The sequence below is a fragment of the Mesorhizobium sp. M0011 genome (assembly GCF_040324155.1).
Classification (GTDB): Bacteria; Pseudomonadota; Alphaproteobacteria; order Rhizobiales; family Rhizobiaceae; genus Mesorhizobium.
On record NZ_JAMYVQ010000006.1, the window covers coordinates 224,243 to 278,623 of the forward strand.

Consider the following 54,381-nt stretch of genomic DNA (forward strand, 5'->3'; position numbering starts at 1 on the left):
TGACCCCTCGCCTCTTGATAGCCGCACTCGGTCTCCTCTGTTTCGCCCTGCCCGCTCATGCCGATGGCGAGATACAGAAACTCATCACCCCGGCCGACAAGAAGCGGCTCGACAATTATGGCGAGACGCGCAAGGCGGCGCTTGCCGAAGCGAAAGCTGGAGACGCGGCCGAGGTCAAGCAACTCGACGCCTTGCTGGCAAAACCGCTGGTGGCCTTTTCCGACAAGGACCTGACCGGCAGTTGGCGGTGCCGCACCATCAAGGCCGGCGGGCCTTTGCCGCTCGTCATCTATGGCTGGTTCAAGTGCAAGGTGACCGACGACGGTTCCGGCTGGCGGCTGGAAAAGATCAGCGGTTCGCAGCGCACCAAGGGCCGCTTCTTCGACGATGGCGAGAAACGCGCGATCTATCTCGGCTCCTTCTATGTCAAGGATGATCCGGCAAAGCCCTATGGAAGCGGCCCGCAAACCGACCAGGTCGGCTACGCCTTCCGCAACAGCGCCAAGGAATGGCGTATCGAATTTCCGGCGCCCTACTACGAATCGAAGCTCGATATCATCGAATTCAAGCGCTGACTGTGTATCGAAGGCTGATCACCAAGGATTAACCCGGACGCCCTAGCATCCCAACCATTATCAAGAACGGGTTGCTTGGAGGGGCAATATCCATGGCAGCATCAGAATCCAGCACGCGGATCGTGGTCGTCACCGGAGGCGGCCAGCATGTCTGGGCTATGATCAATGCAATCGCCGATCGCGTTGGTCCTGTCAGCGTCGTCCTCGAAACCCCTGAATCCAAAAAGCAATTGCTGCGTGGCCGGGCTCGCCGCCAAGGCTGGATCTCCGCCATGGGCCAGCTTGGCACGATGGTGCTGAGCAGGTTGGGCAAGCGATTCCTGGCCGGCCATAGCGCGCGATTGATTGCCGAGGAGAAGCTGGAGGTTGAGCCGCGACCAGGCCAGGAGATCATCCAAGTAGCCTCGGCCAATGGGCTTGAGTGCCTGCAGGCGATTCAGAAGATCCGGCCAGGCGTTGTGCTGCTCAACGGTTGCCGACTAATCTCGGCTGAGATGCTGAGCAAAATGCCCTGCCCGGTGCTCAACTACCATGCGGGCATCACGCCGAAATATCGCGGCATGAATGGCGGCTATTGGGCTCTGGTATCAGGCGATGCGCAGAATTTCGGCACGACTGTCCACCTCGTCGACGCTGGCGTCGACACCGGTGGCGTGCTGAAGCAGGCGCGCGGACGATCGAAAAAGGGCGACACCATCTCAAGTCACGCGCTACGCCAGACGGCGTTCTCGCGCGACATCTGCGTCGAGGCCGTCAGCGATGCACTGGCTGGAAAACTCACGACGATCGATCCCGGCCTGCCTTCGAAGCTGTGGTATCATCCGACGATCTGGTTCTACGTCTGGACGGGCCTCAGAACCGGCATCTGGTAGCGAGTTCCTCGCCCGTATCCGCATGCCGCACGCTGGCTCTTCCGGCGCGTCGAACCTGCCGCCAGCACACGCCGCAAACGAATAAACCCACCTTTCATTTTACGACATCCAAATGCGTCGCTTTTGAATGCGCGCGCGTCGTCCCATAACAAGCGGCCCCACTGCGCTTCCGGCAATGCTCGCAGATCGAGGAGTGAGAATTCATGGCCGATCTGATCGTCGTCTACTGGCGCGACATCCCAGCCCAAATCATCGTCAAGAAGGGCCGGCAGAACGCCAAGCGCGAACTGCCGCTGCGCTTCACCGAGGCGATCGACATGTGCGCGATGCGCACTGGCGCCGGCGGCACCGACGATTATCTGGCCGAATGGCGCAAGGCCGATCCCGTCCCGGTCGGCGATGACCTCGAAGCCGAGGTCGAGAAGGCATTCAACGATATCGACACGAAATACGACCGCGAGCGGCTGGTCGCCCTGGTCAAGGCGGGCGGCAAAGAAAATGTCTGAAACCATTCCTGCCAAGGAGGGGCCGGCTGTTACCCAGGCCACTTTGGTCAAGAAGGCAGCGCCGAAATCCGACTACAAGCCGGCCGACGTATCGCCGCAGCGGCGCGTGCAGCGCTCCTTCGCGGTCCGGCTGTGGTCGATCAGGCACTCGCGCCTGCTCGAATGGTTCTACGGCAAGTTCGCCGACATGTTCCTGCTCCTTCATCCCCTGTGGAAAGGCATCGGCTACGGCCGTGTCGAAGGACCGATCAAATTCGTCGAGAAGCGCGTCAAGGGCTTCATGTTCGACTGCCGCATGTGCGGCCAGTGCATCTTGTCCTCGACCGGCATGTCGTGCCCGATGAACTGCCCCAAGCAATTGCGCAACGGCCCTTGCGGCGGCGTCCGCGCCAACGGCAATTGCGAGGTCGAGCCCGATATGCCCTGCGTCTGGGTCAAGGCCTGGGAAGGCTCGCAAAACATGGTGCACGGCGACAGGATCCTGACCGTGCAGAAGCCGGTCGACCAGTCGCTGCGCGAAACCTCAGCCTGGCTGCGGGTGACCGCGCAGGCGGCCACCGCGCGCGAAGCGGCCGCTGCCGCCAAGACTGAGACGGCCAACACCGGGGCGTCGGCATGATCGGCCGCCAGCGCGACGAGAACCCGGCTGGCATCCACCTGCCGCTTGAGCCCTTGCCCGGCCACACCTCGCGCGGCCGGCTGGAGCGCGTGCTTAGGCGCGGCGAATTCGCGGTGACGACCGAACTCAACCCACCCGACAGCGCCGATCCCGAAGACGTCTATAACAGGGCGAAGATTTTCGATGGCTGGGTCGACGCCATCAACGCCGTCGACGCATCGGGCGCCAATTGCCACATGTCGTCAGTCGGCATCTGCGCGTTGCTGACCCGCATGGGCTATGCGCCGATCATGCAGATCGCCTGCCGCGACAAGAATCGGATCGCCATCCAGGGCGACGTGCTGGGTGGTGCCGCCATGGGCGTGGCCAACATGCTGTGCCTGACCGGCGACGGCGTGCAGGCCGGCGACCAGCCCGGCGCCAAGCCGGTGTTCGACCTCGACTGCATGTCGCTGTTGGAAACCTGCCGTATCATGCGCGACAATGGCAAGTTCCTGTCCGGCCGCAAGCTGACGACGCCGCCGCAGCTTTTCCTGGGTGCTGCGATCAACCCGTTCGCGCCGCCGATCGATTTCCGGCCGCATCGCCTGGGCAAGAAGATCGCCGCCGGCGCGCAATTCGTACAGAGCCAATATTGCTTCGACGTGCCGATGTTCCGCACCTACATGCAAAAGGTGCGCGACCTCGGCTACACCGAAAAATGCTTCATCCTGGTTGGCGTCGGCCCGCTCGCCTCGGCCAAGACGGCCAAATGGATCCGCTCGAACGTGCCGGGCATCCATATTCCCGATTCAGTCATCAAGCGGCTGGAAGGCGCCCAGGACCAGAAGAAGGAAGGCAAGCAGCTCTGCATCGACATCATCAACGAGGTGAAGGAAATATCAGGCGTTTCCGGCGTTCACGTAATGGCCTACCGGCAGGAGGAATATGTCGCCGAGATCGTCGATGAATCGGGCGTTCTGAGGGGCCGCCAGCCGTGGAAACGTGAGATCCGTCGCGACGACCAGATGGTCGCCGACCGGCTCGACAGCATCTTGCACGACGACATTACCGAAACGCAGGTGGACATGGTGAAGACCGCGCACTGATGTATGTCGCCCAAAAGTGGGAACCGGTTTTGGGACAACGACATACTTTAACTCGAGGCGAAGCGCGGACGGCCACCCATTCGCTTGAACGAAAACAGACAACGATATAAAGAAATCTTTATATCACGGCGGAGAGAATTCATGACCCGTACCATCGTCGCTTCGGCGACACGAGAAATCATCATCGGCTTCGACCAGCCGTTCTGCGTGATCGGTGAACGCATCAATCCGACCGGCCGCAAGAAGCTGGCCGCCGAGATGATCGCGGGCAATTTCGAGACCGTCATCAGGGACGCATTGGAGCAGGCAGCCTGCGGCGCCACCATGCTCGACGTCAACGCGGGCGTCACCTCGGTCAATCCGAACGAGACCGAACCCGGCCTCTTGGTGCAGACGCTGGAGATCGTGCAAGGGCTTGTCGACCTGCCGCTGTCGATCGACAGCTCCGTCACCGCCGCGATCGAAGCCGCGTTGAAGGTCGCCAAGGGCCGCCCGCTGGTCAACTCCGTCACCGGCGAGGAAGAAAAGCTCGAAGCCATCCTGCCGCTGGTCAAGAAGTACAATGTGCCTGTCGTCGCCATCTCCAACGACGAGACCGGCATTTCGATGGACCCGGACGTGCGCTTTGCCGTCGCCAAGAAGATCGTGCAGCGCTGCGCCGATTTCGGCATCCCCGCGCATGACGTCGTCGTCGACCCGCTGGTCATGCCGATCGGCGCGCTGGGCGATGCCGGCCGCCAGGTCTTCGCGCTGCTGCGACGCCTGCGCGAAGAGCTCAAGGTCAACACCACCTGCGGCCTGTCCAACATCTCCTTCGGCCTGCCGCATCGCCACGGCATCAACGCCGCCTTCATCCCGATGGTGATCGGCGCCGGCATGACATCAGCCATCATGAACCCGGTGCGCCCGCAGGAAATGGAAGCCGTGCGCGGCGCCAATGTGCTGAACGGCACCGACGAGAACTGCACCAACTGGATCAGGACCTACAAGGACTACAAGCCGGCCGAAGGCGGCCAGGCGGTCGCCGCCCCGACGCAGGTCAATGCGCCGGGCGACGGCGCCGGCAATGGCGGCCGCCGCCGTGGCGGCCGTGAAGCCCGGATGGGCCGAGGATAAGCGCGCAATCGTGAACTCACCTGCAAACATCACCGATCCGCTCGTGCTTTTCATGCCGTCCGGCAAGCGCGGGCGGTTTCCTGTCGGCACACCGGTGCTTGATGCCGCGCGCCAGCTTGGTGTCTATGTCGAAAGTGTGTGCGGCGGACGCGCCACCTGCGGGCGCTGCCAGATCGAAGTGCAGGAAGGCAATTTCGCCAAGCACAAGATCACCTCTTCCAACGACCACATCACGCCCAAGGGCGCCAAGGAAGAGCGCTATGAGCGCGTCCGCGGCCTGCCCGAACGGCGCCGCCTCTCCTGCTCGGCGCAAATCCTCGGCGACCTCGTCATCGACGTGCCGCAGGACACCGTGATCAACGCGCAGACCATCCGCAAGGATGCCGACACCAGGGTCATCGCCCGCGATTCGGCGATCCGCATGTGCTATGTCGAGATCGAAGAGCCCGACATGCACAAGCCGCTTGGCGACCTCGACCGCCTGAAGATCGCGCTGATGCACGACTGGGGCCTGAAAAGCCTCGATTTCGATTTTCATCTGCTGCCGCAGGTGCAAGGTATCCTGCGCAAGGGCAACTGGACCGCGACCGCCGCCATCTACAAGGATGCCGACTCAGAGACAGCGCGCGTCGTGGCGCTGTGGCCCGGCCTCAAGAACGAAGCCTATGGGCTGGCTTGCGACATCGGCTCGACCACCATCGCCATGCATCTGGTATCGCTGCTATCGGGCCGCGTCGCCGCCTCGTCGGGCACCTCGAACCCGCAGATCCGCTTCGGCGAGGACCTGATGAGCCGCGTCTCCTATGTGATGATGAATCCTGACGGGCGCGAAGGCATGACGGTCGCCGTGCGCGAGGCGATCTCGGGTCTCGTCGACAAGGTCTGTGCCGAAGGCAATGTCCAGCGCAACGACATCCTGGACAGCGTCTTCGTCGGCAATCCGATCATGCACCATCTGTTCCTCGGCATCGATCCGACCGAGCTTGGCGGCGCGCCCTTTGCGCTGGCCGTTTCGGGCGCCGTGCATATCAAGGCATCCGACATCGGCCTGAAGCTCAACCAGGGCGCCAGACTCTACATGCTGCCTTGCATCGCCGGCCATGTCGGAGCGGACGCGGCGGCGGTGACGCTGTCGGAAGGCCCGCATCGCCAGGACGAGATGATGCTGATCGTCGATGTTGGCACCAATGCCGAGATCGTACTGGGCAATCGCCAGCGGGTGGTTGCGGCCTCCTCGCCCACCGGCCCTGCCTTCGAGGGTGCTGAAATCTCCGGCGGCCAGCGCGCCGCACCGGGCGCGATCGAGCGCGTGCGCATCGACCCAGACACGCTGGAGCCGAAATACCGCGTCATCGGCTCGGAACTGTGGTCCGACGAACCGGGCTTCCTGGAGAGCGTCCAGGCAACCGGCGTCACCGGCATCTGCGGTTCCGGCATCATCGAAGTGGTGGCCGAGATGTATCTCGCCGGCATCATTTCCGAGGACGGCGTCATCGACGGCGGGCTTTCGGCCCGTTCGCCGCGCGTCACCGCCAACGGCCGCACCTTCTCCTATGTGCTGAAGGAAGGCTCCGCCGCATTGACGGAAGATGGGCCGAAGATCACCATCACCCAGACCGATGTGCGCGCCATTCAGCTTGCCAAGGCAGCGCTTTATGCCGGGACCAAGCTGTTGATGGAAAAGCAGAACACCGAGCATGTCGACCGCATCCATTTCGCCGGCGCCTTCGGCTCCTTCATCGATCCGAAATACGCCATGGTGCTCGGGCTGATCCCGGATTGCGACCTCGACAAGGTCTCGGCCGTCGGCAACGCCGCAGGTGCCGGCGCCCGCATGGCGCTGCTCAATCGCGGCTATCGCCGTGAGATCGAGGACACGGTCAGCAAGATCGAGAAGATCGAGACGGCGCTGGAACCGAAATTCCAGGAGCATTTCGTCTACGCCATGGCGCTGCCCAACAAGGTCGATCCGTTCCCGAAACTGTCGGCGGCGGTGAAGCTGCCGCCGCGCAAGACGGTCAGCGAGGACGGCGTTGCCGGCGATGCTGCTCCGCGCCGGCGTTCTCGCGAAGGCCACGCCGCCAGGCGTGGACGGGAATAATAAGCGGCCGCGCCCCCAGGCCGCCTCCTTTCCAAACTCATTTGCATGCAAATGTTTCCGGATCACTTGATCCGGAAACCAAAACGCTGTTTTCGTGAAATTCGCCAGATACATGGCAGGCGCATTCAACCGGCATCGAATGGCAGGCTGGAGATATCTTTCAGCCGTCGCAACGCTCCAGAGGAGACAACGATGTCAATGCTCGAAAGCCTCGGCCGCTATGGCACGGCCATCAAGAATGCTCACGACCGCAGCAAGGCGCGGCGCTTGTTGAACAGCCTGCCGCCTGAGATTCAGAAGGACATCGGCTGGCCGGTGTCGCCGCGATCCAGCGAAAAGGCAGCACTCATCAACACCATCTGGAGCGCCGCGCGCTGATGACCTTCGCCGACAAATGCAAATTGCTCGGCATGCGCCGGGGATCTCGCATGTCCCCGGCGACCACCAGCAACCGGCTGCGTGCCGCACTTTTGCCGCGCCGCTGAGCATCGCGGCGCGGATCACACCAGCGTGTAGACGCGGGCGTGAATCTTGACATTTTCAGCCACGGCACGATCTTTCGATTTAGGGGGTTCTCTTAGTCGGCTTTGGCCGAAGTTCGCGTATCCGCATGCCAAGTTTGAAAAGCCATGTCGTGTCTTTTGTCCTGCGGCACAGCCGCAAGCAGGCATTTGCCAGTCCGGAAAATCTGCAGCGCTGGATCGCGGCCGCGCGCAAGACCGAGAACCACCGGCCGCCCGCCTCGCTGCACCAGCGTCTCGACATCGAGATGCATACGGTCGATGGCTTCCCCGTCTACGAAATCGCACCCAGGACCGGCGAGCAGAAGCGGATTCTCTACTTGCACGGTGGTGCATATGTCTTTGAAATCACACCCTATCATTGGCACCTAATCGCCGAGATGGCGGATCGGCTGGGCTACGGGATCACGGTGCCGATCTATCCAATCGCTCCCGAACACGATTTCCATGCCATGTTCGGAATGGTTGGCGATGTCTACCGGCAGATGCTCGCCGAGACGGAAGCCGAAGACATCGTCTTCATGGGCGATTCCGCCGGCGGCAATATGGCTGTGGTGCTGACCATGATGGCCGCCGAAGAAGGACTGCCCCTGCCGTCGCGGCATGTGCTCATTTCGCCGGGTCTCGACGTGTCGCTCACCAATCCCGCAGTGTTCGAGGCGGAACGCAACGACCCTTGGCTGGGCATAGCTGGCGGACGAGAGGCAATTCGCCTGTACAGTGCCGGCATCGATCCCAGCGATTGGCACATCAGCCCGGTCTATGGAGATTTGTCCGTGCTGCCAAGGACGCTGCTTTTGACCGGCTCGCGCGATCTTTTGACTCCCGACAATCTGATCTTCGCCGAAAAAGCCCGCGCAGCCGGCGTTGAAATCGATCTTGTCTATGAGGAAGGCATGTTCCACGTCTGGCCGCTGATCGACATGCCGGAAGCGCGGCGCGCCCGCGAGCGCATCGTCGCCTTTCTCGGGGAGAGCCGGATCGTGCACGATACGAGAGTAAGGCATGAACAGCGCCCCGCCGAAGCGGCGGAGTAGCTCTATACTATCGTCCTTGCCAGCCGGTCAGAACTTGCCGGTTTCCCGGAAGACTTCGAAAGTCGCGCGGATGTGGTCGGCAACGGCCTTGACCGGGGCACTGGCATCCGGCGCCACCACCATCGCCAGATTGTAGGTCCCGATGTCGGGCATGCCGTCCTTCGGGCAGAGTTCGACCATGTCGTTGCCGAGGAACGACTTCGGCAATGGCGCCACGGCGAGATCGGACATGATCGCGGCGCGCTGGCCGGCCGTGTGCGCGCTCATATAGGCGATGCGGTAGTTGCGGCCCTCGCGGCCAAGCGCGTCGAGCGCCCCGGCACGCCAGGCGCAGCCCTCTTCCCACAGCGATACCGGCAAGGGCTCGCGCAGATGCGCACAGCCGCCCTTGGCACCGGCCCAGACGATCGGCTCGGTCAGCAGCACCTCGGCGCCGAGCGCGCTGGTCTTGTAGGAATTGGTCAACAGCGTGATGTCGAGCGCCCGGTCGTCCATGCGCCGGCGCAGATTGCTGCTCTGGTCTATGGTGACGTCGACGGCGATCGACGGATGCGACTGCGCGAAACGCTTCAGCACATGCGGCAGCACGCGCTCACCGTAATCGTCCGGCGAGCCAAGCCGCACCACACCGACAATGTCGGGAATGATGAACTTCGACACCACCTCGCGATTGATGGACAGCAGCCGGCGGGCATAGCCGAGCAGCATCTCGCCGTCCGTCGTCAGCGACACCGAGCGAGCGTCGCGCGCGAACACGGAGCGGCCGAGAATGTCCTCGAGCTTCTTGATCTGCATGGAAACGGCCGACGGCGTGCGGAACACGGCATTGGCGGCGGTGGTGAAGCTGCCGGTCTCGGCAATCGCCACGAACGTGCGCAAAACATCGAGATCGAGCAGTGGCAGCGGATGATTGAGCGGGGCGTTCATGGCAACCGACCTTCAATTTTTCTGATGCAAAACATCATTCCATTTCGTTTGATTGAACATCAGAATGGGTGGATAGTCAACTCCATCGAAGCAGTAGCTGCCACAAGCAGCCATGAAACGACCTCGACACAGACCTGCATTCGACACGAAATGAAGTTGAAACAAACCCGCAGTAGCCAACTCGCTGTCTGGCACTAGCCAACCCAAAGGAGAAAGAGATGTCTATCCTGTCGTCCCTTGGTCGCATCGCGACCGAATTCAGCGCGGCACGCGCGCGCTATCAGACCGAGCGCGCTATCCGCTCCCTGCCGATCGAACTGCAGAAGGACATCGGCTGGCCTGAAGCTTCCGACACCAAGACCGGTACTCGCAATGGCATCGGATCCTGGGCTGGAGCAAAGTAGATCGTGTGTACCATGTGCTGAAGGCCTGCCGCGTAGCCCGCCCGGCAGGCCTTCTCTGTTTCATTTGTATTCAAATGAGTTTTTGGAGCCATGTCGCCGGCGCATGGCGCATATGAGAAAGCCGCATAGCAGCTCCTGTTTCCAATTAATGCCTTGTAAATAATCGTAAATTTTGGGCACCTTGCTCAAATCTGTCGCAATCGATGTCGCATTTCATATCAAGCGCTTCGCTTTTGCGATTTAGTTTCTACTTACACAAGCCTATATCAGCGCCAGCAAACGAGCTGCCCCACTCCATCAAGCGAAGGCGACCCGTCTAAGCAACAAATGGAGATGATTATGAAGCTTTTTGCACGCCTCTTTGCCCGCCGCGAAATGAACCTGACCACCGCTCTCGAGCGTCAGCGTCTTGCCAACACCATGCCCGGCCAGACCGGCGCCATGAATGCGGCGCGCCTCGGCTTCATCGCCTGAAGATTTCTAGAGGCAGCGCATCCCTGCCGCTGCTTTAAAATTGCAACGCCGCCTGGCTCCAGCCAGAGCGGCGTTTTGTTCTGTGCGCAGGCCGTACGTTGCCCGTCCCTTGAACAGTTCGTGCCACTTCCAGGGCTCGCTGCACGCCGATTGCCCATTTGCGACCCATGTCGCAAATTTAATCTTGTCGTAGCGGCGTAGCCGATTGACAGACATGGTTTTTCCTGATGTCGCTATGCCATTCGCGACATCCTGTTCGCGCCATGGCTGTGTGAGGTTCCCTTGAACGCGGTAAAGCATCCGATCAAGCGATCGTTTGTATTCTTCCTTATTCCCGATTTCACCATGATCGCTTTTGCGACCGCGCTCGACCCGCTGCGCTCGGCCAATCGCATGCTCGGCTACGAGGCCTATCGCTGGCGCCTCGCCAGCATCGACGGCAAGCCGGTGCGCGCCTCGAACGGGGTCGAATGCGCGGTCAACACCTCGCTCGAGGATGAGCGCAAGAAGATGGCCGGCCCCGACCGGCCGAACATGGCCATCGTCTGCAGCGGCATCAATGTCGAGCGTTATCAGAACAAGTCCGCCTTCGCCTGGCTGCGCGAGGAATACAATCGCGGCGTCGCCGTCGGCGGCCTGTGCACCGGCGCGCATATCCTCGCCGCCGCCGGCCTGTTGTCCAACAAGCGCTGCGCCATCCACTGGGAGAACCTGCCGGGCTTTTCCGAGGCGTTTCCGAAGGCCAATGTCTTTGCCGACCTCTTCGAGATCGACCAGAATATCTACACCTGCGCCGGCGGCACTGCCGCGCTCGACATGATGCTGAAGCTGATCGGCGACGACTTTGACGAGAACCTCGTCAACCGCGTCTGCGAGCAAGTGCTGACCGACCGCGTACGCAGCCCCACCGACCGCCAGCGCCTGCCACTACGCGCCCGCCTCGGCGTCCAGAACTCGAAGGTGCTGACCATCATCGAACTGATGGAGGGCAATCTGTCGGAGCCGCTGTCACTGATCGAGATCGCCGACCATGTCGATCTGTCGCGCCGCCAGATCGAGCGGCTGTTCCGCACCGAGATGGGCCGCTCCCCTGCCCGCTACTATCTGGAAATCCGGCTCGACCGCGCCAGGCATCTCTTGATCCAGTCGTCGATGCCGGTAGTCGAGGTGGCGGTCGCCTGCGGCTTCGTCTCGGCATCGCATTTCTCCAAATGCTACCGAGAACTCTACGCCCGCTCGCCGCAGCAGGAGCGCGTAGACCGCAAGCAGCTGCTGGCGGCCTGATCCGATACGCCCACGGACAAACAGGCTAGTGTCATGATATCGTCAGGCAGCGGCGCCCCGCTGCCTGGAACCAACCTCAGTAATCGTCGCAGGTGCATTCCGCCGAGGAGATACGGTCGTTCCAGTCACTGCCGCCCAAATTGCGGATCCTGCGCGTGATCTCGATCGAGCGGCCGCCCATCCTAGAATCCTCATAGGCCACGAGCGTGCAGCCGCGGCGAACGATCACCGACGACACACGGTCATTCCAGAACTGGCCGCCACGAAAATTTACGGAATCCTCGGCACCCATGCCGATGGACCGCCCGCGAAAATTCCCGTTCTCGAACATGATACAGGCAGCCTGGTTGTATTGGGCGCTGGCGACGTCGGCATACAGCACGGACGCGACTGCGGTCAGGATGGCAAGACGTCTCATCGGTTTTTCCTCGGTTCGGCAGCGCTCCTGGCTGGGTCACGCGGCCTGCCCAGTTTGCCACTGCTTCGGTCGCGGAGGCAAGCCTGGAGCGTAAGCCCGAACAGGTAGGCAGCGGGGCAAGAGCGGGAGCCGGTTCGGCAAAGATCACGCTCAATGGGGAAGAGCTTTAGCGGCTGTCGAACATCCAGCTGCGGTTTCGCCACATTTTCTCGCCGACCAGACAGTCGGTGGTGGATCTCTCCTGTGCCAATATCACCGGCGGATGCGCGGCTTCTTCCGCTGCCCATTGCGGCGAGGCCGGACCGGCGAGTTCCAACACCAGCTTGCGGCGAATGGCTTCGGGAAACTGCGTCCAGTCATTGACCGGGATCATGAAGGCTCCGGGACCACCAATGACGCAGTCGCTGTAGTAGCGATCGAGATTGCTGACGTCGTAGGCGCCGATGAAGCCGCCTCGCGTCATCAGCGGCAGGCCGTTGATGACGATGCCTTGCTTGATCAGCTCGTCGCGGGTCAGGTTGACCGGCGCGCCCTGATTGTTGGGGCCGTCGCCCGAAATGTCGATGACCCGCTTCGTGCCTCGGTAGCCGCTTTCGGCGAACAGGTCGTTGCCGAACTCCAGCGCTCCGGAGATCGAGGTGCGTCGCGCGCTGTTGGGCGGCTGCGCCGACAACTGCGCAACCACGCGCTCGGCGTCGGTGCGGCTGGCGATCACCGTCCACGGCACGATGACGCGCTGCCAGGTGGTACCGGCCCATTCGACATAGGTAACGGCGATCTTGCCATGGGCGCCGTCGGCAATGGCCTGCAGCACATTGTCGTGCGTCAGCGCCGCTGCGTAGCCGTGACGCTGGATCTCGAGCTCTTCCGGCGACATCGACAGCGAAACGTCGACCGCCAGCACCAGCTCGACATCGACCGGCTCATCCGCAAGGGACGCCGACGTCAGCCAGAGCGTCAGCGCCAGAGCGGCGCCGCCTGAAAGGAAATGTCTTGCGCAGGCAAAAGCAGACATTCCGCAAGGGTAAGCGAAAGCAGTCCGTTTAAAAAGGGAAAAGCCCGACCAAGGCCGGGCTTTGCGTTCTCGAATTCTGCTGCTTCAACTGCGCGGCTTCAAATTCTCCGGATCATAAAGCGGCTTGTAGCCGACAGCGGCCACTTCGACCGGATATGTCTCGCCAAAATACTCAATGGTAAGCTTGCGGCCTTCCTGGGCGTAGGCCCATGGTAGATAGGCAAGACCGATGTTCTTGCCGATGGTCGGGCCATAGGCCATCGAGGTGGTGAAGGACCGGCGGCCGAGGTCGTCGACCAGCGTTTCGCCGGTCTTCGGGTCCATTACCGGCATGGTGCCAACGGGATAGCGGGCAACGCCTTTGGAATCGACATTGTTGGTCATCACCAGCGTGCACAGCATGGCCGGTTGGTGCTCGCGGGCGCGGTATTCGACATGCTTGGCCTTGCCGCAAAAGTCGTTCTCCTTGACCTTCGGACGCGCAAGATCGGCTTCGAGCAGATTGTACTCGGTCAAAAGGTCGGCGTTCTGCAGGCGCAGGCTCTTTTCCATGCGGCGGGTGTTGGCATAGGTCTCAACGCCGAAGGGCATCACGCCGGTCGAGCGCAAGGCGTCCCAGACGGCCAGGCCGTCCTCGTAGCGCATGTGCAGTTCCCAGCCCTGCTCGCCGACATAGGAGATGCGGAAAGCGGTGACATCCTTGCCGCCGATCCGGACCGGCTTGATCGCCGCGAATGGGAAGTTCTCAACAGAGAGCCCGTCCGGATTTTCGACCACCTTCTGCAAGGTCGCCCGGGCATTCGGCCCCCAGATGCCGATGGTGACATATTTCTCGGTCACGTCGGTGATGGTGACGTCGAAACCTTTGTCCTGTGCCGTGCGGCGCATGTACTGGAAGTCGCGCGGACCGGCGTCGGCGCCATCGATCAAACGGCAGCGATCGGCCATGCGGATGACGGTGAAGTCGGCGCGCACCATGCCTTCCTCGTCGAGAAAGTGGGTGTAGATGCCCTTGCCGATGTTGTTGTCGCCGCCGATCTTGGCCGCGCACAGCCATTCCAGCAGCGCGACATGGTCGGGACCCTCGATGTCGTACATGGCGAAATGCGACAGGTTGACGATGCCGCAATCCTCGCTCATGGCGAGATGTTCGGCATTGGAGACGCGCCAGAAATGGCGGTTGTCCCATTCGTTCTCACGCACCGGTACGCGGTTGCCGTATTTTTCCAAAAGATGCTCGTTGGCGGCATAGCCGTGGGCGCGCTCCCAGCCGCCGAGCTCCATGAAATAGCCGCCGAGTTCCTTCTCGCGCTCCCAGAACGGCGAGCGCCTGATGTTGCGGGCTTTGGAGAACGGTTCGCGCGGATGCACCGCCGGATTGTAGACCTTCATCGCCGTCTCGGTGCAGCGGTCCCAGATGAACTGCTCCTTGGTCTGGTGCGGATAGAAGCGCGCATAGTCGATCGCGTGATGGTCGATTTCCGTGCGGCCGTCGGTCATCCAGTCGGCGATCAGCTTGCCCATGCCGGGACCATCCTTGACCCAGATGGCGACGGCATACCAAAGGCCTCGCACCTTCTGGCTTTCGCCCATGGACGGGCCGCCATCAGCCGTCACCTGGAGAAGCCCGTTGAAGGAATGGCTCTCATTGTAGCCGAGCTCGCCGAGGATCGGCGTCAGTTCCATGGCGCGTTCGAGCGGTGCCAGGATCTGCTCCATGTCGAGGTCGCGCTGTGAGGGCGAAAGCCGCGCCTGGTCCTTCTCCAGCAGGTCGCGCGGATGGCAAAGGCGCGGATTGGTCTCTTCGTAGTAACCCCACTCGATCTGCCCGCCCTCGGCGGTCTTTGGATCGCCGGTGTCACGCATATAGGCCGAGTTGCCCTGGTCGCGCAGCAGCGGCCAGCCGATCTCCTTGCCGGTGCCGGCAAACTCGTTGTAGGGGCCGAAAAAGGTCAGCGGATGGTCGATCGGCATGACAGGCAGATCCTCGCCGACCATTTCCGCGATCAGCCGGCCCCATATGCCGGCGCAGACGATGACATAGTCGGCCTCGATGGTGCCGCGATCGGTCACCACGCCTGAAATGCGGCCGTCCTTGACGACAAGCGACCGAGCCGGCGTGTTGGCGAAGGATTTGAGCTTGCCCGAGGCTTCCGCCTGGTCGACCAGCTTGCCGGCGACCGTCTGCGAGCGCGGGATGACCAGACCGGCATCGGGATCCCACAGGCCGCCCTGCACCATCGCTTCTTCGATCAGCGGAAATTTTTCCTTGATCTCGGCCGGTTCGATCAGACGGGCGCACGTGCCAAACGCCTTGGCGGAGGCGATCTTGCGCTTGATCTCTTCCATGCGGCTGTCGTCGCCGACACGCGCGACCTCAAGGCCGCCGATACGCGCGTAATGACCCATCTTCTCGTAGAAATCGATGGAGTAGAGCGTCGTCCAGCACGACAGGAAATCGTGGCTGGTGGTGTAGCAGAAGTCGGAGGCGTGCGCGGTCGAGCCGATATCGGTCGGGATGCCTGATTTGTCGATGCCGACAATGTCGTCCCAGCCGCGTTCGATCAGATGATGGGCGATCGATGCGCCGACAATACCGCCCAGGCCGACGATGACGACCTTCGCCTTTTTCGGAAACTCTGCCATTGCCCGCGACTCCAAAGTGATAAAGCGGGCGGACTATAGAGCGGAGCGGCAGCACGATTGAAGCCTGTTTGCGACATTGGCAAAAAGCCGAGCGACCAGACGGCAGAATGCTTCACACCGGCGCCTGGGGCGGTTCGCTTTTCGGTGGGCTAACTCAGGCGAAGGCCCAGATGTCCTCGGCCTGGAAACCGACCTGATAGCCTGATGTCTTCAGCTTGACCACGACCTGGCCGATCTCGGCGGCCAGCAGCGCGCCAACCTCGACCTTGATCATGCCGGGACGGTAGCGCTTGAGGTCGAGCTGTTCGAAGACGATCCAGTCGGCGCCCTCGCAATCGACGAGGAAAGCGTCGATATGGCTGATGCCGTTGCGATCGAGCAGCGTCTGCAAGGTCTCGGATGGCACCTCGATGTCCCTGAGATGCGGCGCGAACTTGTTGAAATTGGCGTCGGCCTCGCCCCAGGCATTCTTGCCCGACATCAGATTGGTGTCGGTGACCGACGAGCAGCCGATGAACTCGATGGGCAGCGTGCCGGCCTCGAGCGCGGCGGCATCGAAGGTGTGGACGGTGATCGTACCCTTGGCCTTTGTCACCGCCACCGGCTCGATGATGAACCGGCTGGTGTCGGGGTAGTTGGCGCGCAGCCGTTTCTGATTGTAGGGGATCGGCTCGACCAGCATCGCGCGTGCGCCAGCTATGCGGTGCAGCCACGGCGTGACGTCATCGAACAGCGCGCCGTCGCAGGCGCCGACATTGACCATCTGGAACGGCCGTCCTGTCCCACCAAACCGCGCCTTCAGCGCCGCCCTGGCCAGGAATTTCGTGCCACGCAGGGATGGCCCGCGATCGAGAACGCCACTTGGAAGACCAAGCGACAGGGCAACGCGCGCCAGGCTGGATAGCGAACTCATGACTTGTCTCCGGAAATGGCGTGCAAGGCGGCGGGACGCTTGCCGCGAGCCGCGGCCGCCCACAACGCCATGAACGGCGTCGCCAGCAGCAGGAATGGCGGGATCAGATGCGGGAAATAGATGCGCGTGTCGTGGATCGGGAAGACGGTGAACTTCGCCAGCGCGCCGAGCACCAGCGCTGCAAACAGGATGCCGGCGCGGCGATCTAGATGGAAGCCGGCACGGCCGGCGGCAAACCAGCCTGCCAATGCCAGCACCGACACCCCGACCCAATTGTTCAGGCTGACGGCGCGCAGCAGCGAGGTGGCAAACGCCTTGAGATAGGCGGTGACCGAGAATGGCGGTTCGAACCCGTCCATATTGTAGTGCTGCTCGATGCTGGAGAACCACAGATGCGGCCACCAGCCGGGATGATGCGCCCAGTGCGAGATGGCGAAATAAGCGACGAAAGACGAGGCAAAGCCGGCCAGAGCACCCCATGACTTCTGCCGGAAGGCGACGAGAATCACAGCAAAAACAGCAAGGAAAACAATATTGTCCGGCCGGACCATGAAGGCGAGGAAGAGCAGGATCGCGGTCGCCATCTCGCGGCCGCGGACATAGGCGTAAAGCCCGCCGAGCAACAGCGCTGAAGTGAGCAGATCCGGCGTCGAGGCGCGCGCCGCATCGCCGAAATCGGCCATGATCAGCACCGCGCCGACCACAGGCGCCAAGGCCAGTGCCCCCTCGGAGCGCAGCCACATCAGGGCGATCGCGCCGAACAGCAGAACCGAGAACACTGAGACCAGGCGCATCGCCTCGACCGGCGACATCACCGCGCTCATCGTCGACAGGATCTCGGCGTAGAGGAACTTGATCCGGTACATGCCGAGCAGCGAATGGAAGTCGGCGGCATTCTCCGCCATGTGGCTGCGAAAGCCACCGCCATCGTCGGTCAGCGCCTTGTAGTCGCCAGCTGAAACGCCTGATTTGACGGTGTTGTAGGCAAAGTCATGCAGCGCCTGGGCATCGGGATAGGTGCCTTCCTCCGATATAGCGAGATAGGGCAGCATGTCCCAGTTGGCGTCTGGTATCACCCAGGCGGTGAACGCTGTAAAAAGAATGTAGAGCGCGAAGGCCGCCGCGCCGATCGATGCCGCCAGCCGCGCATAAATCCCCTCGCCCCACACCAGACCGGCTCCGATGAGCCGGTCGAGCGGGTTTTGTGGAGCAGGCGACCTGGTCAGCATCGTTCTGCTCAACGAACCTGGCTTTTGACGAAATCCTTCACGATCGACACGATGCCGCGCGACAGCAGGCTGTCGAAGGCATCGACGAAGCGGTCGACATGCTCACGCTGGCAGATCAGCGGCGGCTCGAGCCGGATGACGTTGCGGTTGTATTCGGTGAAGGCGACCAGCACATCGTAGTCGCGCAGCAGCAGCGCCCCGATGAAGCCCGACAGCGAACCCTTCAGCTTGTCGTCGAGCACGCTGACGATCGGCCGCAACACCATCGGCAAGGTCTGCGAGAAGTCGTGGAACTCCAGGCCGATCATAAAACCCTTGCCGCGCACATCCTTGATGATCTTCGGGTACTTTTCCCTGAGTGCCTGCAGGCGCTGCAGCAAATAGTCGCCGGTGACGGCGGCATTGTCGATCAGCCCCTCGTCATAGAGCACGTTGAGCCCCTCGATCGAGGTGACGCAGGCCTCGCCCATGCCGCCGAAAGTCGCCATGGCATGGATCATCGCCGTTTTCGGCGTGCCATAGGCCTTCATGTAAACCTCGCGCCGCGCGATCATGGCTCCCACCGCCGCCTTGCCGGCGCCAAGCGACTTGGCCAGCGCGGTCACATCGGGAATGACGCCGTAATGCTCGAAAGCATAGAAGCGGCCTGACCGGCCATAGCCGCACTGCACTTCGTCGGCGACCCACAACACGCCATACTGGTCGCACAGCGCCCTTAGCTTCTGCCAATATTCAGCAGGCGCCTGGATGATGCCGCCGCCGCCCTGGATGGTTTCCAGCACGATGACGCCGACCTCCGGGTCGGAACGGAACAGGCGCTCGACCGCCTCGATGTCGGCAAACGGGATGCGGACCGTGTTTTCGGCCACCTTGAAGTCGGCGCGGTAGAGCTGGCCGTCGGTGATGCCCAGCACGCCCTTGGTCTTGCCGTGGAAGGAATTCTCGGCATAGACGATCTTCGGTCGCTTCGGACCGGCGGCGCGCTCGGCGAGCTTAACCGCCGCTTCCATCGCCTCCGAGCCGGACGAACCCAGAAACACCATGTCGAGATCGCCGGGCGAGCATTTGGCGATGTTGTGCGCAAGTGCCGCCGCATATTGCGACATGAAGGCGATGGCGATTTCCTGGCGCTTCTCCTCCTGGAATTTCTTGCGTGCTTCCAGGATGCGCGGATGATTGTGGCCGAAGGCCAGCGATCCGAAACCACCGAAGAAGTCGAGGATCTTGCGGCCGTTCTGGTCGATGTAGAACATGGCTTCGGCGCGCTCGATCTTGATCTTGTGGAAGCCGAGCAGCTTCATGAAATGCAGCTGGCCGGGGTTGAGATGCGCCTTGAACAGGTCGGTCATGCGGGCGACATCCATCGCCTTGGCCTGCTCGACGCTGATCAGATGGGGCTTGGCGATGGTGGCGGGCGATAGCGACGGCGCGCTGACCATGGTGCGCACGTTCGTCTGTTCGGGCTTGGCCATGACGGTCATTTCAATCTCCTGTCTGCACGCACGACCAGGATCGGGCGCAACGAAAGCTGTTTTGCGAGCCGCTATTCGGCGGGCACATGTTTGGTGGCGACTGCGTGGCCGGCTTTCTTTGCGCGGTACTCGCTATAGGCGGCGATCAGCATGTCCTCGTCGCGATATTGCGGCACCCAGCCGAGCTGGCGCCCGGCCTTGGACACGTCGAGCACGCAGTCCTCGTCGGCGATCAGATACTGTTCCGGGTCCATGATCGGCATGTTCAAGAGGTCGAGCAGGTCGAGCGTGCGCTTGACCGCCCAGCCCGGTGTCGGGATCAGGATCGATTTCGAGCCGGCATGCCGGATCAAATCGCCGAGCAATTTCTTGACCGGCGGCGGGTTGAGCGAACCCAGATTATAGGCCTCATTAGGCACACCGGCCTTCCAGGCCGCGCGCGCGGCCTCGGCGCAGTCGAACACCGAGATGAACTGATAGGGGTTCCTGCCCGAACCGATCATCGGCACGGGAAGGTTCCAGTCGATCAGCTTGAACAGCTTTTCCAGGATGCCGAGCCGGCCTGGGCCGATGATCAGGCGCGGGCGAAACAGCGAGATCGACATGCCGCGCTTGCGCCATTCGGCCGCCAACTCCTCTGTCTTCTGCTTCGACCAGCCATATTCGCCCAGCGGCGCCACCGGGTGCTCCTCGGTCATCGGCTGCGTGACCGTGTGGCCGTAGATCATGTCGGTCGTGTAGTGGACGAGTTTTGTCGCACCGGCTCTGTCCATGGCCTGCATGATGTGCTCGGTGCCGTGGAAATTCACCGGGAAAAAGAAATCGTGCCGCTTGGCGCGCACCTGGATCGGCGACAGCATCTTTGCCGACAGATTGTAGACCATGTCGTCGGCCGTGAGCCCGACCGCAGCGACCGACGCCGGATCGGTGACCTCGCATTGGACAAAGCGGACGGTGCGGTAATGCGGCAGGTCGCTCTTGACGATGTCGGCGACGACAACCTCTTCACCATCGGCCGCAAGCTTCGGGGCAAGATGGCGGCCGACGAAACCGTCACCGCCGAAAATCACATGTCTCATCGAACGATCTCGTTTGCTTGGATCTTGTCGGGCGTGATGGAAGCGGTCTGGTCCTCATGCTCTCGACCACCCAAATCTCGACCACTTTGCGCGATCAGCACCGTGCCGACGCAGATGAAGGCGATACCGGCGATGCGCCAGCCATTGAGGTCCTCGCGGAAGACGAAATAAGCAAAGATAGCGACGGCAACGTAGGCGAGGCTGAGGAACGGATAAGCAAAGGAGAGCTCGACCTTCGACAGCACATAGAGATGCGAGGCCATCGAGATGACGAAGGTGCAGAGGCCCAGGAACACCCACGGGCTGAAGACGATCTGCAGCAGCTTGACGAGCGGATTGACGCCCTCGAACGAGATCGGCCCGAGCGACATCATGCCTTGCTTCAGCATCAGCTGCGCGGCGGCATTGGTCATGACCGTAAAGAGAATGAAGACGATGTATTTCATGTGTTCCAAGCCACCCCTTCACGCTTCCTATTACAAACCCGCAAACATTTCGTGAAGCCACAAGAATGTTTTGAGTGAATCGTGGATTAACGATTCGGTAACCAAGAATTACTCGATTTTTATCTATTCCGCCGCCTCGACCGCACCTCGCCGCGTGTCCAGCTTCCTTGCCGTCCGTGCCCAGAAGCTCGACAGGAAGGCGGGATCGCGCAGTGCCTCCAGCCGCTGCCAGTCGGGAAAGGACGAAGCGAAGATGTCGGCGCCCATGCGGGCGTCCTTGTAGGGGTTGACCGCGCCACCCGCCTCGACCGTGATGCGATCGAGTTCCCGCAACAAGGCGAGCGTCGCAGCCCCCCTGTTGGGGAAATCAAGCGTCAGCGTGTAGCCGGGACGCGGGAACGACAGCAGCGCCGGCGAGCGGATGGAGCCGAAGCGTTTCAGCACGGTGAGGAACGAGCCCTGCCCGGCTTGCCTTGCAGCCGCCAGCAGCGCCGGCACGGCCTCGCGCGCCGCCTTTTCCGGCACCACGCTCTGGTGCTGAAAAAGCCCCTTCGGCCCGTAAAGCCGGTTCCAGTCGCGCACGCCGTCGAGCGGAAAGAAAAAACCCTGATAGCCGACCTGGCGCGGTGCGGGCGACCGGCCCTTCTTCCACCGGTAGGCGGCATTGAAGGCGGTCAGGAACGGTCGGTTGAGCACATTGAACGGCGGCTGGAACGGCACCGAGAGATTGCCGCCGGCGCGCGAGGCGGCATGCGAGCCGTGCTCGGCGTGATTGCCGGTAAACAGCAGGCCGCGACCGCTATTGCGGCCGCCGGCCAACTGGTCGATCCAGGCGACCGCATATTCATTGGCCTGATCGGCCGCCTCGGCCAAACCGAAGAACTCGTCGAGATCGCGAAACGGTGTCGCCTTTTCGACGATGTCGAGGGAATGCACCCGCATCAGCCGGATCGAGGCCGACAGGATGAGACCGGTCAGCCCCATGCCGCCGATCGTTGCCGCAAACAGGCGCGCATTGTCTGCTGCCGAGCAGCGATAGGTCCTTCCGTCGGACCTGAGCAGCGTGAAGCTCTCGACATGGCAGCCGAAGGTGCCGCGCCGGTGATGGTTCTTGCCATGCACGTCATTGGCGATGGCGCCGCCGAGCGTGACGAATTGCGTGCCTGGCACAACCGCTGGAAAGAAGCCGTAAGGGGCGGCGTGGGCGATGATGTCGGACAACAGCACGCCGGCATCCGCCTCGAGAACACCGGTTTCAGCGTTGAAGGCGTGGATGCGGTTCAGCGATCGCATATCGACGACCGCTCCGGCCTCGTTCTGGCAGGAATCGCCGTAGGAGCGGCCATTGCCATAGGCAAGCAGCGACGCTGGCTTCGCCTGACCGCCCTTCAGCAGCGCGATCCCCTCATCGGCGCTGATGGCGCGTGGCGCCGACGGTGTGACAAGGCCAAAGCTCGGGAACCGTTCCGTGGCCATGCCTACCAGCCCCCGATGACCAGCATCACCGCACCGATCAGCACCACGATCTGGCTGCGCCAGTCGCGGATGATGAACACGACCGGATCGTCATGCATCTCGTTGCGGCGTGCCAGGATCCAGACGCGCACGGTGAGATAAAGCACGATCGGCGCCAGCGGCCAGATCAGCCACGGATGCGGATAGAGCTCGCGCACCGCGACACTGTCCATGTAGAGCGCCAGCACCAGCGCCGAGGAGAAGGCCGAGGCCATGCCGGCCTGGGCGACGATCTCCTGGTCTTCGGTGCGATAGCCGCGGCCGGCAATGCGCTCGCCGGGCGGAATGGCTGTGGTGCGCAGTTCGACAAAGCGCTTCACCAGCGCCAGCGACAGGAAGAAGAAGATCGAGAAGGCGAGCAGCCAGAACGAGACGTCGACGCCGGTCGCCGCCGCACCGGCCAGGACGCGGATCGTGTAGAGGCCGGCGAGCGTCAGTACGTCGACCAGCAGCATGCGTTTGAACGACAGCGAATAGGCCGTGGTGACGACCATGTAGCCACCGAGCACGGCCAGGAATTCGTGCGACAGGAACAGCCCGGTGCCGATGCCGATCGCCAGAAGCACCGCGATCGCGCCAAGGCCGAACGGGATCGACAGCGCACCGCTGGCGAACGGCCTGTTGCGCTTGGTGAGGTGTTTGCGGTCGAGCGCGAGGTCGAAGAAATCGTTGAGGATATAGATGGCCGATGCCACCGCACTGAACGAGACGAATGCCAGCAGGCATTCCCAGATCATGTCGGTGTTGAAATATTCATGCGAGAGCACCATCGGCACTGCGATCAGCGAATTCTTCAGCCACTGATGGACACGCAGCATCTTGACGATGGTCCGCAAAGTCGGCTTTGGCGCCGGCATCGTCTCGGCGCCATGTGCCGCCTGCCAGCGCGCGGCATGGCGGTCGGGCGCGACGACGATCGCGTTGCGCGCTGCATCGAAGACCTGGAGATCGTGACGGCTGTTGCCGGCATAGTCGAAACCGCCATCGCCATAGGCTGCGATCAGCGAAGCGCGCTTCCTGCCCGAGGTGAGATTGGCGAGACCATCGGTGGCCAGCACCTGGTCGAAAATGCCGAGATGGACCGCGATGGCATCGGCGAACTTGCGCGGCGTGCCGGTCGCCAGCACGATCTTGCGGCCTTCGGCATGCTCGGTCCGGAGGCGGCAAAGCAGCACCTCGCGATAGGGCAGCGATGCCGGATCGATGTCGATGCGCTGCGCGATTGCCTGCTTCAGCCGCGCCGGTCCGCCGGCGGCCCAGAAAGGCACGAGGAAGATATAGAGCGGGTTCTTCTTGAGAAGGATGAACAGCCCTTCCCACAACAGGTCGGTCGCGATCAGCGTGCCGTCGAGATCGACCGCAAGCGGTATTGCGTTCCTGTCCGACCGCGCATCCATGTCCTACCCTGCCCGCGTAGAGTTGCGCGCCGCTTTTCGGCGTCTTGAGGCTGGTATAGCGGGCGATGACGTAGCGAACGTTAAAACGCACGGTTGCAGACGGCTGCCATGGGGGTATTTCCGGCGTCATTGTTAAACAACCGCTACCGGAAACGATAAAAGGCCGGGCAAATTCCCGGCCTCCGCAATCGTGACGCCAGGATTACTTGATGCGGGCGACACCGCCCGAAATCTCGACGGTTTCCGAACCGGTCAGGGCTTCGAGGTCGCCATTGGGCAAGGTGACGAAGCAGCCATTCGGGCAGAACTCAACCGTTTCGCCACCGGCCAACGCAAGGTCGGTCTTGCTGCCGCCCTCGGTGACGACCAGCGTTCGGGTCTCGGCGTCCTTGTTAACCGCGCTCGCGGCATGGACCGAGCCGATAGCGGCGACCAGGGCGACGGCAGCGACGAGAGACTTCCACATGGTGCAATATCGGTGTTCCCACCGCCTCTGTTGCATTTCGCAAGGCATTTTCGCCTTTGCATGGAGCTTATATGAGATGGAAGCTGAACCGCAACTGAATGCCCCATTCATGCCGCAATCGGCTTTCGATGGTTGAGACCCACCGATTCCCAGCCTAGTCCGGATCTGGCTTCCTGGTTTTGCGGGACTTGACCAGTCGCTTCTTCTCCGCCTCGGCTTCGGCCTTCACCTGCTCCTGTTCGGCGAAGTCGGCCTCGATCTTGTCGTCGTCTGTCGGCCAGGCCTTGGGCTTGTGGGCCTCGACCACGGCGCGTGGCGTCGAGGGCATCTCGATGTGTTCGCTGCTGAATTTTTCAAGCACGGCAAAACGGATGTCGTTCTGCGCGATGTTGCCGTTCATCACATCGGCCAGGAACACGCGGATCTCGAATTCCAGGGCGGCAGGGCCGAAATTGGAAAATAGCACGAAGGGTTCGGGGTTCTTCAGCACCATCGGGTGGCTGCGGGCGATCTCCAGCAGGACGGCATGAACCTGCTTGACGTCGCTGCCATAGGCGACGCCGACCTTGATGTCGATGCGGCCGAGCTTGTTGCGGTGCGTCCAGTTGCCGACGGCATTGTTGATCAGGTTCGAGTTGGGCAGGATCACCGATTGCCGCTGGAAGGTTTCGATCTCGGTGGCGCGCACGCTGATCTTCTTGACTGTGCCGCTGACATCGCCGGCAACGATCCAGTCGCCCACCTTGAACGGCCGTTCGGCCAACAGGATCAGGCCGGAAACGAAATTGGACACCACGTTCTGCAGGCCAAAGCCGATACCGAGGGAAAGAGCGCCGGCGACTAGTGCCAGGCTGGACAGGTCGATGCCCGCCGCCGAGATGCCGACCAGTGCCGCAAGCGCGACGCCGGCATAGCCGACCGCCAGCCTGATCGAGTTGCGCACGCCGGTATCGACCTTGCCACGCGCCATCACGGAACCGTCGAGCCAGCCCTGGAACCAGCGCGTCAGGAAATAGCCTATGACGAAGACGACGATGCCGGAGAGGATGCCGGTGACCGAGATCGTCACCGAGCCGATGTTGATCCCGGTTGCGAGCTTGTAGGCCCAGGCCTGGATATCGCCGGGCTGGAAACCCCACATCAGCAGGATCAACGGCAGGAACACCAGCACGATCATCACATTGATGGCAACACTGACGACAAGGCCGAGCTGGTCGAGGGCTGTATCCTCGTAGCTGGATTTGGCCGACAGCCAGCGCCCGACGGTCGTGTTGGCGAAAGCACCCTCCTCGCCGATCGCCTGCGCCGACAGGAAGCCGATATAGGCGGTGATCAGCACGGTGCCGGTAACGACGACCTGCAACGAAACGAACAGAGCAAGGCCGATGTAACCGAGCAGCGCCGCGACGATGGTGAAAAGACCGAGCGCAAGCGCCGTATAGCGCAGCCATGCCGGCCAAGGCCGCCAGCTTCCGTCACGCGCCTTGAACGGCCTCAGCATCGCCATCAGGATCAGGATGACGCCGACGATGATGGTGGCGCCGAAACTGCGGGCGATGGTCAGCGACAGCGGCGAGCCCATCTTGTCGTTGATGACCGACAGGAAATAATTGACGCCGATGACCACGGCCATGGCGGTCGTCAGCCGCACCAGCCAGCGCGCCGGACCTGTCTCGACTGGGATAAGGCGCCAATTCGGCAGCCGCGGCTCGAGCGCCGCATTGGTCAATCGGTTGACGCAGAACACCACCCCGATGACGGCCGCGAGCGCATTCAGGAAGAGGCCGATGTCGCCACGCAACACATTGTAATAGTTGAAAAAGAACACCGTGGAGGCCAAGAACACGCCAACCGCCAGCGTCGGCAGCAAGGTCGACCAGAAGGCCACCGACAAGCGGCTGAGATAGGATGGATCCTCATTGGCAGGGTCGGCTTCGAACACGCGCCCGAACAGGCGCCGGCCACCGACCAGCAGCACCAGCGCCAGCCCGAGCGCCACGAAGGTTGCCGCCAGAATGGCCTGGAACTTGAACTTGAAAGCGAAGCTTAGCCATGACGACACCGCTTTGTAGAAATTGCCGAATTCGTCTCTGGCGTCCGAAAAGACCTGCGGGCTGAGCGCGTCGGACAACACATAGCGCTTGGTGAGCACATTGCGGAACAGCTCGCTGCGCATGTTGCCGATCTTGTCGATCAGCCCGCTGATACGGATCGAAAGCGATTGGGCTTGCGCAATGACGGCATTGATCTCCGCCTTTTCCGACACCAACGCCTCGCGTTCGCCGCTGACGATGTCGGGCTCCGGCGGCTGACCCGCCGCAGGTGCCGCGCCAAGCTGCTCAAGACGGCTGTTGATCTCGCCAAGACGCGTACGGAAGGCCAGTGCGCTGTTCAGCGATTGCCGCGACAGCTCCTCGAGTTGCAAGCGGATATCGACAAGGCTGCTATCCTCCTCGCCGTCCTGCTGTATCTGCTTCTCGAAATTGTCGGTCTTGGTCGTCAGCGCCTGGATGATCTTCTGCTGGTCGGCGACCAGTCCGGCAGGCGCCTGGCCAAGCCCCTGTGCCACCGCATCGAACGACAGCGGCGCCGAGACGACAAGCGTGAGGATCAAAACGAGACGAAGCAATCGGAAAAGCATGATTTGTTGGCGACTCATCGGCGGCAAAGGCAATTTGAAAGCCTGCTCTTGATAAAGACGGCCCTATCATGGGGCAAGCCGTCGTATCGCGAGCCCGTCCGATCATTGGCCTCAACCGATCACTCCACTCCGATTGATCCCATCCCAGGCGTCGGCCAGTCGAAAGGCGATGGCGCAATATTGGCTTTGCGGATGCGGCCTGCTCTATAGTCTGCCGCATCGCCCGAACCGGATGACATCAATGGCAGAGTACTCGGCCTTTTCGCTGCTCGCGAACGCGCTCAAGGGAAACAAGGATTGGAAGCCGGCATGGCGCAAGCCTGACCCGAAGGCGTCCTATGACGTCATCATCATCGGTGGCGGCGGTCACGGGCTGGCGACCGCCTATTATCTTGCCAAGGAACACGGCATCACCAATGTCGCCGTGCTGGAAAAGGGTTGGCTCGGCTCCGGTAATGTCGGCCGCAACACAACGGCCGTGCGCTCGAACTATCTGCTGCCGGCCAACACCCGCTTCTACGAACACTCGATGAAGCTGTGGGAGAACCTTTCGCACGAGCTCAACTACAATGTCATGTTCTCGCAGCGCGGCTGCCTGAACCTGGCGCACACGCCGGCCCAGTTCGACGACTATGCAAGACGCGGCAATGCCATGCGCCATCTCGGCGTCGATGCGGAATTGATGACGCCGGCGCAGATCAAGCGCCTGATCCCGGCGCTCGACATCTCCGACAGCGCACGCTTTCCGGTGGTCGGCGGCCTGATGCAGCGGCGCGCCGGCACCGCCCGCCACGATGCTGTGGCCTGGGGCTATGCGCGCGGCGCCGATCGTCGCGGCGTCGACATCATCGAGAATTGCGAGGTCACCGGCTTCCTGCGCGACGGCGACCGCATTTCAGGCGTGACGACGTCCCGTGGCGACATCCGCGCCAGGAAGGTGGCCGTTGCGGTCGCCGGCAGCACCGGGCGTGTCATGCAGCTTGCCGGCATCGAGACGATGCCGATCGAGAGCCATGTGCTGCAGGCCTTCGTCACCGAATCGCTGAAACCCTTCATCGACACGGTCGTCACCTTCGGCATGGGCCATTTCTACATGTCGCAGTCGGACAAGGGCGGCCTCATCTATGGCGGCGACATCGACGGCTACAACAGCTACGCCCAGCGCGGCAATTTGCCCGTCGTCGACGAGGTGATGAGCGAAATGCTGGCGCTGTTTCCGGGCCTTGCCAGCGTGCGCATGCTGCGCTCCTGGGGCGGTGTTTGCGACATGTCGATGGACGGCTCGCCGATCATCACCACCGGCCCCTTGCCCGGCATGTATCTCAACTGCGGCTGGTGCTATGGCGGCTTCAAGGCGACGCCGGCTTCCGGCTGGTGCTTCGCCTGGACCATCGCCAAGGACCAGCCGCACGATCTCAACGCCCCCTTCACCCTCGACCGCTTCCACCGCGGCCTGGTGATCGACGACAAGGGCCAGGGTGCAAACCCCCGGCTGCACTAGGCATTAGGTAGAGTTCAATGTTGATCACTTGCCCCTATTGCGGCCCGAGCGACGTCATCGAGTTCACCTATCAGGGTGACGGCAACCGCGAGCGTCCCGATCCTGCCTCTCAGAATTTCGAGGCGTGGAATGCCTATGTCTATGACAGGCTGAACCCGGCCGGGGATCACAACGAGATCTGGCAGCATTCCGGCGGTTGCCGCACGCATCTGCGCGTCGTGCGCAACACGCTGACGCATGAGATTTCCAGCGTTGCTTTTGTGCGCGGTGATCATCAAGGGCGCGGCGATCATGGCTCCGCCGCGCGCCGCAAGGCGGAGGACAAGTCATGAGCCCGCGCCGCACCGACACCGGCGGCCGCATCGACCGGCTGAAAACCATCCGCTTCACCTTCGATGGCGCGGCCTACACCGGCCATGCCGGCGACACGCTGGCGTCAGCCCTGCTGGCCAAGGGCGTCACGCTTTACGGACGTTCGTTCAAATACCACCGCCCGCGCGGCCTGCTCACAGCCGGCGTCGAGGAACCCAACGCGCTGGTGACGGTGCTGAAGGGCGAGGTTCGTGAACCCAACATCCCGGCGACCATGGTCGAGATCCATGACGGACTGGTTGCCATCAGCCAGAACCGCTTTCCCTCGCTTGCCTGGGACATCAACGCCGTCAACCAGCTCGGCGGCAAGATCCTGTCGGCCGGGTTCTACTACAAGACCTTCATGGGACCGGTGTTCGGTCCGCTCAAAGGCACGCGCTTCTGGATGTTCTGCGAACACTTCATCCGTCGCGCCGCCGGCCTCGGCAGCGCCGGATCGGCAAAGGACCCGGCCCGCTACGAACGCATGAACGCCTTTTGCGACGTGCTGGTGGTCGGCTCCGGCCCCGCCGGCCTGATGGCCGCCAAGGCTGCCGCCGATCAGGGCGCCCGCGTCATGCTGGCCGATCTCGAGCCGCTTTTCGGCGGTTCGGCCAACTGGTCCGATGAAACGATCGACGGCGCGCCTGCCGCCGATTGGGCCCGTCGCACGGTCGCCCAGCTCGAAGGCCGAGACAATGTCCGCCTTTTGCCGCGCACCACGGTCTGGGGTTACTACGACAACAACACGCTTGCCGCGCTCGAACGGGTCAGCGACCATAAGGATCAGCCAGGCAAGGGCGAGCCGCGCCATCGCTATTGGGCGATCCGCGCCAAATCCGTGGTCCTGGCCACTGGTGCGTTCGAGCGGCCGCTGGTCTTCCCCGGCAATGACCGGCCAGGCGTGATGCTGGCGCATGCAGCCGAGCGCTATGTCAACGAATTCGGTGTGCTGCCGGGCGAGCGGATCGCACTGTTCACCAACAATGACAGTGCCTATCGGGCGGCCGTCGCCTTGAAGAAGGCCGGTGCCGCGGTCGTCGCCATCGCCGATGTCAGGCCGGAACTTTCGCCGGAGATGCGCAAGCTGGCCGCGGAAGCCGAGGCCGAGATCTTCGCTGGCCATGCCGTCGTCGCCACCGAAGGCGGCAAGGCGCTGTCCGGCCTCAAACTGCAGCGCTTCGACATGACCAACGGCACGCTCATCGGTGATGCACGCAGCATCCATGCCGATTGCCTGCTGATGTCGGGCGGCTGGTCGCCGACCATCCATCTGGCCAGCCAGGCCGGTGCCAAGGCGGAATGGAACGCCGCCCGGCAAGCCTTTCTGCCGCCGAAGCCGACACAAAAGTGGCCCCCACAGCAATGGATCGGCGCCGGTGCCTTCACCGGCAGTTTTTCCACCACCGAAGCCATCGCCGAAGGCCGCGCCGCCGGCCTCGCCGCCGCCGGCGGGCAGAGCACACCGTCCATGCTGCCGACCGTCGAAGCAGTGCCCGGCGATCCCGATCCCGCCCCGGTGTTCGAGATCAGGGCCAAGGGCAAGAGCTTTGTCGATTTCCAGCACGACGTCACGGCTGAGGACGTGCGGCTGGCCCACCGCGAGGGCTTCGTCTCGGTCGAGCATCTGAAACGCTACACCACGCTCGGCATGGCGACCGACCAGGGCAAGAGTTCCAACGTGCCTGGCCTCGCAATCATGGCCGAAGCGCTGGGCAAGCCGATCCCCGAGGTCGGCACGACGCGCTTCCGGCCGCCCTTTGCACCGGTGTCGATCGGCTCGCTGGCGGCCGAGCGTTTTGGCGACCTGAAGCCCGGGCGGCTGACTCCGATGCATGACTGGCATCTGGCCAGTGGCGCGACGATGTATTCCGCCGGCCTCTGGTACCGGCCGATGATCTACGGTCATGCCGGCGAGACGGTCGAGCAGGCCTATGTGCGCGAAGCCAAGGCGACGCGCGAAAGCGCAGGGATCGTCGATGTCTCGACGCTGGGCAAGATTGCCGTGCAAGGCCCTGACGCCGCCGCATTCCTCGACCGCGTCTACACCAACATGTTTTCGACGCTCGCCGTCGGCAAGGCACGCTACGGGCTGATGCTGCGCGAGGACGGCCTAGCCTTCGACGACGGCACCACTTGGCGGCTCGGCGATCAGGATTTCCTGATGACCACCACCACGGCCAATGCCGGCAAGGTGATGCAGCATCTGGAGTATTTCCTCGACGTGATCTGGCCGGAGCTGAAAGTCCACGTGACCTCGGTGACCGACGAATGGGCGGGTGCCGCGATCGGCGGGCCGAAGGCCAGGCAGATCCTCGCCGCCTGTGTCACCGGCACGTCGGTCGACAACGCCGCCTTGCCCTTCATGGGCATCGTGCGTGGCGATATAGCAGGCGTCCCGGTGATGATTTGCCGGCTGTCCTTCTCGGGTGAAATGGCCTTCGAGGTCTATTCCGGCGCCGGCTACGGCACCCATGTCTGGGAAGCGCTGGTTAAAGCCGGAAAACCGTTCGGGCTGGTCACCTACGGGCTCGAGGCACTGGGCACCATGCGCATCGAAAAGGGCCATGTCACCGGCGCCGAGATCGACGGCCGCACCACGGCACGCGACCTGCATCTCGACTGGATGCTGTCGAAGAAGAAGCCTTTCATCGGCTCGGCAATGATGGACCGCGAAGGCTTGATCGCATCGGACCGCCTCGAACTGGTCGGCCTGATCGCCCTCGATAACCGGCCACTCAACGGTGGCGCCCACATCGTCGAGGAGGTTGACGAAGCCAATCCGCACGACTCCATCGGCCATATTACCGCCTGCTGCTATTCGCCGGCGCTCGGCAAACATATCGCGCTGGCGCTGGTCAAGGGCGGCAAGGCACGGCAAGGCACACGCGCTCATGTCTCCGATCCCTTGCGCAACCGGTTCGGACCGGTCGAGATCGTCTCCAACCACTTCTTCGATCCGGACGGGAGCCGCATGCATGGTTGAGCGCCAATCACCCGAGCCCTTGTCGCCGCTTGAGCCCGAATTCCACGTCGGCTCGCACGGCAATTTCGAGCATGGCGTCGAGATCATCCTGACCGAGACGAGGCCGGGGTCGATCGTGCAGCTCGCCGCCTGGCCCGGCGAGGAGAAGAAGCTGATCGCGGCCATCCGCACCGTCACCGGGCTTGCCCTGCCCGATGGCGCCGGCGGTGGCCTGAGCGACGGCGTGAAGTCGGTTTTCGGCTTCGCGCCGGGAAAGTTCACTATCGCCGACGAGGCTGAAGGGCTGGCAGCAGCCTTTGCCAAGGTGGTCACCCCCATCATCGGCACCGTGACCGATCTTTCACATGGCCGCACCGCCATCCGCATTGCCGGGCCTAAGGCTGAATGGGTGCTGGCGAAATTCTTCGCCATCGACTTTTCGCTGCCGGCCTTTCCCATCGGCGCCGGCCGCTCGACCACCCATCACGACATCTTCGCCCAGATCCAGCGCACCGGCGCCGACCAGTTCGACATCTATGTCTTCCGCTCGTTTGCACGCTCGTTCTGGAAGGCGCTCTGCCACGCCAGCGAGGAAGTCGGCTACGAGGTGCAGTAGGCGGCGGCGGCGAACGGTCGCATCGCTCCTGCTCCTGGCATCAAGGCCAGCCGGTTCTGCCGCTAGAGAATCTGGCCGCAGGCGCCCATGGTGCGAAAACGTGGCCGCCCAACCGGCCCAGGGATATGAAATCCCGTCTTCAAGAGTCGGCACATTCGTTTGGTTCGAACATCTCCATGACCGCAGAACTATCCGCCGGCGCCACGGATCGCGCCGATGTGCCGGCCAGAGCTTTGCTCCTGCTGCCGCTGACGGTCGCCTGCGGCGTGTTCATGACCAGCCTCGACCAGAATGTCGTGGTGACCGCGCTGCCGGGCATCAGCGAAAGCCTCGGGCGTCCGCCCAGCCAGCTCGGCCTCTTGATTACCGTCTATGTTGCCAGCCTGATCATCTCGATGCCGCTTGGCGGCTGGGCCGCCGACCGCTTCGGCCTGCGCAACGTCTACTGCTTTGCCTTGCTGGTGTTCGCCGCCTCGTCGGCGCTCTGCGGGCTGTCCGACAACATCTGGACGCTGGTCGGCGCCCGCGCGCTGCAAGGCTTTGGCGGCGCCTTGATGGGCACGCTCGGCCAGGTCGTCATCCTGTCGACCTTTCCGCGCAGCCGAACGCTGAAGATCAACATGTACATCTCGCTGGCCGGCCAGTCCGGACCGTTGGTCGGTCCGCTCGTCGGCGGCGCGCTGACCACCTACATTTCCTGGCGCTGGATCTTCTTCATCAACGTGCCGTTCGCGCTGGCTGCGGCAATTCTTGCCGCCTCGCTGTTTCCGACGATGACCAAGCCGGTGCGCACGCCGTTCGATTTTCCGGGCTTCCTGCTGGTCGGCAGCGGCATGGTCCTGCTGGTCTTCGGCATGGATTCGCTTGCCGCCAAGGATGCCGCGGGCGGCATCATCGCCGCCGAACTGGCGCTGGCGCTCGTTATCCTGACCATCGCCTCGTTCTACTGCCTGCGCGTGCGCAATCCGCTGCTCGATCTCAAGCTGTTGCGCATCCGTACCTTCCGCATTTCGTTCCTCACCGGTGGCGGGCTGGACACGATCGGCCTCAGCTCCGTCGTCTTCCTGCTGCCGCTGATGTTCCAGCTCGGCTTCGGCATGAGCGCGGTTCAGGCGGGATCGCTGACCTTCGTCGCCGCGGTCGGCTCCGTGGCCATGCGGTTCTTCATGCCGCGTGTCCTCAACCGTTTCGGCTTTCGCCGCGTGCTGGTCTACAACACGCCCATCGTCGCCGCCCTGGTTGCCGGCTTCGCGCTGATGCAGGCGACGACGCCGGTATGGATCGTGCTCACCTACATCTTCGTCTTCGGCGTCTTCCGCTCCGCGCAATGGGCCTCGACCGGCAACCTCGCCTATTCCGACATCGCGCCCGAGCAGCTCGCCCGTTTCAGCGCGCTCTATTACATATTATGGCAGCTGGCAGTGGCGATCAGCGTTGGCCTGGCCGCCGCGGCACTGTCGTTTCTGGCGGGCGGCGGCCCTGCCGTCGCCGACGACTTTCGCATCCTGTTCGTGATCGAGGGCGTCATCACGCTCTGCGCGCTGCTTGCCTACCTCAAGCTGACGCCGCAAGACGGCGTCCATGTCAGCGGCCACGGCGCACAGATGAACACGGAATGAAGCTGGCTGGCTTACTCGCTGAACGTCACCCACTCTTCCAGCGGCACGCGGTCGGTGCGGAAGGCGTTTTCAGGTTTTGACGTATCTTCGTAACCAACCGCCATGCCGCAGACGACGATCTCTTCGTCCGGAATGTCGAGCACCGGCCTGATCTGCCGGTGATAGGGCGCGAAGGCCGCCTGCGGACAGGTGTGCAGACCCCTGCCTCTAGCTGCGACCATGATGTTCTGCAGGAACATGCCGTAGTCAATCCACGAGCCCTGGTTGAGGCGGCGGTCGATGGTGAAGATCATGCCGACCGGAGCGTCGAAGAAGACGAAGTTGCGGTCGTGCTGGGCGCGCATCTTGTCGACCTCGCGGCGACCAATGCCGAGCGCGCCATAGAGGCCGAAACCGTTGGCGCGGCGGCGGGTCAGATACGGCTCGAAGAACTGGGTGGGATAATACCGGTACTCGTCCCAATCGGCTTTTTCGGCGCGAATGCCGGAATTGAGAATGGCGTCTGATATCCGCTGCTTGCTCTCGCCCTTGGTGACATAGACTTTCCATGGCTGCATGTTGGTGCCGGATGGGGCGCGCGCCGCAACCGCCAGAATGGCGCGGATGGTGTCGTCGTCGACCATGTCGGGCAGGAATGCGCGCACCGAACGGCGCGACAGGATCGCCTCGTCGACAATCTCGGCATCGCCCGCGATTCGGGGGTTATTTTCCAGCATGGGCCGTCCCTTACCCTTTGTCTCGATCGGACGTCCCCACTCGCCGCTCTCGGCGGAGCCTTTGCATGAACCGTCAAAATCGCGCAAGCAAATCTTGTGCATCCGTGAAAATCCACTTGATTTTTTCATGAGCTTGATTTCTCATGAAATTTGACAGTTATTTTTCATGAAGAGAGCGTTTTGCCTTCGACTGCCGCAAGAACATTGCAGGGACCTGACGAACGCGTGCTGGCCGGCGATATCAGGGCCTTGCGCAAGGCGCGCGGGCTGACACTCGCCGAGATTGGCCTGAATCTTGGCCGTTCCGTCGGCTGGGTCAGCCAGGTCGAACGCGGCCTGTCGACGCCATCGCTCGGTGACCTCAGGGCCTTCGCCGAACTGTTCGGCGTGCCGATCAGCCTGTTCTTCAGCCATGACGTACCTGTCGAAAGCGAGCGCGGCGTGGTCGTGCGCGCCGGCAGGCGCCGCACGCTTGGCACAAGCGAATCCGGCCTGGTGGAGGAGCTTCTGTCGCCCGATCTCGGCGGTAGCTTCGAGATGGTGCGTTCGGTCTTCGCGCCAGGCGCGGAACTGAAGGCCGAGGCGCAGCGACCGACCGAGGAAGCCGGATACGTCGCCTCCGGACTGTTCGACATCGAGATCGGAGGTGTCTGGCATCGGCTTGGCGAGGGCGACTCCTTTCGCTTCGAAGGCAAGCCCTACCGCTGGCGCAATCCGGGTGCCGAGCCGGCAATTGTCATCTGGGTGGTTTCACCACCCGTCTATTGAGTTCAAGTTTGGAGAAGAACATGGCGGGTTTGCCGAGCACGGCGCGCGTGGTGATCATCGGAGGCGGTGCCGTCGGCACCTCCTCGCTCTACCATCTCGCCAAGGCGGGCTGGACCGACTGCGTGCTCTTGGAAAAGAACGAGCTGACCTCCGGCTCGACCTGGCATGCCGCCGGCAACGTGCCGACCTTCTCCTCGTCCTGGTCGCTGATGAACATGCAGCGCTATTCGACCGAGCTTTATCGCGGGCTGGCCGACGCGGTCGACTATCCCATGAACTATCACGTCACCGGCTCGCTGCGCCTTGCCCATACGAAAGAGCGCATGCAGGAGTTCCAGCGCGCCAAGGGCATGGGCCGCTACCAGGGCATGGACATCGACATTGTCGGCGTCGACGAGATCCAGCGCCGCTATCCCTTCATCGAGACGCACGACCTGAAAGGCGCGCTCTACGATCCGAGCGACGGCGACATCGACCCGGCGCAGCTCACCCAGGCGCTGGCCAAGGGTGCGCGCGACATGGGCGCCAGGATCATCCGCTTCTGCCCGGTCACAGGGGTGCGCCGCGAGAACGACGAATGGGTGGTCGCCACACCGCAAGGCGAGATCCGCTGCGAGATCGTCGTCAATGCCGCCGGCTACCGCGCCGCCGAAGTCGGCCGGATGTTCGGCCGCGACGTGCCGATGATGGTGATGAGCCATCAGTACATCCTGTTCGAGGAGATCCCCGAACTGGCGGCATGGTCGAAGGAGCAAGGTAAGAAACTGCCGCTGCTGCGCGACGTCGATACCTCTTACTATCTGCGCCAGGAAAAGAACGGCATGAACCTCGGCCCCTATGAGCGCAATTGCCGTGCGCACTGGGCTACCCACAACGACCCGATGCCGGAGGATTTTTCCTTCCAGTTGTTCCCCGACGATCTCGACCGGTTGGAACATTATCTGGCCGACGCCGTCGCCCGCGTACCAATCCTTGGCACCGCCGGCCTGTCCAAGGTCATCAATGGCCCGATCCCCTACACGCCGGACGGCAACCCGCTGATCGGCCCGATGCCCGGCGTTCCCAATGCCTTCGAGGCCTGCGTCTTCACCTTCGGCATCGCCCAGGGCGGCGGCGCCGGCAAGGTGCTGGCTGAATGGGTGACTGAGGGCCAGACCGAATGGGATATGTGGTCCTGCGATCCGCGCCGCTTCACCTCCTTTGCCTCGGCGCCGGACTATTGCGTCGCCAAGGGTATGGAAATCTACGGCAACGAATACGCCATCCAGTTTCCGCGCCATGCCTGGCCGGAAGGGCGCGACCGCAAGCTGTCGCCGATCCATGATCGCACCAAGGCGCTCGGCGGCCGCTTCGATGCCTACAATGGCTGGGAGCGCGCCACCTGGTATGCGCAGGACGGCGACGATGTTTCCGAGGAAGCCACACTAACCTTCCGCCGCGACGGGCCATGGCAACATCGGGTGCGTGAAGAATGCCTGGCCGTGCGTGACGCCGCCGGCATTCTGGACCTGCCGGGCTTTTCGCGCTTCAACCTGGAAGGCCCGGGGGCCGCCGAATGGCTGAGCCTGCAGGTCACCGGGCTGGTGCCGAAGCCAGGCCGCATCGGTCTCGTCTATTTCGCCGACGACAAGGGCCGCATCGTCACCGAAATGTCCGTCGTGCGCCACGACGAGAATGTGATGACGCTGATCACCGCGGCGGTCGCCCAATGGCACGATTTCGAGTGGCTGAAGTCGCGCATGCCCAAGGACGCGCCGTTCAAACTGGTCGACCGGACCGAAGAATTCTCGACCCAGATCCTGGCCGGCCCCAACTCGCGGAAAATCCTCGCCGATGTCTGTGAAGCCGACCTCACTCTGCCATGGCTGACGCATCAGGAAACAAAGATCGCCGGCCGCTGGGCGAAGCTTGTGCGCGTGTCCTTCGCCGGCGAACTCGGCTGGGAAATCCACACCAGGGTCGACGACACCGCCGCCATCTTCGATGCCATCTGTGCGGCAGGCCAGCAGCACGGACTGAAGCCGTTCGGCATGTATGCGCTGGATTCGCTCAGGCTCGAAAAGGGCTACCGCACCTGGAAAGGCGACCTATCGACCGATTACTCGATCCTGCAGGGCGGGCTCGAGCGCTTCGTCAAATGGGACAAGCCCGACTTCCGTGGCAAGGCGGCCCTGCAGAACGAGAAGCAGCAAGGCGTGAAGAAGCGTTTCGTCACGCTGGTCGTCCAAAATCCCGGCGATTGTGACGCCCCTTCGGTGTCGACGCTGTGGCACGACGGCAAGATCGTCGGCGAGACGACCTCAGGCGGCTGGGGTCATCGCATCGACAAATCGATCGCGCTCGGCGTGCTGCGCGCCGACCTGGCCGAGCCGGGCACCACAATCGAGGTCGAGATCTTCGGCGAGCGTTTTCAGGCGATCGTGCAGAAGGATGAGCCCCTGTGGGATCCGAAGAACGAGAGGCTGCGCGCATGAAGAAAATCATCCTCGCCGATGGCGGCATGGGCCAGGAACTGGTCCGCCGCAGCCAATCCGAGCCGACGCCGCTATGGTCGGCCAGGGTGCTGATCGACGAACCGGATCTGGTGCGCGACCTGCACGCGGAATTCATCCGTGCCGGCGCCCGCGTGATCACCATCAACACCTATTCGGCAACACCCGAACGCCTGGCGCGCGAGGGCGCGGAAGACCTCTTCAAGCCGTTGCAGAAGCGCGGCATCGAATTGGCCAGGCAAGCTTGCGAGCAGGCCGGTGAGGCAACCATCGCCGGCTGCCTGTCGCCGCTGTTCGGCAGCTACGCGCCGGCACTGACCATTTCTTATCAGGATACGCTCGACATCTACCGCCGCATCGTTGCCGAGCAGGCGGATGGTGTCGACCTGTTCCTGTGCGAAACCATGGCGTCCACCGAGGAAGCACGCGCTGCGGTCACCGCCGCGTCGGAAAGCGGCAAGCCGGTATGGGTGTCGTGGACGCTCGCCGACCACGGCAAACCACGGCTGCGCAGCGGCGAGACGATAGCCGCCGCGGCAAGCGCGCTCGACGGCCTGCCTGTCGCGGCGCGGCTGCTCAACTGCTGCCGGCCCGAAGCGATCGCCGCGGCCTTGCCTGAACTGATCGAACTCGGCGGCCCGGTCGGCGCCTATGCCAATGGCTTCACCTCCACCGAAGCGCTCAAGCACGGCGGCACAGTCGATGTGCTGCACGCCCGCCATGATCTCGGCCCGGACGCCTATGCCGACCAGGCGATCGGCTGGGTGGAGGCCGGCGCCGACATTGTCGGCGGCTGCTGTGAAGTCGGACCGCCGCATATCGCGGCCCTGCGCGACCGGCTCGAACAGGCCGGCTACGAAATTTCGGGAGAAATACATGCCTAGACCATCGTCGCGCATTTCCGGCATCGTGCCTTCGGGCAAGGACGGCTGGGAAGTTCATTCGGCCGCCTGGGCCCGCAAGGCGGCCGGCGAAGACGTCATCATGCTGTCGGTCGGCGATCACGACTTCGACACACCTTCGGAGACGATCGAAGCGTGCGTGACCGCGGTTCGCGGCAGCAACCACCACTACACGCCGCTTTCCGGCCTGCCGCGCTTGCGCAAGGCCATGGCGGCAGCCTCGAGCGCCTGCACCGGCGTCGAGACGACGCCGGATCAAGTCATCGCCACGCCGGGCGGCCAGGCCGCACTCTATGCGGCCGTGCAAGCCGTGCTCGACCAGGGCGACCACGCTATCGTGGTGGCGCCCTATTACGCCACCTATCCCAACACGTTTAGCGCCGCCGGCGCCAGTTTCACCGTGGTTGAGACACCTGCCGAGGACGGCTTCCAGCCGCGTGCCGAGATGATCCGTGCAGCACTCCGGCCGAACACGCGCGCCATCCTGATCAACACGCCGAACAACCCGACCGGTGCAGTCTATTCGCGCGAGCGGCTGGAGCAACTTGCCGAGATCTGCCGGGAGCATGACCTCTGGCTGCTGTCGGACGAAGTCTATTGGACGCTGGGCGGCGGCGAGCACGTCTCGCCGCGCTCGCTGCCAGGGATGGCCGAGCGCACTCTGGTCATCAATTCGATGTCCAAGAGCCACGGCATGACCGGCTGGCGCATGGGCTGGCTGACCGGTCCTGAAGCAATGATCACGCTGCTCACCAATCTCAATCTGGTCACGACTTACGGGCTGCCGGCCTTCATCTCGATCGCCTGCGCCGAGGCGCTTGAAAACCGCTATGGCGTGAAGGACATCGCCGAGCGCTACGCCGCGCGCCGCACCGTCTTCCTCGATGCCGTGCGCGGCATGAACGATGTCACCGTGCGCGGTTCCGAAGGCGGCATGTATGTCATGCTCGACATATCGGCCGTTGAACCCGACGACGAGAAATTCGCCTTCGCTTTCCTCGATAAGGAGAACGTCGGCGTGATGCCGGGTTCCAGCTTCGGCGAGGCAGCCGCCGGTCACATTCGCATCAGCCTCTGCCAGCCCGAACCCATGCTGCAAGAAGCAGCGCTCCGGCTGCGCCGTTTCGCTTCCAGCTACCGTCGCGAGGCAGCATGACCGCCAAAGCCATCCCTACCAAAGCGAGGGCCGTCATCATCGGCGGCGGTGTTTCCGGCTGTTCGGTGGCCTATCACCTGGCAAAGCTCGGTTGGACCGACATCGTGCTTCTGGAACGTAAGCAGCTGACGTCGGGCACGACATGGCATGCCGCCGGCCTGATCGGCCAGTTGCGCGGTTCGCAGAACATGACGCGGCTGGCGAAATATTCGGCCGACCTCTACGTCAAGCTGGAAGCCGAGACCGAAGTCGGCACCGGCATGCGCCAGGTCGGCTCCATCACCGTGGCGCTGACCGAAGAACGCAAGCACGAGATTTACAGGCAGGCGTCGCTCGCCCGCGCCTTCGATGTCGATGTCCGTGAGATTTCTCCCAATGAAGTCAAGGAGATGTACCCGCATCTCAATGTCTCCGACGTCGTCGGCGCCGTGCATCTGCCGCTCGACGGCCAGTGCGACCCCGCCAACATCGCCATGGCGCTGGCCAAGGGCGCGCGCCAGCGCGGCGCAACCATCGTCGAGAATGTGAAGGTCACCAAGGTCCACACCAAGGCCGGCCGCGTCACCGGCGTGTCCTGGGCACAGGGCGAAGACCAAGGCACGATCGAGGCAGACATCGTCGTCAACTGCGCCGGCATGTGGGCGCGCGAACTCGGCGCACAGAACGGCGTCACCATCCCGCTGCACGCCTGCGAGCATTTTTATCTCGTCACCGAGCCCATTCCCGGCCTCGGCCGCCTACCGGTGCTGCGCGTGCCCGACGAGTGCGCCTACTACAAGGAGGACGCCGGCAAGATGATGCTGGGCGCCTTCGAGCCGGTGGCAAAGCCGTGGGGCATGGACGGCATCAGTGAGGATTTCTGCTTCGACCAGTTGCCGGAGGACATGGAGCATTTCGAGCCGATCCTCGAAATGGGCGTCAACCGCATGCCGATGCTGGCGACCGCCGGCATCCACACCTTCTTCAACGGTCCCGAGAGTTTTACCCCCGACGACCGCTACTATCTCGGCGAGGCGCCGGAGCTGACCGGCTACTGGATGGCGACCGGCTACAATTCGATCGGCATCGTCTCCTCCGGCGGCGCAGGCATGGCGCTGGCGCAGTGGATCAATGACGGCGAAGCCCCCTTCGACCTGTGGGAAGTCGACATCCGCCGCGCCCAGCCGTTCCAGAAGAACCGGCGCTACCTGAAAGAGCGCGTCTCCGAAACGCTCGGCCTGCTCTATGCCGACCATTTCCCCTATCGTCAGATGGCAACGTCGCGCAATGTCAGGCGTTCGCCGCTGCACGAGCATCTGAAAGCGCGTGGCGCGGTGTTCGGCGAAGTCGCCGGCTGGGAGCGCGCCAACTGGTTCGCCCGTGAGGGCCAGGAGCGCGAATACCGCTATTCCTGGAAGCGCCAGAACTGGTTCGACAACCAGCGCGAGGAACATCTGGCGGTCAGGAACGGCGTCGGCCTGTTCGACATGACCTCGTTCGGCAAGATCCGGGTCGAGGGCCGCGACGCCTGTACTTTCCTGCAAAGACTGTGCGCCAACGACATGGACGTGGCCCCGGGCAAGATCGTCTACACCCAGATGCTCAACCAGCGCGGCGGCATTGAGAGCGACCTGACGGTCTCGCGCCTCTCGGAAACCGCCTACTTCCTCGTCGTTCCGGGTGCAACGCTACAGCGCGACCTCGCCTGGCTGCGCAAGCACGTCACCGACGAATTCGTCGTCGTCACCGATGTGACGGCGGCCGAAAGCGTGCTCTGCCTGATGGGACCGGACGCACGAAAACTAATCCAGAAGGTCAGTCCCAACGATTTCTCCAATGAGAAAAATCCGTTCGGCACGTTCCAGGAGATCGAGATCGGCATGGGCCTGGCCCGCGCCCACCGCGTCACCTATGTCGGCGAACTCGGCTGGGAACTCTATGTCTCGACCGACCAGGCTGCCCATGTTTTCGAAGCAATCGACGAGGCCGGCGCCGAAGTCGGCCTGAAGCTTTGCGGCCTGCACACGCTCGATTCCTGCCGCATCGAAAAAGCGTTCCGCCATTTCGGCCACGATATCACCGACGAGGACAATGTGCTGGAAGCCGGCCTCGGCTTCGCGGTGAAGACGGCCAAGGGCGAGTTCATCGGCCGCGACGCCGTGCTGAAGAGGAAGGAGGCCGGGCTGAACCGCAGGTTGGTCCAGTTCCGGCTGAAGGACCCGCAACCCCTGCTCTTCCATAACGAAGCGATCCTGCGCGACGGCAAGATCGTTGGTCCGATCACGTCCGGCAATTACGGCCACCATCTCGGCGGCGCCGTCGGGCTGGGCTATGTGCCATGCCAGGGCGAGAGCGAGGCGGATGTGCTGGCTTCATCCTACGAGATCGAGATCGCCGGTGAGCGGTTCGCGGCGGAAGCGTCGCTGAAGCCGATGTACGATCCGAAGGCGGAAAGGGCGAGGATGTAGCGCGGTCTTCCCTTCGCCCCGTTTCACGGGGAGAAGGTGGCCCGAAGGGCCGGATGAGGGGCGGCGCTAGCATTCGAAAGTTTGTGCCGCCCCTCATCTGCCTGCCGGCATCTTCTCCCCGTGAACGGGGAGAAGGACGCTCATCCCTCAAAACCTTTCCAACTTCGTCCGCACCTTGGCCAGAAACGCAGCCCGCGTCTGCGGCGTCGAGGCATCCATCAGATAATGCGCCAGGAAAAAGGTCCGGCAGCGCGTCGCGCACAACGCGCGCATGCCGCGCAGCAGGGTCTTGCGTCCCGGCTGGCCGACGACGACGCTCCACCAGGTCGGCGCGCCGCAGGTGGTGATGACGCCGACCTTGGTCACATGCGTCATCAGCGACTTGATCCGACCCTTGCCGGCCGGCAGCTTGAAGGCGACGTCCGTCGCCCACACCCGGTCGAGCCAGCCCTTCAGCATCGCCGGCAACCCGTACCACCAGGTCGGATAGACAAACAGAATCGCTTCGGCCCAGCCAAGCAGCTCGAAATGCGGCTTCAACGCCGAATCCTGCGGCGCCCTGTCGTTGTAGGAGCGCCGCTCGTCGCAACCCATCACCGGGTCGAACTTCTCGGCATAGAGGTCGAGCAGCCGCACCTCCCAGCCTCGTCGCATCAGCACGTCGATGGCGGTGTCGCGAATTGCCGCACAGAAGCTGTCCGGCACCGGATGGCAGTAGACCACCAGCGCGCGCATCAGAAGGCATCCATGCGTGCCGCGACCTTGGCCATGAAGGTCTTGCGCGTGCTGTCGGTCGACAGATTCATCGAATAATGTGCAAGATAGCTCACCGGTGCGCCCGGTTTGACGGTGGCGCGCAGCATGCGCTTGATCAGTTTGCGCGGCGGATCACCCATCAGCATGGCGCGGAACCGGCTGCCGCCATAGGTAGTCACCGCGGCAACCTTGCGTACGTTGTGCAGCGACGGCTGCGCCTTGCCGTCGACCAATTTGAACGACACGCCGGGCAGGAAGACGCGATCGAAAAAGCCTTTCAGGATCGCTGGAAAGCCGTAGTTCCAGACCGGATAGGAAAGCACCAGCGCATCGGCTCGCAGCAGGCGTTCGACATAACGTGCGGCAGCGTCAGCGGCGCCGCGCGGATTGTGGTAGCCCAGCCTTTCCTGCCGCGTCATCCGCGGATCGAAATCCTCCGCGTAGAGGTCGCAGTCATCGACCGTATGGCCCGCCGCCGTCAACCGCTCTACGATCATGCGGTGCAGGCCGGCATTGAAGCTAGTCTCGACCGGATGGGCGTAAAGGACGAGGATGTTCACAGGGGAATATCCGCAAGGTCAGTGCGAGGCACCCCCCTCTGCCCTGCCGGGCATCTCCCCCGCAAGGGGGGAGATCGGACTGCCGTATCGCTTTCGCCAACTGTCGACGCCGCAGAATGGTCGCGACTCAAAGGCTGCCAATCTCCCCCCTTGCGGGGGAGATGTCCGGCAGGACAGAGGGGGGTGTTCAAGCGCAAACCTGTCCTCATCCCATCCTCTGCAACCCCTTGAACAAGAATGTCCGGCCCGACCGGTAGTCATAGTCCGGGTTCTCCCAGGCGATCATCTTGCCGGGGTTGAGCAGGCCTTGCGGATCGGTTTCGCGCTTGAAGGCAAGCTGCACCGCGTCGGTCTGCTTCATGCCGCCTTCTTCCAGCGTGTAGCGATGCGGGTTGAAGATCGGGCAGCCATTCGCCTCATGCAGGCGCACGATCTCATCGAGCCTTGCTTCAGTGGTGAACTTCACCAAGGGCAGGCCGAAGCAGGTGATGTTGCCGTCCAGCCGCACGAATTCCAGATGCGAGAAAACCTCGCCGGGAAACATCGCGTCCATCTTCTCGACCAGCGCCAGTTGGTTCGGAAAGGGGTAGAGCGACTGCAGATAGGTAATCGAAGGGTCGACGCGCAGCGCCCGAAGCGTCGTGTGGTTCCACGCCAGCTCATAGGCCGGCGGCAGCCCCTTTTTCTCGTCCGGCGTCGCGGTGGCGGCATTGTAGATCACCTCGCCGCCGGCACGCCGGGTGAAGGCCAGGAAGGCATCCAGCCCATGCTGCGCCACCATGACGACGCAGATGCTTTGCCCGTCCCGGAGGAATTTCTGGTGCCGCTTGAAATAGAGCTGCGGCACGGGTGCGGCTATCGGCGTGATCAGCTTGGTCAGGATGCCGTCCTGGCAGGCCAGCGCATTGCCGTAGCGGGCCGCGTCCATGAAGCCGTCGAAACCGACAATGACATCGATCCAGTCATAGGCTGATGTCAGCGGCATCTCGACTTCCGATATGATGCCGTTGGTGCCGTAGGCATGGGTCACCTTGTGCAAATCCTCGCCGGTGAGTTCGAGCGCTTTCGGTTCGGCCTCCATGGTCACCACGCGCAGCCGAAGCACATTGCCGAAATCGCGCAACCCGCCGAAATTGATCGAGCCGACGCCGCCCGAACCGCCGGCGATGAAGCCGCCGATCGAGGCGGTGTTGTAAGTGGACGGCGACAGCCGCAGCTCCTGCCCGGAATGGGCACGCGTCGCCTTGTCGATGTCGGCCAGGATTGCGCCTGGTCCCGTCACCACGCGCCCCAGCGCGATCGACTTGATCTCGTTCATCTCGGCAAGATTGAGCACGACGCCGCCGGAGAGCGGCATCGCCTGGCCATAATTGCCGGTGCCGCTGCCGCGCGGTGTCACCGGCACGCCGTGGCGATGACAGGCGGCAAGCACACGGATCAGTTCGGCCTCGGTCTTCGGCGTTACGATCAGATCGCCGGTGACATGGTCGAGCTGCTGCTTCAGCACCGGGCTGTACCAGTAGAAATCGCGGCTCTTCTGCTGGACGATGGCCGGATTGTCGTCGAGTTTCAGGCCTTCGAGATCGCGTTTGAGCGCCGAAACGTCCATCATTCCACCATCAGTTCGTCGAGTTCGGCATAGTCGGGCAATTGCCGGTCGATCGTACGCCCGGCACGCACGACGATGCGATCCGATTCGGGCCGCGACAGCAATTCCGTCCAGCTTCGACCTTTGAACAGGATGAAATCGGCATCACCGCCGCTGGCCAGCGTGCCGAAGCCATCGAGCCGCATCACGCTCGCCGGCGTCGCGGTGACGGCTTGCGGCCAGTCGGCAACCGGATGATCGAAATGCAGGATGCGCGTCGCCATGCGGTAGACCTCCAGCATGTCGAGATCGCCATAGGCGTAGAAGGGATCACGCGTGTTGTCGGAAGCGACCGCCACCGGAATGCCCCTCGCCTTCATCTCGTGCAGCAGCGTAACGCCGCGCCAGCGCGGTGTCGTGTTGTCGGAACGCCGGTCCTGCAGATAGAGATTGCACATCGGCAGCGAGACGACGGCCAGCCCGGCTTTCGCCACCTTGTCCAGCGTGTCGAGCACATCGAGGTCTGGCTGGCGCGCCAGCGAACAGCAATGGCCGACGAGGATGTTGCCTTCGAAGCCGTTCCAGAGTGCGGCCTCGGCGATCTTCTTCAGCGATATGGCGGAAATGTCGTCGGTTTCGTCGGCGTGGAAATCGAGATCGAGGCCATGCTTGATGGCTTGCGCGAAGACATGGTCGAGCAGCTCTTCGAGATCCGGCACCATGTAAGTGACGACGCCGAGCACGCCCTTGGCCGCCGCGACCCTTTTTGCCAGCCTGTCGAACCATTTCCTGTCGCGAACGCCGTCGATGCCGAGCAGGCAGGCGCCCTGCAATTCGATACGGCCACGCCATGTCTCGCGCATCGCCTCGAACACCGGCCAGGAGATCTCCTCCTGCGGCGCGACGCTGTCGAGATGGGTGCGCAACGCCCTGGTGCCATGCGCGTAGGCTGAGCGCAGCGAAAAATCCATGCGCCGGGCAACGTCCTCGGCGCTCCAGCGTGCCGCACGATCGGCACCGGCGGCATTCAGCGCGCCCATGAAGGTGCCGTCGGGATTGGGTTTTCGCGGCCAGATATGGCCCTTGTCGATATGCGTGTGGCAGTCGACGAAGCACGGGAGGATGACGCGGCCGCCAAGGTCGATGGCATCGGCACGTGCCTTCGATTTGCCATGCGCGATGATGCTGGCGACCTTGCCATCGGCGACGGCAATGTCGGCCTTCGTGAAACCGTCACTATCGTAAGTTGAAGTAAGGCCCGACGTCAGTGATTGATGAACACGGACGTTAGCGAGTTGATAAGAGCCGGAGGCTGGTATCAAGGCCTGCCCCCCTCTGTCCTGCCGGACATCTCCCCCTCAAGGGGGGAGATTGGCAGCTTCAGCCTCGCTGGCCATCCTTTAACGTCGGAGATTTGCGAAAGCCTTAGAGACAGCAAATCTCCCCCCTTGAGGGGGAGATGTCCGGCAGGACAGAGGGGGGTGTTTCGCACCAACCTTTCAGTCATCCTAGCGCTCCTGCTTCAGTGCGCTTTCGTGCCAGCGCCGCAAAATGAGATGCGAAATCAGCGACAGCACGAGGAAGATCAGGATGCCGGTGAGCGAAATCAGGAACAGCGCCGCGAACAGCCGCGGCGCGTTGAGCCGGTAGCCGGCCTCGATGATGCGTGAGGCGAGGCCGGACGACTGGCCGGTGGTGCCGGCGACGAACTCGGCCACCACGGCGCCGATCAGCGACAGGCCGCCGGCGATCTTCAACCCGCCGAGGAAGTATGGCATCGCCGCCGGCAGCCTGAGATAGCGCAATTGCTGCCAGCGCGTCGCGCCATTGAGCTTGAACATGTCGCGCAGATTGCGGTCGACGGAGTTGAGGCCAAGCGTAGTGTTGGACAGGATCGGAAAGAAGGCGACGATCCAGGCGCACAGCAGAAGCTTGGTCGTCTGGTCGTTCACATAGATGTTGATGAGGGGAAAGATCGCCACGATCGGCGTCACCTGCAGCACGATGGCGAACGGGAAGAACGACATCTCCACCCATTTCGATTGCGCGAACAGCACCGCCAGCCCGACCCCGCCGACGACCGCCAGAGCCAGGCTCAGGAAAGTGATGCGCAAGGTGACCAGCAGCGAGGAAAACAGCAGGCCGGCATCGTTGTAGAGCGTCCACAGCACCACGCCGGGACGCGGTAGGATGTACTGTGGGATCTCGTTCCAGACGCAGATGCGGTCCCACAGCCAGATCGCCAGGATCATGATCGCCAGCGGCAGCACCCAGCGGCCGATCCGTTCGAACCGCTCCTGGCGCACGCGGCGTGCTTCCTCGGGGTCGAGTTCGAGCACGCGCTCTTCAATGGCCGTCATGATGCGCGCCTGCTGTTGAATTGATGGCCTTGACCAGCACATCGGAGGCCTGACGGCAGAGTGCCGCATAGTCGGGCGAGGTTCGAAACACCTCGTCGCGCGGATAGGAGGCCTCGATGGCGAGTTCGTCGAACACCCTGCCCGGCCGCGCCGCCATGACGACGACGCGGTTGGAGAGGAACACGCTTTCAAAGACGCTGTGGGTGACGAAGACGACGGTGAAGCGTTCGTCCTGCCACAGTTCCAAGAGATCGTTGTTGAGCTTGAAGCGGGTGATCTCGTCGAGTGCCGCGAACGGCTCGTCCATCAACAGCACGCGCGGTTTGGTCACCATGGCGCGCGCAATGGAGACGCGCATCTTCATGCCGCCCGACAGTTCGCGCGGCACCGCGTCTTCGAAGCCGGTCAGATGAACCCGCGCCAGCATTTCCGTCACCGCTGGCGCCGCCTTGGCACGCGAAATTCCTTTCAGCCGAAGCGGCAGCCAGACATTGTCGAAGACGTTGGCCCAGGGCAGCAGCGTCGGCTCCTGGAAGACGAAGCCGATGTTCGAGCGGTCAAGCGCGCCGCCGCCGCGCCAATCGAGCACGCCGGAGGTCGGCGTCGACAAGCCGGCGATCAGCCGCAGCGCCGTCGACTTGCCGCAACCCGACGGCCCGAGCAGGCTGAGGAAATCGCCTTCCCGGATCGTCAGGTGGACATCGCTCAGCGCCGTCACGCCGTTGGAGAAGACCTTGCCGACGCCCCTCAGCGCCAGCAATGTCGATGCAACGTCCGAGGCCGGCGCTTGCGCCACCTTTTCCCTTATCATGCCGGGACCGGCCTATTTCTTCAGGTCGAGCCCGACGCCCTTGTTGACGAAGGTCAGTGTGTAGGCCTTCTTGATGTCGATGCCGTCAGGCGTGACCTTGGCCTTGACCATCTTGTCGTAAAAACTCTTGATCCGCTCGTCGGTCATGGCGCCGATGCCGAGTTTTTCGGTGTCGCCGGAATCGGCCAGGCCGAACTTCTTCATCTGCTCGATCGAGAACGCGATCTGCTCGTCGCTCATGTCGGGATTGTCTTTCTTGATCAATTCGTTGGCGGCCTTGTTGTCGCCGTAGAGATATTTGTACCAGCCCTTGGCCGAGCCATCGACGAAGCACTGGACCACCTCCGGCTTCTTGTCGATCGTGTCCTGCATCACCTCGATCGTCGTCGAGTAGGTGTCCCAGCCATAGTCGGCGAGCAGGAACTGGTTCGGCACGAAGCCGCCTTCCTTCTTGACCGCGAACGGCTCGGAGGTGACGTAGCCCTGCTGGATCGACTTCTTGTTGGCGAGGAAAGGAGCGGTGTTGTAGGTGTAGGGCGCACGCTTGGAGGCGTCGAAGCCGAGTTCGATGACCATCCACTGGAAGAAGGTTTGCACGCCCTCGTCACCCAATATGTACTGGTCGGCGTTCTTCAGGTCCTCCCATTTGTCGAGCCCCTCGCCGGGGTGGGACATGATGACCTGCGGGTCCTTCTGGAAATCCGCCGCCACCACGCGCATGGGAATGCCTTGCTGGACGGCATCGAAGGCCGACAGCAGATTACCGCCCATGTAGAAATCGATCTTGCCGGCAAGCAGCATCGGCCGGCCGCTGACCTGCGGGCCGCCCTGCATGATGGTGACGTCGAGGCCGCAGGCGGCGTAGGTGCCGTCCGCCACGGACTGGTAATATCCGCCATGTTCCGGCTCGGCCAACCAGTTGGTGCCGAAGGTGACTTTTTCATTCGCAGCCGCACCCAGCGTGCTGGCTGCAAGCAAGGCCACAACCGCCACCGAGATCTTCTGTCTTCCGTACATCGACACCACCCTTTGTTTGCTCCGGCGCGCCACGCGCCAGGCTCGACACCAAAGATTCAAGAAGCAAGACACATGCCACCGGCGCCTTGCGCCGGGACCGCCCGCTTGAACGACATTGCTATGCCAAAGGCGGACGGGTCATGCTGTACGGAAGGCATCGTGCCTATTTTTTGAACGCCTGTCCACAATCGCTCGGGCAACATGCACCGCCATCTTGAAGGTGCAATGGATCAGGCCTTAGGCTGGCGCTATCTCGGAGATTGCCATGTTCAAATTCCTCACCCCGAAGTCGATCAAGCCGCCCTTTGCCCGCTACAGCCACGGCGTCGAGGTGCCCTCGGGCAAGCGGCTGGTGCTGTGCTCGGGTCAGGTCGCCATCACTGCGGACGATCAGATTCCGGAAGACGCCGGCGCACAGGCCGAACTCTGCTTTCAAAACATTGCGGCGATTCTCGGCGAAGCCGGGCTGAGTCTCAGGGATATCGTGCGCATCAACGCCTATGTCACCGACCGCGCGCATCTGCGGCCTTATATGGACGTCCGCGACCGGCTGTTTTCGAGCCCGGCGCCGGCCTCTACGCTGATGATCGTCTCGGGATTTGCCCGGCCCGAATTCAAGGTCGAGGTCGAGGCCATCGCGGCCGGGTGATCGACAGGCCGCGCTCGCCGCGCTAGGTCTGCCTTACCATTGAAGAGGCATGACATGACCGTAGCCAAAAGACGCGTGTGGTGGGGCGATTACCGGACCACCGAATACGCCTCGATCGACCCGGAGGCGACGATTGCCGTGCTGCCGGTGGCGGCAATCGAGCAGCATGGGCCGCATCTGCCGGTCTCGACCGACACCTCGATCATGAACGGCATGCTCGACACGGTCATTTCGCGCCTGCCCGACGATCTCGACATCCGCATCCTGCCGGTCCAGGCGATAGGCAAGTCGAACGAGCATTTGCACGCGCCGGGCACCCTCACCCTGCCGGCAACGACGCTGGTCGAAGCCTGGACCGAGCTTGGCCTGTCGATCGCGCGCGCCGGCGTGCGCAAGCTGATCGTCGTCAATTCGCATGGCGGCAACGAGGAGATCATGGGCATCATCACGCGCGAGTTGCGCGTGCGTGAAAAGATGCTGGCCGTGAAGACCAGCTGGCAGCGCTTCGGCCGCCCGGCCGGCATGTACACCGAGCTCGAGGATCGCCACGGCATCCATGGCGGCGATGTGGAGACCTCGCTGATGCTGCATTTCCGGCCCGACCTTGTCGACATGGGCAAATCAGACAATTTCGTTTCCAATGTCGCCAAGGCCGAGAAGGAATTCTCGCTGCTGCGCCACACCGGCACCCACGCCTTTGCCTGGATAGCTGGCGATCTCAACCCGAACGGCGTCGTCGGCGATGCCAGCATCGCGACGGCGGAGAAGGGCCGGCTGACGGCAGAATATCAGGCCGACGGGTTCATCAGCCTGCTGCGGGATGTGCGCAAGGCGAAGCTCGCGGACTGGTTGACGTAGCCTCCAAACCAGTGGTCTGGCATCGAAAGGCAAACGCTGTCCTCTTGAACAAACCAGGCGACGGAGGGCGGATCAGACGATCACGCTTTTGCACAGAGAGATTTCCGCACAAGAGATTTTGACAAACTTTGCCAAAATGGGCCATACTGGACGGGATATGGAGGCCAGTATGGCAACGATGAACGTATCATTGCCCGATCCGATGAAAGATTGGGTTGAGGCGCAAACCGAAACGGGCCGCTACGCCAACGCGAGCGATTATGTGCGCGATTTGATCCGTCGGGATCAGGAGCGCAACGACAAGATTGCCGCCATGCAGCGCTTTGTCGATGATGGCTTGAAGAGTGGCATCGGCAATCGATCCAGGGACGCGCTTTTAAAGGAGGCGGTTAAACGCGCTGAAAAGCCATCCGGCAATAGGTAGTGGGATTTCGCCTTTCTTTAGCCGCGGAAGAGGACATCGTCGGTATTGCCGAGCAAGGGGTGCGCCTGTTCGGCGCTGTGCAGGCCAGACAGTATCATGACGAGTTGTTCACGATCTTTGACCTGATCGCTGCCAGTTCCCGAATAGCGCGGGAGCGGCTTGAATTGGGGGCCACCGATGCGTATCCATCCCTTCAAAGCCCATCTTGTCGTCTACCGGATCGAAGCCGACGACGACGTGTTCATTGTCCGGGTACGTCACGGGCATGAAGATTGAGCGAATGAAGGCACTCGATAATCGAACAACGACATGGGGGCAGCTAGCTGTCGATCCTCAGCGCAAAGGGCGTGCCTTCAAAGGCATCCGCACCGCGGCCGATCGATTCGATCGCCTTGATCATGCGGCCGTTGCGATCAAGCAGCGCATCGGCCACCGCGATCAGCCGCGGATTGGGTGTTGCCGAGGGCGACAGCGCCCGCAGCGTCCGCGCCAATTCGGCCTCGTCGCGTTTCGGCGCCAATGCGGCCGCGATGATATAGGCCGAAGCCGTCGAGCGGCTGATGCCGGCATAGCAATGCACGAGCATCGGCCTTGCCCGGTCCCAGCGGCGCGCGAAATCGAGCAGGTTACGGACATGCTCCTCGCCCGGCATGGTCATGCCGTCCTGCGCCGCCGCGATGTCATGCATGACCAGATGCAGATGGTTTTCTCGGGCGATCGACGCCGGACGGACCACCTCCGTTCCGGCGGCAAGCAGCGACAGCATGCGGTCGGCGCCGGTCCTGGCCACCGTTTCCTCGATCTTTGCCAGCGAACAGACATGGATCATTGTTTTGAACCCTTCGATTGATGCTCGCGCCGCGACGCCCATTCGGCAAGAGCGGTCTCGAGCCGCTGCCATTCCTCCTCACTTCCCGGCAGGCCGGCGCGCAGAACGTCAGGCCGATCGGCAAAATGGCGAAGCAGGATGCCGCGCTCGCCGAGCGCGGCAAACAAATCGGCGGCATTGGTCAAACTGAGGAAACGATACAATGTGGTGCCGCCCGCTACGGGTACGCCGAAGCGGGCCAACAGCGCGTCGAGCCGCGCCGATGCGCCGGCAAGAGATGATCGCATCGCGTCCTGCCAGTCGATGTCGGCAAGCGCGCGGATGCCGTATTCCAGCGCCGGGCCGGCGACGGCCCATGGCCCGAATTGCGTCTCAAGCCGTTCGACCGTCGCTACATCGGAAAGTGCAAACCCGAGCCGCAGCCCGGCCAGGCCGAAGAACTTGCCGAACGAACGCAGGACGACGATACCGCCCTGGCCGACATCGCCGCAGAGGCTATGCTCGCGCGGCCCAACATCCATGAACGCCTCGTCGACAACCAGCAACCCGCCCTTGGCGCGCAATCCGGCAGCCAGAGCCAGCAACCGGTCGCGCTCGATGACACGTCCATCCGGATTGTTCGGATTGACGATGATGGCAAGGTCGGCGTCCGCCAGGTCAGCGAAATCGCCGACCTCGGTCACCGCGTGCCCGGCGATCACTGCTGCGCGGGCATGTTCGGCGTAGGTCGGACCCAGCACCAGCGCCCTTCCGGGGGTAATCAGCGAGGCGACGCGCGGCAACAGGATCTGCGTGCCCGGTGCCGCCACGATGTTGGCTGGCGACGGCGCCCCATAGGCACTGGCAGCGATCTCTGTCAGCTCACGCGTGCGCGCGGCTTCCGGCAACCGCGACAGCGAGGTGGCGGGCAGGTCGAAAAGCGGGTAGGAGTGCGGATTGATACCGGTCGAGAGGTCGACGAATGGCAGCAGGGCGTTGGGAAAAAGCGCCCTCGCGCGGCCAAGACTTCCACCATGGTCCACAACCGCCCCATTAAGAAGCTTCATGTCAGTCCTGATCGCTTTCCTGTCATTGGCCGTCGAATTCGCCCTCGGTTACCCCGATTGGCTGTTTCGCGCCATCGGCCATCCGGTGACGTGGTTCGGCAGGCTGATATCCTTTCTCGACCACAGGCTCAACCGCGCCACTGATCCCGACGCGCTGCGTCGCAAGCGTGGTGTCCAGGCGCTGCTGGTCATCGTGCTGGTGCCGGCGATAATTGGCCTGGGCGTGCAGATCCTGTTCTGGTTTGTTCCCATGGGCCTCGTCATCACGGCCCTTCTGGCAACGTCGCTTCTGTCGCAAAAGAGCCTCTATGAGCATGTCGAGGCGGTGGCTGACGCGCTCGACACCGGCGGCCTGGCTTTGGGCCGCGTTGCCGTTTCGCGGATCGTCGGCCGCGACCCTGAAACGCTCGACAGGGCCGGCGTCTGCCGCGCGGCGATCGAGAGCCTGGCCGAGAATTTCTCTGACGGCATCGTCGCCCCCGCCTTCTGGACCGGCGTCGGCGGCCTGGCCGGCGGCGCCGCCTACAAGGCCGCCAACACCGCCGATTCGATGATCGGCCACCGCACCCCGCGCCACGAGGCGTTCGGCTGGGCAGCGGCGCGCTTCGACGACTGGATCAATCTGCCGGCGTCGCGGCTGACGGCGCTGCTGATCGTGCTGGCGGCGTTCCTCGTCAAAGGCGCTGATGCGAAAAATGCCTGGCATGCGGTATTGCGCGACGCGAAAAAACATCGCTCACCCAATGCCGGCTGGCCGGAAGCGGCGATGGCCGGCGCGCTCGGCCTGTCGCTCGCCGGGCCGCGCAGCTACGGCGGCGTACTGGTCGACGACGTCTTCATGGGCGAAGGTGGGCGGCGCGAAGCCGACAGCCTCGACATCAGGCAGGCGCTGAAACTCTATCGCATTGCCGACTATCTGCTGATCGCCCTGTTCGGGTTGGTTTCGGTCGTTGTCATCGTGACGTGATCTCACGCTCCCCCTTGTGGGCAGGGCTATCGCATATGGAATTCCTGAGATGTCTGCCCGGCACGGACCCCCACCCCTAGCCCCTCCCCACAAGGGCGAGGGAGACTTCCGCTGGCGCCGGTTGTGTGCGTCAAGTTCTGCAAAATGGGCGATCATGAAGCTGGTCATGCGGCTTGGCGTAGAGCGAGCTTCTTGTGCTCGCGCAGGTCGTCCATGTTGATG

At 62.9% G+C, this 54,381-nt stretch carries 49 protein-coding genes and 1 pseudogene (1 of these 50 running past the window's edge); 27 read left to right on the plus strand and 23 right to left on the minus strand.

What is annotated here, in order from left to right; all coding sequences use genetic code 11:
• The 9 genes from NKK51_RS09685 to NKK51_RS09725 all read left to right on the plus strand — a co-directional run.
• Positions 1–575 carry the 3' portion of a DUF4893 domain-containing protein gene (locus NKK51_RS09685; protein ID WP_352552486.1) on the plus strand. It extends 1 nt beyond the left edge of the window, so only the last 575 of its 576 coding nucleotides appear in the window; only part of the start codon is in view: it crosses the left edge, with 2 bases visible at positions 1–2; it ends in the stop codon at positions 573–575.
• Positions 576–667: 92 nt separating this feature from the next.
• Positions 668–1,447, plus strand: coding sequence for a formyl transferase (locus tag NKK51_RS09690; RefSeq protein WP_352552487.1), 780 nt, complete (start codon positions 668–670; stop codon positions 1,445–1,447).
• A gap of 203 nt (positions 1,448–1,650) precedes the next feature.
• The gene (locus NKK51_RS09695; RefSeq protein WP_023812316.1) at positions 1,651–1,953 is read left to right on the plus strand and encodes a virulence factor; all 303 of its coding nucleotides are present in this window, start codon (positions 1,651–1,653) and stop codon (positions 1,951–1,953) included.
• Positions 1,946–2,572, plus strand: coding sequence for a methylenetetrahydrofolate reductase C-terminal domain-containing protein (locus NKK51_RS09700; protein WP_352552489.1), 627 nt, complete (start codon positions 1,946–1,948; stop codon positions 2,570–2,572). The genes NKK51_RS09695 and NKK51_RS09700 overlap by 8 nt, the downstream gene beginning before the upstream one ends.
• Complete coding sequence (locus NKK51_RS09705) at positions 2,569–3,660, plus strand: methylenetetrahydrofolate reductase (RefSeq protein WP_128304383.1); 1,092 nt, start codon at positions 2,569–2,571, stop codon at positions 3,658–3,660. Before NKK51_RS09700 ends, NKK51_RS09705 begins: the two co-directional genes overlap by 4 nt.
• Positions 3,661–3,801: 141 nt before the next feature.
• Positions 3,802–4,776: a methyltetrahydrofolate cobalamin methyltransferase gene (locus tag NKK51_RS09710; RefSeq protein ID WP_023812319.1), complete on the plus strand. Its 975-nt coding sequence runs from the start codon at positions 3,802–3,804 to the stop codon at positions 4,774–4,776.
• Complete coding sequence (locus tag NKK51_RS09715) at positions 4,727–6,877, plus strand: ASKHA domain-containing protein (protein ID WP_352552491.1); 2,151 nt, start codon at positions 4,727–4,729, stop codon at positions 6,875–6,877. Before NKK51_RS09710 ends, NKK51_RS09715 begins: the two co-directional genes overlap by 50 nt.
• A gap of 198 nt (positions 6,878–7,075) precedes the next feature.
• A complete protein-coding gene (locus NKK51_RS09720; RefSeq protein ID WP_348629751.1) occupies positions 7,076–7,255 on the plus strand; it encodes a hypothetical protein in 180 nt (59 codons plus the stop codon).
• Positions 7,256–7,487: 232 nt separating this feature from the next.
• Entirely contained in the window at positions 7,488–8,435 is a 948-nt protein-coding gene (locus tag NKK51_RS09725) for an alpha/beta hydrolase (protein ID WP_128304386.1), read from the plus strand.
• Positions 8,436–8,462: 27 nt separating this feature from the next.
• On the opposite strand, the gene NKK51_RS09730 is transcribed toward NKK51_RS09725, so the two are convergent.
• Positions 8,463–9,362: a LysR substrate-binding domain-containing protein gene (locus tag NKK51_RS09730; protein WP_127291815.1), complete on the minus strand. Its 900-nt coding sequence runs from the start codon at positions 9,360–9,362 to the stop codon at positions 8,463–8,465.
• Between the two features lie 218 nt (positions 9,363–9,580).
• Between NKK51_RS09730 and NKK51_RS09735 the strand changes: the two genes are divergently transcribed.
• The 3 genes from NKK51_RS09735 (at position 9,581) to NKK51_RS09745 (ending at position 11,524) form a co-directional block, all read left to right on the plus strand.
• Positions 9,581–9,766, plus strand: a complete 186-nt coding sequence (locus NKK51_RS09735; RefSeq protein WP_013531162.1) for a hypothetical protein — start codon at positions 9,581–9,583, stop codon at positions 9,764–9,766.
• A 339-nt stretch (positions 9,767–10,105) separates the two neighbouring features.
• Complete coding sequence (locus tag NKK51_RS09740) at positions 10,106–10,240, plus strand: hypothetical protein (protein WP_023812324.1); 135 nt, start codon at positions 10,106–10,108, stop codon at positions 10,238–10,240.
• 345 nt (positions 10,241–10,585) lie between these two features.
• Positions 10,586–11,524 carry a GlxA family transcriptional regulator gene (locus tag NKK51_RS09745; RefSeq protein WP_348625597.1) on the plus strand — a complete coding sequence of 313 codons (939 nt, stop codon included), beginning with the start codon at positions 10,586–10,588 and terminating at the stop codon, positions 11,522–11,524.
• Between the two features lie 76 nt (positions 11,525–11,600).
• Here the strand turns inward: NKK51_RS09745 and NKK51_RS09750 are convergent, their stop codons facing one another.
• The 12 genes from NKK51_RS09750 to NKK51_RS09805 all read right to left on the minus strand — a co-directional run bounded on the left by NKK51_RS09750 (position 11,601) and on the right by NKK51_RS09805 (position 26,761).
• The gene (locus NKK51_RS09750) at positions 11,601–11,942 is read right to left on the minus strand and encodes a peptidase inhibitor family I36 protein (RefSeq protein ID WP_023812325.1); all 342 of its coding nucleotides are present in this window, start codon (positions 11,940–11,942) and stop codon (positions 11,601–11,603) included.
• A gap of 166 nt (positions 11,943–12,108) precedes the next feature.
• Positions 12,109–12,957 (minus strand): DUF1194 domain-containing protein, encoded by an 849-nt coding sequence (locus tag NKK51_RS09755; protein WP_352552493.1) that lies wholly within the window; start codon positions 12,955–12,957, stop codon positions 12,109–12,111.
• 84 nt (positions 12,958–13,041) lie between these two features.
• Complete coding sequence (locus NKK51_RS09760; protein WP_352552494.1) at positions 13,042–15,603, minus strand: GcvT family protein; 2,562 nt, start codon at positions 15,601–15,603, stop codon at positions 13,042–13,044.
• 154 nt (positions 15,604–15,757) lie between these two features.
• Positions 15,758–16,516, minus strand: coding sequence for an FkbM family methyltransferase (locus NKK51_RS09765; protein ID WP_352552496.1), 759 nt, complete (start codon positions 16,514–16,516; stop codon positions 15,758–15,760).
• The gene (locus tag NKK51_RS09770) at positions 16,513–17,745 is read right to left on the minus strand and encodes a hypothetical protein (protein WP_352552498.1); all 1,233 of its coding nucleotides are present in this window, start codon (positions 17,743–17,745) and stop codon (positions 16,513–16,515) included. Before NKK51_RS09770 ends, NKK51_RS09765 begins: the two co-directional genes overlap by 4 nt.
• A gap of 8 nt (positions 17,746–17,753) precedes the next feature.
• Positions 17,754–19,184 (minus strand): aspartate aminotransferase family protein, encoded by a 1,431-nt coding sequence (locus tag NKK51_RS09775; protein ID WP_352552546.1) that lies wholly within the window; start codon positions 19,182–19,184, stop codon positions 17,754–17,756.
• A gap of 104 nt (positions 19,185–19,288) precedes the next feature.
• Positions 19,289–20,296: an NAD-dependent epimerase/dehydratase family protein gene (locus NKK51_RS09780; protein WP_352552500.1), complete on the minus strand. Its 1,008-nt coding sequence runs from the start codon at positions 20,294–20,296 to the stop codon at positions 19,289–19,291.
• The gene (locus NKK51_RS09785) at positions 20,293–20,742 is read right to left on the minus strand and encodes an EamA family transporter (RefSeq protein WP_352552501.1); all 450 of its coding nucleotides are present in this window, start codon (positions 20,740–20,742) and stop codon (positions 20,293–20,295) included. Before NKK51_RS09785 ends, NKK51_RS09780 begins: the two co-directional genes overlap by 4 nt.
• Before the next feature lie 123 nt (positions 20,743–20,865).
• A complete protein-coding gene (locus tag NKK51_RS09790) occupies positions 20,866–22,218 on the minus strand; it encodes an FAD-binding oxidoreductase (protein WP_352552502.1) in 1,353 nt (450 codons plus the stop codon).
• 2 nt (positions 22,219–22,220) lie between these two features.
• A complete protein-coding gene (locus tag NKK51_RS09795) occupies positions 22,221–23,654 on the minus strand; it encodes a UbiA family prenyltransferase (protein ID WP_352552504.1) in 1,434 nt (477 codons plus the stop codon).
• 202 nt (positions 23,655–23,856) lie between these two features.
• Complete coding sequence (locus tag NKK51_RS09800) at positions 23,857–24,120, minus strand: hypothetical protein (RefSeq protein WP_023812335.1); 264 nt, start codon at positions 24,118–24,120, stop codon at positions 23,857–23,859.
• A gap of 154 nt (positions 24,121–24,274) precedes the next feature.
• Positions 24,275–26,761 carry a mechanosensitive ion channel domain-containing protein gene (locus NKK51_RS09805; protein WP_352552505.1) on the minus strand — a complete coding sequence of 829 codons (2,487 nt, stop codon included), beginning with the start codon at positions 26,759–26,761 and terminating at the stop codon, positions 24,275–24,277.
• A 241-nt stretch (positions 26,762–27,002) separates the two neighbouring features.
• Here NKK51_RS09805 and NKK51_RS09810 point away from each other — a divergent pair, with 241 nt between their 5' ends.
• From NKK51_RS09810 to NKK51_RS09830, 5 genes are all read left to right on the plus strand, one after another.
• Positions 27,003–28,262, plus strand: coding sequence for a sarcosine oxidase subunit beta (locus tag NKK51_RS09810; protein ID WP_352552506.1), 1,260 nt, complete (start codon positions 27,003–27,005; stop codon positions 28,260–28,262).
• A 17-nt stretch (positions 28,263–28,279) separates the two neighbouring features.
• Positions 28,280–28,594 (plus strand): sarcosine oxidase subunit delta, encoded by a 315-nt coding sequence (locus NKK51_RS09815; RefSeq protein ID WP_352552507.1) that lies wholly within the window; start codon positions 28,280–28,282, stop codon positions 28,592–28,594.
• Positions 28,591–31,599: a sarcosine oxidase subunit alpha gene (locus NKK51_RS09820; RefSeq protein WP_352552509.1), complete on the plus strand. Its 3,009-nt coding sequence runs from the start codon at positions 28,591–28,593 to the stop codon at positions 31,597–31,599. Before NKK51_RS09815 ends, NKK51_RS09820 begins: the two co-directional genes overlap by 4 nt.
• Positions 31,592–32,194 carry a sarcosine oxidase subunit gamma gene (locus NKK51_RS09825; protein WP_352552511.1) on the plus strand — a complete coding sequence of 201 codons (603 nt, stop codon included), beginning with the start codon at positions 31,592–31,594 and terminating at the stop codon, positions 32,192–32,194. Before NKK51_RS09820 ends, NKK51_RS09825 begins: the two co-directional genes overlap by 8 nt.
• Positions 32,195–32,370: 176 nt before the next feature.
• A complete protein-coding gene (locus NKK51_RS09830) occupies positions 32,371–33,813 on the plus strand; it encodes an MFS transporter (RefSeq protein ID WP_352439855.1) in 1,443 nt (480 codons plus the stop codon).
• 11 nt (positions 33,814–33,824) lie between these two features.
• On the opposite strand, the gene NKK51_RS09835 is transcribed toward NKK51_RS09830, so the two are convergent.
• Positions 33,825–34,529: a nitroreductase gene (locus NKK51_RS09835; protein WP_023812343.1), complete on the minus strand. Its 705-nt coding sequence runs from the start codon at positions 34,527–34,529 to the stop codon at positions 33,825–33,827.
• A gap of 180 nt (positions 34,530–34,709) precedes the next feature.
• On the opposite strand from NKK51_RS09835, the gene NKK51_RS09840 reads away from it, so the two are divergent.
• From NKK51_RS09840 to NKK51_RS09860, 5 genes are read left to right on the plus strand one after another with little or no spacing between them, the layout of a single operon-like run.
• A complete protein-coding gene (locus tag NKK51_RS09840) occupies positions 34,710–35,297 on the plus strand; it encodes a helix-turn-helix domain-containing protein (protein WP_502902451.1) in 588 nt (195 codons plus the stop codon).
• Between the two features lie 20 nt (positions 35,298–35,317).
• Entirely contained in the window at positions 35,318–37,771 is a 2,454-nt protein-coding gene (locus NKK51_RS09845; RefSeq protein ID WP_352552512.1) for a GcvT family protein, read from the plus strand.
• Positions 37,768–38,673 (plus strand): homocysteine S-methyltransferase family protein, encoded by a 906-nt coding sequence (locus NKK51_RS09850; protein ID WP_352552514.1) that lies wholly within the window; start codon positions 37,768–37,770, stop codon positions 38,671–38,673. The genes NKK51_RS09845 and NKK51_RS09850 overlap by 4 nt, the downstream gene beginning before the upstream one ends.
• The gene (locus NKK51_RS09855) at positions 38,666–39,847 is read left to right on the plus strand and encodes a pyridoxal phosphate-dependent aminotransferase (protein WP_352552516.1); all 1,182 of its coding nucleotides are present in this window, start codon (positions 38,666–38,668) and stop codon (positions 39,845–39,847) included. Before NKK51_RS09850 ends, NKK51_RS09855 begins: the two co-directional genes overlap by 8 nt.
• Complete coding sequence (locus NKK51_RS09860) at positions 39,844–42,294, plus strand: GcvT family protein (protein ID WP_352552517.1); 2,451 nt, start codon at positions 39,844–39,846, stop codon at positions 42,292–42,294. Before NKK51_RS09855 ends, NKK51_RS09860 begins: the two co-directional genes overlap by 4 nt.
• 147 nt (positions 42,295–42,441) lie before the next feature.
• Here the strand turns inward: NKK51_RS09860 and NKK51_RS09865 are convergent, their stop codons facing one another.
• The 7 genes from NKK51_RS09865 to NKK51_RS09895 form a co-directional block, all read right to left on the minus strand.
• The gene (locus NKK51_RS09865; protein ID WP_352552519.1) at positions 42,442–43,029 is read right to left on the minus strand and encodes an NAD(P)H-dependent oxidoreductase; all 588 of its coding nucleotides are present in this window, start codon (positions 43,027–43,029) and stop codon (positions 42,442–42,444) included.
• Entirely contained in the window at positions 43,029–43,610 is a 582-nt protein-coding gene (locus NKK51_RS09870) for an NAD(P)H-dependent oxidoreductase (RefSeq protein ID WP_352552521.1), read from the minus strand. Before NKK51_RS09870 ends, NKK51_RS09865 begins: the two co-directional genes overlap by 1 nt.
• Positions 43,611–43,815: 205 nt before the next feature.
• A complete protein-coding gene (locus tag NKK51_RS09875; RefSeq protein WP_352552548.1) occupies positions 43,816–45,219 on the minus strand; it encodes an FAD-binding oxidoreductase in 1,404 nt (467 codons plus the stop codon).
• On the minus strand, positions 45,219–46,520 hold the full coding sequence (locus NKK51_RS09880) for a cytosine deaminase (protein WP_352552523.1): 1,302 nt from the start codon (positions 46,518–46,520) through the stop codon (positions 45,219–45,221). The genes NKK51_RS09875 and NKK51_RS09880 overlap by 1 nt, the downstream gene beginning before the upstream one ends.
• A 186-nt stretch (positions 46,521–46,706) precedes the next feature.
• Positions 46,707–47,558, minus strand: coding sequence for an ABC transporter permease (locus tag NKK51_RS09885; RefSeq protein WP_352552524.1), 852 nt, complete (start codon positions 47,556–47,558; stop codon positions 46,707–46,709).
• A complete protein-coding gene (locus NKK51_RS09890; protein ID WP_352552525.1) occupies positions 47,545–48,369 on the minus strand; it encodes an ABC transporter ATP-binding protein in 825 nt (274 codons plus the stop codon). Before NKK51_RS09890 ends, NKK51_RS09885 begins: the two co-directional genes overlap by 14 nt.
• Before the next feature lie 12 nt (positions 48,370–48,381).
• On the minus strand, positions 48,382–49,386 hold the full coding sequence (locus NKK51_RS09895; RefSeq protein ID WP_352552527.1) for an ABC transporter substrate-binding protein: 1,005 nt from the start codon (positions 49,384–49,386) through the stop codon (positions 48,382–48,384).
• 265 nt (positions 49,387–49,651) lie between these two features.
• On the opposite strand from NKK51_RS09895, the gene NKK51_RS09900 reads away from it, so the two are divergent.
• From NKK51_RS09900 to NKK51_RS09915, 4 genes and pseudogenes are all read left to right on the plus strand, one after another.
• Positions 49,652–50,035 (plus strand): RidA family protein, encoded by a 384-nt coding sequence (locus NKK51_RS09900; protein ID WP_352552528.1) that lies wholly within the window; start codon positions 49,652–49,654, stop codon positions 50,033–50,035.
• A 54-nt stretch (positions 50,036–50,089) separates the two neighbouring features.
• Complete coding sequence (locus NKK51_RS09905) at positions 50,090–50,893, plus strand: creatininase family protein (RefSeq protein WP_352552530.1); 804 nt, start codon at positions 50,090–50,092, stop codon at positions 50,891–50,893.
• Between the two features lie 169 nt (positions 50,894–51,062).
• Positions 51,063–51,317: a type II toxin-antitoxin system ParD family antitoxin gene (locus tag NKK51_RS09910; protein ID WP_352552532.1), complete on the plus strand. Its 255-nt coding sequence runs from the start codon at positions 51,063–51,065 to the stop codon at positions 51,315–51,317.
• Positions 51,317–51,593: pseudogene (locus NKK51_RS09915) on the plus strand (type II toxin-antitoxin system RelE/ParE family toxin). Before NKK51_RS09910 ends, NKK51_RS09915 begins: the two are co-directional and overlap by 1 nt.
• 43 nt (positions 51,594–51,636) lie before the next feature.
• Here the strand turns inward: NKK51_RS09915 and NKK51_RS09920 are convergent.
• Both NKK51_RS09920 and cobD read right to left on the minus strand, forming a co-directional pair.
• Positions 51,637–52,146, minus strand: a complete 510-nt coding sequence (locus tag NKK51_RS09920) for a tyrosine phosphatase family protein (RefSeq protein WP_352552534.1) — start codon at positions 52,144–52,146, stop codon at positions 51,637–51,639.
• Entirely contained in the window at positions 52,143–53,192 is a 1,050-nt protein-coding gene (gene cobD / locus NKK51_RS09925) for a threonine-phosphate decarboxylase CobD (protein ID WP_352552535.1), read from the minus strand. Before cobD ends, NKK51_RS09920 begins: the two co-directional genes overlap by 4 nt.
• Between cobD and cbiB the strand changes: the two genes are divergently transcribed.
• Complete coding sequence (gene cbiB, locus NKK51_RS09930) at positions 53,191–54,159, plus strand: adenosylcobinamide-phosphate synthase CbiB (RefSeq protein WP_352552536.1); 969 nt, start codon at positions 53,191–53,193, stop codon at positions 54,157–54,159. The genes cobD and cbiB overlap by 2 nt on opposite strands.
• Positions 54,160–54,381: the final 222 nt, after the last annotated feature.

Coding starts and splice junctions, on each gene's coding strand:
- NKK51_RS09690 (WP_352552487.1), top strand. CDS start 668: ATGGCAGCATCAGAATCCAGCACGCGGATCGTGGTCGTCACCGGAGGC.
- NKK51_RS09695 (WP_023812316.1), top strand. CDS start 1,651: ATGGCCGATCTGATCGTCGTCTACTGGCGCGACATCCCAGCCCAAATC.
- NKK51_RS09700 (WP_352552489.1), top strand. CDS start 1,946: ATGTCTGAAACCATTCCTGCCAAGGAGGGGCCGGCTGTTACCCAGGCC.
- NKK51_RS09705 (WP_128304383.1), top strand. CDS start 2,569: ATGATCGGCCGCCAGCGCGACGAGAACCCGGCTGGCATCCACCTGCCG.
- NKK51_RS09710 (WP_023812319.1), top strand. CDS start 3,802: ATGACCCGTACCATCGTCGCTTCGGCGACACGAGAAATCATCATCGGC.
- NKK51_RS09715 (WP_352552491.1), top strand. CDS start 4,727: ATGGCGGCCGCCGCCGTGGCGGCCGTGAAGCCCGGATGGGCCGAGGAT.
- NKK51_RS09720 (WP_348629751.1), top strand. CDS start 7,076: ATGCTCGAAAGCCTCGGCCGCTATGGCACGGCCATCAAGAATGCTCAC.
- NKK51_RS09725 (WP_128304386.1), top strand. CDS start 7,488: ATGCCAAGTTTGAAAAGCCATGTCGTGTCTTTTGTCCTGCGGCACAGC.
- NKK51_RS09730 (WP_127291815.1), bottom strand. CDS start 9,362: ATGAACGCCCCGCTCAATCATCCGCTGCCACTGCTCGATCTCGATGTT.
- NKK51_RS09735 (WP_013531162.1), top strand. CDS start 9,581: ATGTCTATCCTGTCGTCCCTTGGTCGCATCGCGACCGAATTCAGCGCG.
- NKK51_RS09740 (WP_023812324.1), top strand. CDS start 10,106: ATGAAGCTTTTTGCACGCCTCTTTGCCCGCCGCGAAATGAACCTGACC.
- NKK51_RS09745 (WP_348625597.1), top strand. CDS start 10,586: ATGATCGCTTTTGCGACCGCGCTCGACCCGCTGCGCTCGGCCAATCGC.
- NKK51_RS09750 (WP_023812325.1), bottom strand. CDS start 11,942: ATGAGACGTCTTGCCATCCTGACCGCAGTCGCGTCCGTGCTGTATGCC.
- NKK51_RS09755 (WP_352552493.1), bottom strand. CDS start 12,957: ATGTCTGCTTTTGCCTGCGCAAGACATTTCCTTTCAGGCGGCGCCGCT.
- NKK51_RS09760 (WP_352552494.1), bottom strand. CDS start 15,603: ATGGCAGAGTTTCCGAAAAAGGCGAAGGTCGTCATCGTCGGCCTGGGC.
- NKK51_RS09765 (WP_352552496.1), bottom strand. CDS start 16,516: ATGAGTTCGCTATCCAGCCTGGCGCGCGTTGCCCTGTCGCTTGGTCTT.
- NKK51_RS09770 (WP_352552498.1), bottom strand. CDS start 17,745: ATGCTGACCAGGTCGCCTGCTCCACAAAACCCGCTCGACCGGCTCATC.
- NKK51_RS09775 (WP_352552546.1), bottom strand. CDS start 19,184: ATGGTCAGCGCGCCGTCGCTATCGCCCGCCACCATCGCCAAGCCCCAT.
- NKK51_RS09780 (WP_352552500.1), bottom strand. CDS start 20,296: ATGAGACATGTGATTTTCGGCGGTGACGGTTTCGTCGGCCGCCATCTT.
- NKK51_RS09785 (WP_352552501.1), bottom strand. CDS start 20,742: ATGAAATACATCGTCTTCATTCTCTTTACGGTCATGACCAATGCCGCC.
- NKK51_RS09790 (WP_352552502.1), bottom strand. CDS start 22,218: ATGGCCACGGAACGGTTCCCGAGCTTTGGCCTTGTCACACCGTCGGCG.
- NKK51_RS09795 (WP_352552504.1), bottom strand. CDS start 23,654: ATGGATGCGCGGTCGGACAGGAACGCAATACCGCTTGCGGTCGATCTC.
- NKK51_RS09800 (WP_023812335.1), bottom strand. CDS start 24,120: ATGTGGAAGTCTCTCGTCGCTGCCGTCGCCCTGGTCGCCGCTATCGGC.
- NKK51_RS09805 (WP_352552505.1), bottom strand. CDS start 26,761: ATGCTTTTCCGATTGCTTCGTCTCGTTTTGATCCTCACGCTTGTCGTC.
- NKK51_RS09810 (WP_352552506.1), top strand. CDS start 27,003: ATGGCAGAGTACTCGGCCTTTTCGCTGCTCGCGAACGCGCTCAAGGGA.
- NKK51_RS09815 (WP_352552507.1), top strand. CDS start 28,280: ATGTTGATCACTTGCCCCTATTGCGGCCCGAGCGACGTCATCGAGTTC.
- NKK51_RS09820 (WP_352552509.1), top strand. CDS start 28,591: ATGAGCCCGCGCCGCACCGACACCGGCGGCCGCATCGACCGGCTGAAA.
- NKK51_RS09825 (WP_352552511.1), top strand. CDS start 31,592: ATGGTTGAGCGCCAATCACCCGAGCCCTTGTCGCCGCTTGAGCCCGAA.
- NKK51_RS09830 (WP_352439855.1), top strand. CDS start 32,371: ATGACCGCAGAACTATCCGCCGGCGCCACGGATCGCGCCGATGTGCCG.
- NKK51_RS09835 (WP_023812343.1), bottom strand. CDS start 34,529: ATGCTGGAAAATAACCCCCGAATCGCGGGCGATGCCGAGATTGTCGAC.
- NKK51_RS09845 (WP_352552512.1), top strand. CDS start 35,318: ATGGCGGGTTTGCCGAGCACGGCGCGCGTGGTGATCATCGGAGGCGGT.
- NKK51_RS09850 (WP_352552514.1), top strand. CDS start 37,768: ATGAAGAAAATCATCCTCGCCGATGGCGGCATGGGCCAGGAACTGGTC.
- NKK51_RS09855 (WP_352552516.1), top strand. CDS start 38,666: ATGCCTAGACCATCGTCGCGCATTTCCGGCATCGTGCCTTCGGGCAAG.
- NKK51_RS09860 (WP_352552517.1), top strand. CDS start 39,844: ATGACCGCCAAAGCCATCCCTACCAAAGCGAGGGCCGTCATCATCGGC.
- NKK51_RS09865 (WP_352552519.1), bottom strand. CDS start 43,029: ATGCGCGCGCTGGTGGTCTACTGCCATCCGGTGCCGGACAGCTTCTGT.
- NKK51_RS09875 (WP_352552548.1), bottom strand. CDS start 45,219: ATGGACGTTTCGGCGCTCAAACGCGATCTCGAAGGCCTGAAACTCGAC.
- NKK51_RS09885 (WP_352552524.1), bottom strand. CDS start 47,558: ATGACGGCCATTGAAGAGCGCGTGCTCGAACTCGACCCCGAGGAAGCA.
- NKK51_RS09890 (WP_352552525.1), bottom strand. CDS start 48,369: ATGATAAGGGAAAAGGTGGCGCAAGCGCCGGCCTCGGACGTTGCATCG.
- NKK51_RS09895 (WP_352552527.1), bottom strand. CDS start 49,386: ATGTACGGAAGACAGAAGATCTCGGTGGCGGTTGTGGCCTTGCTTGCA.
- NKK51_RS09900 (WP_352552528.1), top strand. CDS start 49,652: ATGTTCAAATTCCTCACCCCGAAGTCGATCAAGCCGCCCTTTGCCCGC.
- NKK51_RS09905 (WP_352552530.1), top strand. CDS start 50,090: ATGACCGTAGCCAAAAGACGCGTGTGGTGGGGCGATTACCGGACCACC.
- NKK51_RS09910 (WP_352552532.1), top strand. CDS start 51,063: ATGGCAACGATGAACGTATCATTGCCCGATCCGATGAAAGATTGGGTT.
- NKK51_RS09920 (WP_352552534.1), bottom strand. CDS start 52,146: ATGATCCATGTCTGTTCGCTGGCAAAGATCGAGGAAACGGTGGCCAGG.
- cbiB (WP_352552536.1), top strand. CDS start 53,191: ATGTCAGTCCTGATCGCTTTCCTGTCATTGGCCGTCGAATTCGCCCTC.
- cobD (WP_352552535.1), bottom strand. CDS start 53,192: ATGAAGCTTCTTAATGGGGCGGTTGTGGACCATGGTGGAAGTCTTGGC.